Genomic DNA, 57,120 nt, shown 5'->3' on the forward strand with positions numbered 1-57,120 from the left:
GAGGAGGAGGCCGGAAAGCACAGGTACGGGCGGCCGCGGAGACAACGACCGCGCGGTCCACGTAACGGCTTCTGCCAGGACGTCGCGGTCGACTCTGAACTTCACGGAGGGGTGCCGCCTTTCATTGCTGCTGCCAAGTAGTAGCTGCGGATTCCTGCCTGGAACCCACCAAAAATCCGCGTTCCGGCACCGGGAGCTGCATGGTCCGCGCTTAACGAACTACAAAACATACCCAGGGATGGGAGCGCTGCTGACAGCTTAGCCGGAACATCTGGGATTAACCCATCCCCGTTTGCCCGGACTCGTCCTATGTGGACAGCCTCGGCTGTCCGTTGGTCCTGTCCCTGGGGCAGACGGTGTGCGGGAGAGGGAGATTGTTATTTGAGGGATTTCGATTTTTTGGGATTCGTAGTGTTAATAACTGCTGTGGAAACTGTGGATAAGTGCTTCCTGCCGCGCAGTTCCGCGGTTAAGCCCTGTTCACGGAGTGTGCGTTAACTGGGTTTTAAACAGGGTGTGGATGGGGACAACTTCAGAGCCACTTTTTAACGATCCACAGACGGCTTAAGGGTTTTAAGCCCATTAACCGCGCTTGTCCCCTTAACAATCCACAGGGTTATCCACATGCACCTGTTAATAAGGTATGTAGTGCGCGGTGTGATGTGGATTCAGGAGTCCCGCTGCTGTTGCTTGATGCGGTTAGTGAGCTCGGTGACCTGGTTGTAAATCACACGCCGCTCAGCCATCAGCTCGCGGATCTTCCGATCGGCGTGGATGACCGTGGTGTGGTCGCGGCCGCCCAGCTCCTGCCCGATCTTCGGCAGGGACATGTCCGTCAGTTCCCGGCAGAGGTACATCGCGATCTGACGGGCGGTCACCAGGGTGCGCGTACGGGACTTGCTGCAGAGTTCTTCCATGCTGAGCTTGAAGTAGTCCGCGGTCTGGTCGAGGATCTGCTTTGCCGTGATCTCCTGGGCGCCGTCGTCGGTGATCAGGTCCTTGAGGACCATCTCCGCGAGGGCCACGTCCACGGGCTGGCGGTTCAAGCTGGCGAACGCCGTGACCCGGATGAGGGCGCCCTCGAGTTCGCGGATGTTGCTGGAAATCTTCGAGGCGATGTACTCCAAAGCATCGTCCGGGGCAGACAGGCCTTCGCTGAGGCCCTTCTTGCGGAGGATGGCGATGCGCGTTTCAAGTTCGGGCGGCTGGATGTCCGTCAGGAGCCCCCACTCGAATCGCGAGGTCATGCGGTCCTCGAAGCCGGCAAGCATCTTGGGCGGCTGGTCAGAGGTGATGACAACCTGCTTGTTGGCGTTGTGCAGGGCGTTGAACGTGTGGAAGAACTCTTCCTGGGTCCGGTCCTTGCCCGCCAGGAACTGGATGTCGTCGATCAGCAGCACGTCCACGTTGCGGTACGTGGTCTTGAAGCTGGTGCCCTCGTCGTCGCGGATGGAGTTGATGAAGTCGTTGGTGAATTCTTCGGAGTTCACGTAGCGGACGCGGATACCGCTGTAGAGGCGCCGGGCGTAATGGCCAATGGCGTGCAGGAGGTGGGTCTTGCCCAGCCCGGAGTCGCCATAGATGAACAACGGGTTATAGGCCTTGGCCGGCGCCTCGGCTACGGCCACGGCCGCAGCGTGGGCGAAGCGGTTGGAGGAACCGATCACGAAGGTGTCGAAAATGTACTTCGGGTTCAGTCGGCCAAACTCGTGCGAAGTGCTGGGCGGCGTGGGCTGCGGCTTCGGTTCCATGGCCAGGTCCGGGGCAGCGGAAAGCTCGACGACGGGTTCCGGCTCCGCGTGGACGGGCACCAGATCGGTGTCCACGTCGATGGCGCAGCGGATGTCGTCGGAAAAGACGCTGCGGAGTGCATCGTCTAAAGCATCCTTGACCTGGGTTTGCAGGACTTCCCTCGTGAGCTCATTGGGCACGGCAACCAGGAGCGTGGAACCGATGAGGCCCTGTGCCTGGGCGAGGATGACGAAACCGCGCTGACGGGGTGAAACCCGGTCGTCTTGTTCCAGGAGGCTCAGCACCCTGCGCCAGGAACTTCCGACAGTATTGGCGTGGTTGGCTTCGTCTACTGTCATCAATGTGTTCCTAAATGCTTGCTTGCCGGCGTTGCTGGCAGCCGAAAAGCCTCCGACATGCGGCGGTTCCGGGGATTAATCCACAGACTTATGCACAGCGGGTGGACAATGGGCTACTGAGCCACTCTAGGGGATGATTTCCCCAGAAGATAGCTGGGAAGTTGCTTGTGGATAATTACACCGTTGTTGTTCTGGATCGGGCGTTGTGAGCCACTTCATCCACAGGCTTGTTCCCATGGTTTGCCACAGTTGTGGACAGCTTCCCGGGTGGCTCCCGGTTTGACTGGGGGTCCCTTTTTGCCCTAACGTTGTGAAGTCCTTTGTGTCCGCTTTTGCGATCAGTTGCACCCCTGTACGTTTACCGTGCGGGAGGCAACGGCGGCAGGCACATACAAAACTTAGCGTCGGCCAGTTCTTCCCCTTTTGATCGGGTGGGCGCACCTTTGATCCACTGGAGTAACTAACGTGAGCAAGCGGACTTTTCAGCCGAATAACCGCCGTCGGGCCAAGAAGCACGGCTTCCGCCTTCGTATGCGTACCCGTGCCGGCCGCGCCATCCTGGCTGCCCGTCGCGGCAAGGGCCGCGTCGAGCTGTCGGCCTAAATAACTGACTTGTCGGTCAGGGTCCTTTCGGGGGTTCGTCGGTGCTAGCCACCCCAAACCGTCTCCGGACGTCTACCGACTTTTCAACAACTGTACGTTCCGGCGTCCGCAATGGACGCCGGAACTTAGTGTTATATACGGCTCCTATCGGGGCCGCGGAGCCGAGTCGAATCGGCTTCATTGTCTCCAAAGCCGTCGGGAACGCCGTGACCAGGAACCTCGTTAAGAGGAGACTGAGAGAAGCAGGCGCGTTGTCTTTGCAACAGCATGAAACGGGCCTGGCGGTGGTAGTTCGCGCATTGCCTGCAGCTGCATCAGCCAGTTGGGATCAATTGCTCGCGGACTACAACGCCGCATTGGCAGTGACGACGAAGCGACTGGGTGGCTCAGCTCCGCGCAACACTTCGCCGGACAGCAACGGCACCACTACGGAAGGGACACCGCGTGCATAACCATAGTGCCGCCGTCGTTCCTTCCTTTGGTGACCCCGCTGACGAGGTTCCCTCCCAAAGCTGGCTCGCCGGAATCGGCAGGTTCGTGTGGGACCTGCCCAGGAACGTGTTGATCCTCCTGTTGAAGGCCTACCGCAAAGTGGTCTCGCCCCTGTACGGCCAGGTTTGCCGATTTTTTCCGTCCTGCTCGGCGTATGCGCTCGAGGCTGTCACGGTGCATGGCGCCGTCAAGGGCACTTGGCTTGCAGCCAGAAGGCTCGCCAAATGCCACCCCTGGAATGCCGGCGGTGTGGACCACGTCCCCGCCGGGCATCGTCATTGGCCTGAAGGCCGGACGCCCACAATTGTTGTACTGAACAACCCGGACCAGTTCCTGGCTGCTCAGGCTGATGAAGAAGGCCGCCCTGCGGCCTGACGAATAGGGATATCGTATGGACTTCTTTGAAACAATCATGTTTCCGTTCAAGTGGTTGGTGTCAATCATCATGGTTGGCTTCCACGAGGGACTGAGCTTCATTGGCCTTCCCGCCGCGAACGGCTGGACGTGGACCTTGTCCATCATCGGCCTGGTGCTGGTGATCCGCGCTGCCCTGATTCCGGTCTTCGTCAAGCAGATCAAGGCCCAGCGAGGCATGCAGCTCCTGCAGCCTGACCTGAAGAAGCTGCAGACCAAGTACAAAGGCAAGACCGATCAGCTGTCCCGCCAGGCCATGGCGCAGGAGCAGATGGCGCTGTACAAGAAGCACGGCACCAACCCGTTCTCGGCCTGCTTGCCGATGCTGATCCAGATGCCGTTCTTCTTTGCGCTGTTCCAGGTGCTGTCCGGCATTTCGAACAACGCCAAGGCTGGATCCGGCGTTGGCGCCATGAGCCACGAGCAGGTTGTGCAGTTCGATCAGTCGAGCATCTTCGGTGCGCCCTTGTCGGCTTCGCTGCTGCACGGTGGTGCCGGTGGTAACGAGGTAGCTGTCTGGGTTCTCTCCATCATCATGATCCTCGCCATGACTGCCTCGCAGTTCATCACGCAGAAGCAGATCATGGCCAAGAACATGTCCGAGGAAGCCCTCGCCAGCCCGTTCATGCGCCAGCAGAAGATGATGCTCTACATCCTGCCGCTCGTGTTCGGTATTGGTGGCATCAACTTCCCGATCGGTGTCCTCATCTACTGGACCACCACCAACCTCTGGACCATGGGTCAGCAGTTCTTCGTCATCCGCCGCATGCCCACTCCGGGTTCCCCGGCCGCCAAGGCGCTCGAGGAGCGTCGGGCCGCCAAGGGCCTGCCGCCGCTGCTGGGTGGCAAGAAAATTGACGACGCCGAGGCTGCCGCTGCCGCCGCTGCTGCTGAAGTCAGGGCGCAGCGCGTCCAGCCGCAACGTAAGAACAGGAAGAAGAAGTAATGTCTGCTGAGAGCACCGAGGAAGTAACTGCCGCCGTGACTGAAGACCAGGACGACGCCCAGGAAGAGACGCTGTCCAAGACGGCTAGCCGCCTGGAAGAGGAAGGCGACATTGCCGCCGATTACCTCGAAGAGCTCCTTGATATCGCAGACATCGACGGGGATATCGACATTGAGGTCCGCAATGGGCGTACCTACATCTCAATTGCTGCTGAGGACGAGTCCGAAGCTTTGGAGAGCCTGGTAGGCCGCGATGGCGAGGTCCTTGAAGCACTTCAGGAACTGGCCCGGCTTTCCGTTCTTTCTGCAACGGAGAACCGCTCCCGCCTGGTGCTGGACATCAACGGCTACCGCAAGGACCGTGCCGGTGTTCTCCAGCAGATCGCCGAGGATGCCGTGGCCAAGGTCAAAGCCAACAGCGGAACGGTTGCCCTCGAACCGATGAGCGCCTACGAACGCAAGATTGTTCACGACGCCGTGGCCGATCTTGGTTTTGTTTCTGAATCCGAGGGTGAAGGCGCAGGCCGGCACATCGTGGTTTCGGCTGACTAGCGGCTCATGGTTGAGATTTCCGCAACTGAACTGCAGGCAGCTGAGAAGATTTTCGGGGCACGCTTGGATCTCGCCAAGCGCTATGTGGAGCACCTGGCAACGTCCGGCATTGAACGCGGACTGATAGGTCCCCGGGAGGTTCCCCGTTTGTGGGGCCGGCATGTCCTGAACTGTGCCGTCATCGAATCCGCCATTGCCAAGGACAAGCATGTGGCCGATGTCGGATCCGGTGCCGGACTGCCGGGCCTGTGCCTGGCGATTGCTCGTCCCGACCTGGAACTGACTCTTATCGAGCCGCTTGAACGCCGGGTGATCTGGCTTCAGGAAGTGGTGGACGACCTCGGACTGGATAATGTGACCGTCATGCGGACGCGTGCGGAACTGGCCGTAGGTCTCGTCGACGCCGACGTAGTGACCGCCCGCGCGGTCTCGGCGCTGACCAACCTGGCTGGACTGACCATCCCGCTGCTCAACGGCAAGGGTGAGGTAGTTGCCATCAAGGGTCGGAGCGCGGCGGACGAAATCGAGAAGGCCAGGAAGGTCATTCGTAAGCTCGGCGGCGTTGAAACGTCCGTTGTGGTTTGCGGACAGGAGCTATTGGAGGAACCCACCACCGTGGTGAGGATCATCGTCAACAAGCCCGGAAAGACGGCGTAGGCAGGGTTTGGTTTCCCGCGTGTCGGCGGCGGAGCGGTTAGGCTAGAGAACGGCAGCAAACGCCGAATGAGAGTGAGAGTGTGACCAGTGGGCAGTAGCGAAACCTCCACGCAGCGGATCCCCCCCTTTATGTCTTTGGGGTCTGCGCGGTCCATGGCCACACCCTCCGCATCTCTGCAGTCCGCGATTGTGCGTACCGAATCGGTTGAAAACGCCGTTTCACGTGAAACCCTTACCGACGATGGGCCTAACCTCATGGACTCCATGGACGATTCAAGCCCCATTGCCCGCGAGCTCGCGCACGAGACCCGGCGTCGTGAGCGGCTGATCGGCCGCCAGCTGCCAAGGCCTGAAAAGACACGAATCTTCACAGTGTCCAACCAGAAGGGTGGTGTTGGTAAGACCACCACCACTGTCAACATCGCGGCCGCGCTGGCGTCCGCGGGGCTCAACGTACTCGTTATCGACATTGACCCACAGGGCAACGCCTCCACCGCGCTCGGCATCGAGCATCACGCAGATGTGGACAGCATCTACGACGTCCTGATCAACGACCTTCCTTTGAACGATGTTGTTGCGCCGTGCCCGGATATCCCCAACCTTTTCTGCGCGCCGGCAACCATTCACCTGGCTGGCGCCGAGATTGAACTCGTGTCCCTCGTTGCCCGCGAACAGCGGCTGCGCCGGGCGATCGACGTCTACGCCAAGGAGCGCGAAAAGAACGGTGAGGGCCGGCTCGACTATATCTTCATCGACTGCCCGCCGAGCCTCGGCCTCCTGACCGTCAACGCTTTCTGCGCCGCCAGTGAGGTGCTGATTCCCATTCAGTGCGAGTACTACGCGCTGGAAGGGCTCAGCCAACTTCTCAAGAACATCGAAATGATCCAGAAGCACCTCAATGCGGACCTGGAGGTTTCGACCATTCTCCTGACGATGTACGACGGTCGGACCAACCTCGCGGCCCAGGTGGCTTCGGAGGTCCGTCAACACTTCCCCCAGCAAGTTCTGAGTGCCGTGGTGCCGCGTTCGGTGCGTATCTCCGAAGCGCCCAGCTATCAGCAAACTGTCATGACGTATGATCCCTCATCGAGCGGCGCGTTGTCCTACATGGAAGCCGCTGCTGAAATCGCTGAACGCTAGAATTCTTGAAACACTGCAACAGCCTGAGTCGCCCCGCGCTCGGCTATCCATCGGAGGGATGAATCAATGAGCGAAAAGCGAAGAGGCCTGGGCAGGGGTCTTGGGGCTCTCATCCCCAGCTCCGCCGCCGCAGGGTCCGCAGGCAATGGCGCGTCGCCTTCGCGTCCGGTGGATTTGTTCTTCCCCGACGCACGCAAAGCGGCCGAATCGGTTACCGAGGCAGCCACCGCGGATGCTCCAGTCGTAGAGTCACCTTCCGAGTCCAAGGACTCAGGTTCCAGGACCGCGAGTGGTGCACGTTCGACTTCCACGGAAAAGGCTCCTGCCAAGACCGCGGCGAAAGCGCTTGCCGCCAAGGCTCCGGCTGCCAAGCGTTCCGCTGCCACCTCTGCGAAGGCCCCTTCCGAAGAGCGTACGACGTCGGCCTCCTCACCGGCTGCTGCTGCGGGTGCACCAGTACCTTCAGCGTCGGACGTCGAATTGGTGGAGGTCCCCGGCGCCAGGTTTGCCGAAATTCCCGTTACGGACATCCACCCCAACCGCAAGCAACCGCGTACTGTCTTCGACGAAGAAGACATGGCGGAACTGGTGCACTCGGTCAGGGAAATCGGCGTCCTCCAGCCAATTGTTGTACGTACTTCAACTGAAAAGGGTGGAGAACCGTACGAGCTTGTCATGGGCGAGCGTCGTTGGAGGGCAGTTCAGGCCGCCGGCCTCGATACGATCCCTGCGATCGTCCGCGACACCACGGATGACGACCTCCTCAGGGACGCCCTGCTTGAGAACCTTCACCGCAGCCAACTGAACCCGTTGGAAGAGGCAGCCGCCTACCAGCAGCTCCTTGAGGATTTCGGCACCACGCATGAGCAGCTCGCGGATCGTATTGGACGTTCCCGTCCGCAGGTTTCCAACACGCTCCGGCTGCTGAAGCTTCCACCGCTGGTCCAGCGGCGTGTAGCTGCCAACGTTCTCTCAGCAGGACACGCTCGTGCCCTGCTGTCACTGCCCGATGCTGCCGCCATGGAGCGCTTGGCACAGAAGATCGTGGCTGAAGGCATGTCCGTACGGGCTACCGAGGAGGCTGTGGCCCTGTACCAGGACCCCACGACGCCGCCTAAGAACAGCATCCCCAAGCCCAATGCCCGTCACGAGCGCTTGGACTACTTGGCATCGTCGTTGTCCGATCGTCTGGATACCAATGTGAAGATCACCCTCGGAGCCCGCAAGGGACGCGTGAGCATCGAGTTTGCCAGCGTCGAGGACCTCAACCGCATCATGGATGTCCTTAGTCCCGGAGCTGAGGGCTAGTTCTCCTTCATTCAATTCGAATGGGGTTCACTTCCTGCGAAGTGGGCCCCATTATTGTTGGGTGACGTGAGTGGAGGCGCGTTACCGCGTGCCTGGAAGATCTCGCGTTCTGAACGTGGGTTTAGCCGGTGTAGCTATGTCTTGTCTCCGCCTTAGTTTGGCTATTCGTAGGATGCCGTGGTGCCCATCCGAGAGGGCCGCCAGGTCAGCTCTTGCTCGCGGAGCGGCCGCTGAGCAGGCCTCTCGGCGTCTCGACGCCCCACCGTGCGGGGGACGGGTATCTACGGATTCGGTTCCTTACCCGGCTTAGCGGACATTCGGTCGTCTCCGAGAGCTGGTGCGGGGCAGCATAGAGTATTTGTGGTTCTGTTGTCGCACTAACCGCTGGGTAAGCATTTGCTCCTCCCGGGGAAGCCATGCGGGCGGCGGGGCATTCACGGGTGCGGTTCCCCACGCGCCGTTCAAGGCATGTGCCACTCCTGGGAAGCTTTCGAGCGCACGGGGCATTCCCGGGTTCGTTCCCCACTCACCGCTCAGCAGGCATGTGCCACTTCTGGGAAGCTTTCGAGCGCACGGGGCATTTTGTTGGAATGCAACTCTGCCCTTCCGCCGCTGACAGCCCAGAACAGGACACTGAGGCCTGGAGCGTACGGGCTACGGTTGCTACCGTAGTGCTCGTTCTTTCGTGAGTGGACTGGTGTGCCGTGAATACCCTCGTTTTCTGCCACTCGCGCGTTGCTAGGAGGTGCTCGCTCCCGACGGATTCAGTGCCTACCTCGCGGCAGGCGGGCTCATTGTTCAGTGTCGCCGTCCTAGAGGTGCTGCTACGGGATGCTTTGGAGTCCGGCGTGGCTCAGGGATGTGCATCCACAGCCCTTGTTGCAGCGGAGGACGAATGTTTCACGTGAAACAGGGCGACTTTGGGCGGATTCACTCGACATGGGGCGACACTGGCCTCTAGATAGAGCGTGGCTGCTCCATGTCGGCCGCACCATGCGCATGGAGACTTGACGTGCTGATGGCCTTGTTATCAAGCATTGAGTCCACCGAGCGTTCTGTGCCCCTCAGGGCGGGCTTTGGCTCTGCCCGGTCAGAACGCAGGCCCTGGAGGGTAAGCCTCTGCATGTGCTCTCCTTGTGACTGTTGATGCCTAGTTTCACGTGACAATGAATGTTGATCTCGAGCGGCCCCAGGGAATGCAATGTTGTATGAATTCCTGAAGATTTCAGATCTGGCTGGCTGAGGCACCTAACGACGCAGCGTTGAGTGCCATCCCAATTCATCTCGGATAGACGGGTTCGTCGGGAATTGCCGTGACGGTGCCTTGGGTCGTTGTGCGACGGCAGAGGCCCGTTTGAATGTCGCCTTCCTAGGGTTCTTGAAACAGAGTCGGACGCAGCTGAACGCACTCACCGTGGCTCGAAGGCGTGGCGTTTCACGTGAAACATGGTGCATGATGGCAGAACATCGTGGTCGAAGCTGAGCGTTGTACGAAGCGCCAAAGCCCTTGGGGAGTGGAATTCCTCAATCCTCCCGTATTCGGAGTGTTCGTGCGACGAAGTTGCATCTGACGGTAGAGGGCGGCAATGCGCTGGTTCGGACGCTCGCCGCTTGGCTGCAGCACTGTTTCACGTGAAACGCCTTTCGATCGACTGGGTTTTGAGGCGGAAGAGCAACTCCCCCGCAACTTTAGGAAGCAGGCTGGGGACACCAACCTCGAATTATTCTGGTTGGTGATGAGGTATCAGTGAGGACTCAAAGGAGCGTCGATGCGGCCCCCGCTTCAGAATCTGTGTGGAACACTCTACGAGCCCAAGTATCAATGGTGCGATCCACTGCGGATGTGAAGCCGACTGGGTGGAGTGCACGCAAGGAGTAAAGGGTCGCATAGGTGGAAAAGGTGCGAACCATACCGGTTCAGCTTGAGTTGGTCGCAGTCGAGTGACGGGTCGTCGTGCATCTCGCCTGGTTTCCTGGTCTATCGACGTATGCCCAACATACAAAGGGTGCTCGTTGCCGCTGGCCGTCGCGATCACAACAGTCATGCTCCAGGGTCCTGTATCGATCTTCGCAGAACCTGTTGGCCTTCGCGTATGGCTGACGAAGTTGTTTGAGTTGAGCAGCCTCAGTCAGGAGAGTCGGCTTTAACGTGAGACAGAGATAATGGACCCTCCCCTGTTTCCCGCTGCGCCACGGGTTCCGATACGCCCGGTTATGGTCGACGGTAGTGCGGAGATTGCGCCGCAGCGGTGTCCCCAAGCTGAGACAGGGGCACTGTGGCGTACTCATGACTGTGAACATGACTTCCAACTAAGACTGAGGCACGTGGCGTACGTACTCATGACTGCGAGCACCAGGACCAGCTACGACGTGACCAATGAGCGCGCACACTGCCAGAGCTCTCCTGCGGCTGGTTGCAGCACTCTTGCATGACAAGGGTGCATAAGGGTCCAGGCACGAGAGTGCAACGAACTCGGGTGCGCTCAGGCGCACTCCGCAGCCCAAACCTCGTACCTTCGTACCCTGCACCTCGTACCCTGCATTCTTCAGACAGAGGCGGCGGCTCATAGCAGAATGCTATTCCACGAAGGCCAGTCCACTGCCTTGATTCGCGCCTGAGCAGCTTTCGGGATTGTTCGGTTACACGATCGGTTGTTGTGCGGGAGTGGTTAGTGACATTGTCCGCTCGCATGACCGTACCGGGAGTGCTGTGCACACACAGTGCCCTCTCATGCCGGGCCAGGCCATGGCCGGTACACGTGGGTACAAACTTCACTCGATGGCCGGGCGTAGTCTTTTAAGTGGTTACGGGGGCGTCTATTCACCATCTATGCGCGCGGCAGTAATCGGCTCCGCTCCCACGCGGCGCACTTCCCAGCGTATGTCCCCCGATTGCGTAGGACGCGGACTACTCCTCCCTCTGCGTCCGACCGTGCTGTTCAGATCGTGGCGCCGACTCGCTGACTGGGCTGTGGACACGAAGGTCCGAGTCCTACGTCGCTTAAGGCCCGCGCATCCATGAGAACACAGCGGGTGTTCTCTTCCACGGCGTGCTCAGGACCGCCGGTGAACTTTGGTGACAGCGTACCGTGGGCCTTGATCGACCACGACCCAACCGGGCCTCCTCATCGCGCCTCCTCGGCTTGGTCGGATTGAAAGCGGAACAGCAGTCGTAGGTGCCGATGGTGCCTGCAGGCGACTATGCCTTGACGACCAACGGATTGACGAGGTGCATGAACGTGGACGCTCGCGCTCTCTCATCCCAAAGTCAATAATACGATGACTCCTGGGTACCCAGTTCTGGATCGGGGTGATTCGAAAGAGATCTGATGTTGTACGTTTCGGAGTTCGTCCGTTCGGCAGGGTCCAAGGAAACACCTAAGTCTTTGGGCCGTGTGATCGACTGCGAACTGGCTACGTTCGAAGCTACTCATTCCGAAGCAATGCCGTCGAGGCCGATCAGACGCCCAAGCTGCGTTGTCTGTTTCACGTGAAACATGGTGCCGACTCGGGATCCTGGCAGATTCGATCGCTCACTCCCCGCCTGTGAATCCAGATGTTGAGAGTGGAAAACCCGGTGGATATCCCTGTGGATAACTTTGGGGATAACGCGTGGGGTCTCGGGAGAGTTGATCGTTCTTCTGAGGCTGGGTCTGAGCTCCGTTTGGGCCCATCTTGGCACCACACGAGCAACTCCTGAGGTAAGGGCCGGCAGTCCGACGCGGTATGGTGAGATTATTGTCATATCGCCGGAGAATTCGTTGATTTTTGTAGATTCTGGCGGGCGTGCCTCGGTGGACTCAGCCACAGTTCATGCATGTCGACAACTCGGCGGGACTACCAAGCTTTCGTGCACTCGATTCCCTTGCAGAAGGTCGACGACGATGGGTGTGGACGGCAGTGGATAAACCTGTGGATAACTTTGTGAATAAGTCGCGCGGTGTGTGAGGTCCGGGCTGCGTGCACGGTCCGATGCAGCCGGCTCATCGATGGGCTTCCTTAGTCAGAGTTTTGTGGTCACACTATCGGGCATGGCGCAATCGGGGGCTCCGCCTATAGCCTCTAGCGTGCCCGCACGTCCAGCAAGTCCCTCCTGCCCCCAACTGTATCTGGGGCGCAGGACGGAACTGCGAAGTCGATCTTGAATGCACTAAGAGCTAAGACTAGCCAACAGGGTCCGAGACTGACGCAGAGGGTCGTTTCATCGGATGTCTCTTCGCGAAGGGTCGGGCGCCAGGGAGTAACGCTGATTGGCCGAGATGATGCTGCTGGTGGCATGCCGTGATCCATGCGCCCTTCCTCGTTGCGAACCTTAGGCGTAGGCGCCCAAGTTTTACAGTCGAAAGCTTGCCTTCTAGGTGCGTGACGCTGCCTTGTACCCTGAGTTGGCGAGGACGCTGCCTTCGTGCCCATGGTCGTCGTTGCTGTTTCACGTGAAACATCGGCCCCTTTATCATCCAGCGGTGAGTCCGAAGCCTGGTCCGCTCGTTAGGATGCCCGACCTTTGAAACCATCGATGCGGAAGGAGCCGTCCGGCGGCAACCCGGAGTTGTGACTACTTTTAGGGAGCTGGACCTATGTTTCACGTGAAACAAGTTCTGCTCTGACTCCGAGTTCCATCGAAGGTTGCCAGGCTACTACGGTCGGAAGGGCTGCTCTTTGCAGTGTCGAAGAGGGCGCCCCGGTTCTCTTGGGCAAGTCTGCGGAACTGACCAGCAACTATCTGCGTCCGCATGTGGAGCGTGGAGGGCCTACAGCCTGCAGGGCCAATCAAAACCCAAGAAGGGACCGAGCAGGACCGAGCAGGACCGCGGGATGCTGTGGGTAGCAGTGGGTAGCAGTGGGTAGAGGTGCGGAGGCGCGGGTGTAGTTACATCCGAGCGAGCGGTGACGAGCGGTGACGAGCGGTGGGGAGGCGCGGGAGCAGTTACATCCGTGGGCCCGGGCTGGACATAGAGAGGTCCTATCAGACGACATGCCCTCAGCATTGATCCACTGGATTCCGTATGGAACTCCGGGAGCAGCAGACGCAGTCTCCCAGGCGATACGGAGCCCCGAATAGAGCCAATGGGTCCATGTGATCGCGTTTGTGGGCGGCCTAGGAAACCCCTATGCGGCCCCTTCCAGGCTGGGGTCGTTCTAGCGTGAGTTTCGGCCGGGAAGGCGGCTTACGTGCCCAACGGCACCCTTCCGATGTCATGTTGCCGACTGGCCGTGTCGTTATCCACGTCTTGTAGCGTTGAGATCGCCTGACAAAGTTCTGGAGCTTTGTCGTGGCCTTGTCGCCTTGTGTGTTCGCCGGCGGTGTCGTCCAGGCTTCCATGGCGATATTTGACTGGCTCTTAGAGGCCTTTCGGTGTCGTGACGTGGAAAGCCAGCCGTACGCGGGGTGGTCGAGGTGCTGTGTGGGTTTCTCCTAACCAGTTGAATCAGCGGAACGGCGAAGTTGGCGGCTAATGGGGTGTGCCTCAGGCCCGGAGGATCGGCTTTTGGGCGCCGGATGCGTCTTCAGGGCCAGGGCCAGGGTCGCCAGGTCCCTGTCGGTGGCCCAACGTGCGTCGGGGCGGGAAGTCGGCTGTGGGCGCCGGATGCGCCTCCAGGGCCAGGGCCAGGGTAACCAGGTCGGCTGTTGGTGTTCAAAGGCGCGTCAGGAACCGGAGGATCGGCTTCTCTGCCCGCTGGGGTCCCAGGGCTGCGTCATCCGCCGGCCGAGTGAGCACCAACAGTTTGAATCTGGCGGATTGATCGGACAGGGATCTGGGTCGGGCGATGGTCCGGGTGCCGCTCCTCCGCAGACCTCATGCTTTTGGTATCCAGACAGGCAGCCGCACTGTCCCGCATAAGAGTCGTGATTGCATTGAAGACGTTGCTCAATCTAATCCGGGGTCATACCGATGAAGGTCTACCGCGGCGATCGCGGACCTTTCGAAGGCAGGCCGCGCGCGATGAGGTTAGCAGTTGTGTTGGGGAGTCTACGAGAACGACGGAGCGGCTGCGATGAAGGTGATTCAGTGATAACTATGGCGATATGAGCGGCTGGATGTAGGGCGGTGCTGACCTTGCTGTGTTGCGTCTGGGCTGTTCCCACCTTCTGGGTACTGGAGCCCGTGTTGCCGGGGCTACTCGCGCTTTCTCGGCACTGCAGCCAGTGCTGCGTCGCGGGAGGAGCCCCTCCCCGAGGTGTTGGCACTGAGGAGGTACTCAGCTGTGTGGATGATCGTTGTTTCACGTGAATCAACGATCGCTACGTCGAGTCCGCACGCAGAGGTGCCTTAAGCGAATGTGTGAGTGCGTTTCACGGCAGTGCGAAAGACGTGCAGGTGGTTGGGATCAGAGCGAATACCTAAGTAGGCGAAGGGCGCAGCGGCCACAGTTCAGCAGCTGGAAGCCCGATGGAGGGCGCTTGGGGTGGAACACAATCTGTCTGATAGGCGAATTGGGAATCTGATCGGTGGCCAAGGGTGAACTGCATGGACCGCGATGTGGACGGGCAGAGTAGAAGGAGAAGCCGGCCGGCGAAGTAGGTCGGCACAGCGTCGCATTCGGGAGCTGAACCGGGCGGGCGTGATAGAAGGGTCGGTCGATCAGTGCAAGCCCGCCTCCCGTCCAGGAGGTCTCTTGTTGTGTCGGATATGGTTCCACACCTCTTCGGGGTGGATCGCAGAAACTGTGGCTTCAACCTCCGCTGAGCTGAAAGCTCGCTACGCGCTCGTTCCACGTGAAACATGGCAGAACGTCGTGGATTGGTTCAGCCAGCGTCCATCGAAGAGTGCTCGAAGAGTTGATCGGGTCCGCAGCTCGCCTCTTCGTAACGTCGGGTCCCGGGCGGATAATTCAAGAGGTCACTCAGCACTGCGGTGTCGTATCTACGAGCCGTCACAGAAAGTGTGCTCTCCTGCCGCCCCAAAGAGCCCACTCCAGGTAAGCCACGCCAAATTTTTCTCGACTGGCGAAGTACAGGGTACCCTGGCCAAGGACTGCCAATAAAGCAACCGCTAGGGATTCATTTCCGAAAAAGCCGGAAGCCGGCGGCTACCTTGTCCCCATAAGGGGCAGGAGCCGCCGGCTTCCGACGGTGAATCAGGAACTAGGACAGGACGTCCGAGAACTCCTTTTCGAAGAACTGCTTGGGCTTGGCGCCGATGACGGTGCTCTTCACCTCTCCCCCGCTGAAGAGGTACACAGCCGGGATGGAGGTGATGCCGTACTGGGCTGCGATAGCGGGGTTGTCGTCGACGTTCAGCTTAACGACGTCCACCTTTTCGCTGTACTCGACCGAGATTTCGTCGAGGATGGGACCGAGCTTGCGGCACGGACCGCACCACTCTGCCCAGAAGTCCACGATGACCGGCTTCTCGGAAGCCAGGACATCCGTGCTGAAGCTTGCGTCAGTTACGTCTTTGGCGTTGCTCATAACTTTTCCCTTCGTATGGTTGCTGGATGCAGCTTAGGAGTGCAGGTCGGCCAGGTAGTGCTCTACGTCGAGAGCCGCCACACAACCGGAGCCCGAGGCTGTGATGGCCTGGCGGTACGTGGGGTCGATGACGTCGCCAGCAGCAAACACGCCCTTGATATTGGTACGCGAGCTGCGTCCCTCGACGGCGATGGTTCCTTCGGCGGTGAGGTCCACCTTGCCCTTGACCAGATCGGTCCGGGGATCGTTGCCAATGGCCACGAAGACGCCCGTCACGTCGAGTTCGGATTCAGTGCCGTCCACAAGGTTCTTGAGCTTCAGGCCCGTGACCTTGTCGCCACCCAGAACGTCCTCAACGGCGGTGTTCCAGACAAAATTGATCTTCTCGTGGGCCTGGGCACGGTCACCCATGATCTTGGAAGCCTTCAGGGTGTCGCGGCGGTGCACCACGGTAACGGACTTGGCGAACTTGGTGAGGAACAGCGCCTCTTCCATGGCAGAGTCCCCGCCACCGATCACGGCAATGTCCTGGTCCTTGAAGAAGAAACCATCGCAGGTTGCACACCAGCTGACGCCGTGGCCGGAGAGGCGCTTCTCGTTCTCCAAGCCGAGCTCGCGGTAGGCAGAACCAGTGGAAAGGATGATGGCCTTGGCCTGGAACTTCTCCCCCGTGCCGATGGTGACTGTCTTGATGTCGCCGTCGAGCTCCAGTTCGGTGACATCCTCGAAGAGGATTTCGGTGCCGAAGCGGGCAGCTTGCTTCTCGAAGTTTTCCATGAGGTCAGGACCCATGATGCCCTCGGGGAATCCGGGGTAGTTCTCCACGTCCGTGGTGTTCATCAGTTCGCCACCAGCGGTGACGGAACCAGCAATGAGCAGCGGCTTCATGTTGGCGCGAGCGGTGTAAACGGCGGCAGTGTAGCCGGCCGGGCCGGAGCCGACGATGATGACGTCACGCACCTGCGATGCGCTGTTTTCTGCAATGCTCACGTGGCGTGAACCTCTTCCTTGATCGATGCTGCGGCTTTCGGGGCAGCCACCTGACTCAACCCCCGTAACGCTCCAAATATTCCGTTGGAATGTGGGGACAGGGAAGCACCCTGAAATCCACCATTATTCAGGGTACCGGGTGCAGGCGTGCCGCATCGAAGCGGTGACGCCAAGGTAAGTAGCAGTAGAGGCCGTTCTGACGAGTCAAAACGGCCTCTACTGCTACTTGGTTGATTGGGGCTACTGGATGGTGACCTCGGCCAAACGGAGTCCGTAACCGAAACGGGTCTTCGGTGCTGCCAGCTTGGGCAGGGACTTGATGACCACAATGACGTACTGGGTCTGCGCCGGAGCGGCCAGGGGCATGGTCAGCTCCGGCGAGGTGAAGCTGTTGGTGCCCACCAGCTTGGCTCCGTCCATGGCAGGACGATCGTTCGTGTAGACGCTGATGCTGCCGCCAGAACCACCAAGCTGGTTCAAGACCACGGACTTAACCTCTGCGGGTTCCTTGAGCTTGACTACCAGCGGCATCTCACCTGAAAGCCCGCCCCAGTCGGGAGTCGCGAACTCCATATCCGACCAATAGCTGGCTGCGTTGCCGTCGAACGCCTTCACGAGGTCCTTGTCGAAGGACGCCGCGAATTCGAAGTTACCCAAGCGGGTGATTTCCTGGATGGCCGGCGGAGCAGCCGGGGGCGCAGTTTCCGATGGGGTCGGTTCGGCGGATTCGGAACCGGAGGCCTGTGGTGCCGTGGTGTCTTGGGTAGCCGCTGGCTTGGAGCTGGGCAACAGGCTGCCGAGGTTGGTGACGGCGAGGACCAGGCCCACAACCAGCACGGCGGCGAGCAATCCGCCAACCAGCCAGCGCAGGGAACGGGGTTCGCGCTGGGGCGCCTCGTCCTCGTAAACCTCGTCGTCATAGTCATCGGCCGCGGCCGCCGATGCCGGGAAACTGCTGGCCGCACGGTCGTAACCCGAACCGGAGCCACCGGAAGCTGCTTCTCCGCTAAAGCCGTAGTCTTCCTGGGACCAGAGCGAAACCTTGGGTTCCGTGGATGGCTGCGGCGAAGGAGTCGGAGCGGCCGGCTGTGCGGATACCGCCTGGGTGGGGGGCTGCGGCGAAGAAACCGGTGCGGCCGGCGGGGTGGACACAGCCTGGGTGGGCGGTTGTGCCGGTGCGCTCGGCAGGTCCGACCCCGAGGAGCCAGCGCCAGCACCGGCGTCGTTCGTCTTGGAACCGGCGTTTTTCAGGGCTGCGGCGGCAGCGGCACCGGCCGCACCGGCGCCTGCAGCCGCGGCAGCGATCTTGGCGCCGAACCCCTTGCCCGCGGCAGGTGTCGCTTCGGGCTTGGGAGGCACGTTGCCCGCGGGCGCAGCGGGGGCCTCGGGAGCATTCTCGCTATGGATGGGGTAGCCGTCGTTGTCGTACTGGATGTACTCGGCTTCGTGCTCGTCATCCTCATACAGGCCGTCGTATGTTTCGGGCTCGTAGGTGCGTGACTGGCCGAAGATCTCGGTGCCGAGGGCCTCCGTGAAGAACGGTTCCACGTACGGCGGGTTGGTGGCGACCACCAGGTCAAGCAGGTCCGGCGCGGTGCTGTGGTTGGTGATCAGGTACGTGGTGTTGTCGCTGACTCCGAGGTCCAGGATCTGGACGTGGCCCGGGCGCTCCCCCGTGGCGACTTCGCGGGCGCTCTGGGCTACCTGCTCGGCATTTCCGGGTCCGGCAACAAGGATGCTCACGGGACGGTTGAGGACTTGGTCCACGCCGTCGAGCACCAGATCTTGGTCATGCGAGGTCAATACGGTGGCCGTGACCTTGTAGCGGCCGCCAAGCACTGATCCGACGTCGATCGGGTGGGACACGTGTTCCTCCTAGGCTGTCCGGGAGCTGCGGGTCCTGCAGGCGGGCACCCACTGAGCCGGGAAAACCGCTTTTGCAACTACCTATATTCGTTTCTAGCCTAGCCGATAGCCGCCCTGCGCCCACGTTGGCGCCGCCGCTTTACCTCTTCCTGTTGTCCTCCACAGGGAAGTAGGGATTCCGTCCAGCCTCGCCCTGGTAGGTCCGGCGTCCGGGCAGCGGTACCTGGGGACGGAACTTCCCGCCCATGGCCGTACTGGGCACATCTTCGTCCGGAATGTACTCGGCTGCGCCTACCACATCAGGGTGGCGCTCGACGGCGGGTTCCGGCTCGAGTGCCGGGCCGGCCCTGAAGGATGCGGCGTCGAATTCGCCCGAGATGCGCGGAATCAGGCCGGTGTCGTCCGAAACCGTGGCTCGTGCCGCCGTCGTGGGTTCAGCAGCGGCGCCGGCGGGGACCGGTACGCCCCGGCCCAGGCGGCCGAGCAACGGTCGCAGCAGGTCGCGAAGTTCGGTGACGCGGAAAACCCGCAGCAACAGCAGGTAGGCAACCAACATGACAGGCCCGACGACGACAACCGTCACCAGGGCGGCGGGCCGGCTGCTCCAAGCGAATCCGTCGGCGCGGTAGCTGCCGAGCAACCACAGCGCCAGGGCCCCGGCAATGGCCGAGCCAAGGCCTGCGTAGCCCATACGGATATACGAGTTGGCGATGCGTGGACCGTCGAGGTGGCCCAGTAAGCGGCGAAGGAACACCACGCTGATCACCACGGAAAGGATGTTGCCCAGGGTATAGAGGACGGCGATCGCGTAAATGATCTGTCCCACCGGCAGGAACTGGATGATGAACGCGCCCACCACGTAAACCACGGCCAGCAGCAACTGAACGTAGAGGGGCGTGCGGGCGTCCTCGTTGGCATAGAAGACGCGGGACATCATGAAGTTGGCGCTCATGAACGGCGTGCTGAGGGCAAGGATGGTCAACGTCTGCGCCAGCATGACGCCGTCCTGTGGCTCACCGCCGGAGAAGAACATGCCCAAGGGGCCGGCGAGGGCGAACAGTGCCAAGGCACCGAACACGGTGGCGACCGCCATGGTCCGGAGGCCGTGCGACAGGGCGTCGCGGAGTTCTGCTTTGTTGCCGTCCTGGGACGCACGGGTCATGCGGTTAAAGAGGACAGTGGCCAAGGAGAGGGCAATGATCGAGTGGGGCAGGAGATACAACTGGCTCGCGACCTCGAGGACCGCGTTGCCGGGAAGAGTGGAGGCCGCGGTGGTCTCCCCCGCGTTGCTCAGCCGAAGCCGCTCGGCGCCGGGAATCGTTGCGATCCTCATAACATAAAGGAACGCCAACTGCCCGACGGCGGCAGTCAGCAGCGTCCACACGCTCAGCTTCGCTGCCTGGCCCAGTCCAACGCCCCGCCAACCGAAGCGCGGCCGGAGGCCCAGCTTCAGCCTCAGGACCGGTATGAGCAGGATGGCCGTCTGGGCCACCACGCCGATAGTGGAGAAACCGGCCACGAAGAAGGTCTGTACCGGTCCCCAGTTATCCAGCGTGTGCGGATTGGTGATGTTGGCACCAAGGATCCAGATGAACATCCCCAGGCCCGCAATGGCCACGAGGTTGTTCAGGATGGGAGCCCACATGGCAGGCCCGAACGCTCCGTGGGCGTTCAGGACCTGGGTAAGGAGGGCATATAGCCCGTAGAAGAAGATCTGTGGGAGGCACCAGAACGCGAAAGTGACCGCGAGGGCCTTCTGCTGCTCCGAGTAGTCCTGCGTGGTGAGGTCGATGACGAGCGGTGCCGCCAACGTTACGATCGCGGTCAGGGCCAGGAGCACCAGGACTGCGAGGGTCAGGAGCCGGCTGAGGTAATCCGCTCCACGGTCCTCGGCCTTGCTCGCCTTGATGATCTGGGGCACCAGGACGGCGTTGAACACGCCGCCGGCAACCAGGAGGAAGATCAGGTTGGGCAGGTTGTTCGCGTTAATAAAGGTGTCAGTAACTGTGGAACCCAGGCCCAGGGCGGCACCAAGCATCCACGTTTTAGCGAAGCCAAGGAACCGGGAAACCAACGTTCCCGCGGCCATGATGGCGCTGGAACGTGCTTCTCCGGATTGAACGGACTGGGTTGTTTTGGCTTCAGACATCGCCTTTATCGTCCCATGTACCCGGCTCAGAGGTGTTCCGGCAGCACTTCCCGTGCCAAATCGGCGATGCGGCGTTCATTCGGGAAGGAGAGCTTCCGGGCCAATTCCTGGATGGGAACCCACGCAGCGTCCACTGCTTCCTGGTCCGGATCGTTCTCGATGGTCAGCTCGCCGCCGGTGGCCTGCAGGAGGAAATGGTGGACCGTTTTGTGCACGCGGTGGCCGCTGACTGTGAACCAGTAGTCAATGCTTCCCAACGGGGCCAGGATGCTTCCCTCGATGCCCGTTTCCTCCGCGATCTCGCGAACGGCAGCTTCCTCGTTGTTTTCGCGGCCTTCCGGGTGCCCCTTGGGCAGGCACCACTCCAGCCGGCCACCCCTGTTAAGGCGGGCGATGATCGCAACCCGGAGTTCGCCGTCGGACGTGTCCACCACGACGCCGCCCGCCGATACTTCCTCGACAGTGGGAAGCGAGGCCTGGACCGGGTGCTGCGGGGCAGGCGCGACGTGCGCGCCGATTGCCGACGGCAACGGTGCGTTTGTCCTCCTGCCGGGAGCGCTCGGTACGGGATTGGCCATGAAGTCCACTCTAACGACTCTTGCCCTCGAGTGATGACCGGGACATGGCCGCAAGGTGGACTGCAAAAGACAGCGGTTCCGCAGCACTGCGTATTTGCTGCCTTCCGTGGCCCAACGCCGCCCAAAAATCTGCCAAGCTTAAGGGACTATGGCGCACGTACTGGACAGCTCTTCTGTTAACTTCACCATCGACCCGGTGGTGCTCGATCTCGGGCAGCGCTTTGTCGATGCCGGATTCGAACTGTCACTGGTAGGCGGTCCCGTGCGCGACCTTTTCCTGGGCAGGACCTCCCCGGACCTCGATTTCACCACCGACGCCACACCGGACCAGACCATCTCCGTCATCAGGAAATGGGCGGACAACTTCTGGGAGATCGGTCGCGCCTTCGGGACCATCGGGATGCGCAAAGACGGCTTCCAGATTGAAATCACCACGTACCGCGCCGAGGCCTACGATGCCGATTCACGCAAACCGGTAGTGGCGTTCGGAAACTCCCTGACGGACGACCTCCTTCGCCGCGACTTCACCATCAACGCCATGGCACTCAAGCTGCCCAGCCTGGAACTGGTTGATCCTTTCGGCGGGGTCCGCGATCTGCACGCGTCCGAACTTGCCACGCCGGGAGCTCCCGAGGCCTCTTTCTCCGACGATCCCCTGCGCATGATGCGGGCAGCCCGTTTCGCCTCGCAGCTTGGAGTCTCCGTCCATGACGACGTCCGGCTGGCCATGTCCCAGATGGCTGATCGCATCAAGATCATCTCGGCAGAACGTGTCCGTGACGAACTCATCAAGCTCATCAATGGAGCGCAACCCCGCGTCGGTATCGACCTGCTGGTGGACACGGGGCTGGCTGAGTATGTCCTCCCGGAAGTTTCCGCCCTCCGCCTCGAATCCGACGAGCACCACCGGCACAAGGACGTGTACCAGCACTCGCTGCAAGTCCTGGAACAGGCCGCGGACCTGGAGACGGGTCTGGACGGTGCGGTCCCGGGTCCCGACTTTGTGCTGCGGTTTGCAGCCTTGATGCACGACGTCGGCAAGCCGGCTACGCGCAAATTCGAACCGGGCGGCGCGGTCAGCTTCCGGCACCACGACGTGGTGGGCGCGAAGCTGACGGCGAAACGCATGAAAGCCCTGCGCTTCGACAACGACACCATCAAGGCTGTGGCACGGCTGGTTGAGCTGCACATGCGTTTCTACGGTTACGGCGACGCCGGCTGGACGGATTCCGCGGTACGCCGCTACGTGACCGATGCCGGACCTCTCCTGGAACGGCTGCACCGGCTCACCCGCTCGGATGTCACCACACGCAACCAGCGCAAGGCCGACCGCCTGTCCTTCGCCTACGATGACCTTGAACAACGCATTGCCACCTTGCTGGAACAGGAATCGCTGGCAGCCGTTCGGCCGGACCTGGATGGCGCGCAGATCATGGCGCTGTTAGGGCTCAAGCCGGGACCCGTCGTCGGACGCGCTTACAAGTTCCTCCTGGAAGAGCGCATGGAACACGGACCGCTCTCCCCTGAGGAAGCCGAGTCCAAACTCCTGGCGTGGTGGGAAGACCAACCCGAGTCCGCCGCCGTCGATCCTGAAACCGAAACTGAGGAGCCTTAATTGAACGCCGCGACCTCCCCGCGCCCGCAACTCTGGATCCTTCGCCACGGCGAGACGGAGTGGTCCAAGAGCGGCCAATACACGGGACTCACCGACCTTCCGCTGACGGTGGAGGGTGAACAGCAGGCCGTTGAGGCGCGGAAGGTGCTGGAAGGCATCGACTTCGACCTTGTGCTGACTTCCCCGTTGCGCCGCGCACGCCGCACTGCCGAACTGGCCGGCTTCCCGGACGCCGTGCATGAGCCGCTGGCCGTGGAATGGAATTACGGTGACTACGAGGGCATCAGCTCGGACCTCATCCGCAAGGACAACCCGGACTACCTCATCTGGACCGACGGTGTCCCCAACGGCGAAACCTTGGACGAAGTTGCGGCACGGGCAGACAAGATCATCGGCCGCGTCCTCGAGTCCGGAATGGACAACGTCCTGGTAGTGGCACACGGGCATTTCTCCAGGATCCTCACGGCCCGGTGGCTTGAAATGGATGCCACCCAAGGCCGTCATTTCCTGTTGGGCACAGCAAAGGTATGTACCCTTGGTTGGGACAAACGAACTCCGACGATTATCCGCTGGGGACTCTGAAAGAAGATTTTTCACATTATTTTGGTGAATTTGCGATTTTGGCTGGCCAAATACACTAATTGTGCTGTACCTTAAATCTTGTTCCCAGGGCGTCTTGCCGGGAACAAAGCGTGCACTCCCCGGTTAGTCTGCCGGGTTGATTGCCTTGGCGGGCTGCTTACGGCCAGAGAAGGAGGTTGGGAAAAATGATTACTTTGACTAGCGGACGGAAGATGACTTTCACTGCTGCCCCGGCCTCTGCTGCTGACGCGCGCCATTTTTGGAGCCACTGACCACTCCGGTTTCACCGGCCCGGCCTTGACGCCGGGGGTGTTCCAGATCCAGGGGTCCACCCCGGTCTGTATGAGTGCTCAGTTGTGCGAGCGGACCGCAGTACGTCGCGGGTACGCAGTTTCCCCATAGTTCGGAACCAGCTTCTTGTTGGGTTAATTGCCCGTATTCTTCGTGCGGACAATTCGTGTTCCACTGTTCCGGTCTGCTCACTTGTCCATTATTTCCGGCTATTTGTGCCTTTTCGACCCTTGAATTCAATGGGTCTATTTATTGTGCCCAAATTCCGGCCGTTCACCCAAGGAAAGGAGGTGAACCGTGCCCAGGAACCTCAAGGAACTGCGCTTCTTCAAGAGCACCGATGCTCCCAAGGACCGCACCCTGTTCAACGGCCAGCTGCTCGACCAGCGCCGTGAAGACGTTTACGTCGTCCTGCACCAGATGGGAGTCATCCGCTGATGCCTCCCCCACCCGAAGGAGTCTCCGGTGCCGCATGGTCACGCTGAACCTTTGGAAGCCCGCGCGGCTACGCGTGGGCTTCCCCCTTTTAAAGCGAACCACCATGGCACGGGCGACCGCTTGCCGGACTGTAAGCTCGACTCATGCAGGAGACGAAGCCGCACCGGCAGCGAGAACGGGTCCGCTTTGTGGTTCCCAGCCGCAGCGACTCTCTGCTCCGTAACTTCACCGAACTGGTAGGTGGTCCGCTCGGCCGCCATTCCTCGCCGGGCAAGATCTCCCCCGGACCGTTCACTGTGGAACGGGTGCTCATCATCTTGACCGTCCTGGCCGCATTGTTGGCTGTGCTGGCCAAGGACTATTGCCGGGCCAACGGCTGGGAAACCCCCTCACAGTTCTACGCCACCTGTTATTCAGACTTCCCCGAGTTGTTCAAGAACCGGGGGCTGGGAGACGGCTCCTTCCCCTTCTTCACCCAAGGAAGCCTCTTTGAGTATCCGGTGCTCATGGGCATCATTGCAGGCCTGACGGCGCTGCTGGTTCCGGGCAAAGGCGTGGGCAACGAACGGATCCTCGGGTACTTCGACGTCAACGCGACGCTCATTGTTGCTGCGTGGATTGTCACGGTCCTCCTGACGGCCCGCATCAACAGGCGCCGTCCTTGGGACGCAGCGATGGTGGCCCTTGCGCCGGGGATCATCCTTGCCGGCTTCATCAACTGGGACATGTGGGCAGTAGTACTCCTGGCCCTGGGCATGTACTTTTTTTCGCGCGAAAAAATGGTGTGGGCAGGCATCTTCATCGGACTGGGTACGGCAACCAAGCTCTACCCCCTCCTGATCCTGGGGGCTGTGCTGGTCCTGGCCCTGCGGACGGGTCGCCTCCGTGCCTTCTTCATCACGGCCGGCGCCACGGTGGCGTCCTGGCTGGCGGTCAACCTGCCCTTCGCTGCGATTGACCCGGCCGGCTGGCGCTACTTCTTCGAGTTCACCCAGAACAGGCCTGCTGGATACAGCTCACCGTGGTTCGCTTTCAACCTGGCAGCGGACAGGCTCCACTGGACGCAGCTCAATGCGGCAACCATCAACTCGCTGGCCCTTTACCTGTTTGTCATTGCGTGTGCCCTGATCGGAATCCTCGCGCTGACAGCTCCCAGGCGTCCGCGTCTGGCCCAGCTCGCTTTCCTGATAGTTGCCGCGTTCATCCTGACCAACAAGGTGTACTCACCCCAGTTCGTCATCTGGCTCATTCCGCTGCTGGCCCTGGCCCGCCCACGCTGGCGTGACTTCCTCATTTGGCAGGCAGCCGAGGGGCTGCACTGGGCGGCCATCTGGATGTATCTGGGACAGGCGACCAGCGGCGGCGCACCCCAGCACAACATTGATATGTCCGCGTACGTGCTGGCGGTGGTCCTCCATATGGTTGCCACGGCCTACCTGATGGCCCGCGTGGTGATGGACATCTGGGATCCCTCGCAGGATCCAGTGCGGGCATCAGGTGAGGATGATCCGCACGGCGGCCCCTTTGCAGGCGCAAAGGACTGGTTGAGGATCCACCTTGCCCGTCCGTCCGCATCCACCCTGCCATGGCGGCCGAAAGCACCCCTTCGCGAGGAGATCGGCAGCGATGGCTGACGTCGCCGTCGTCGGGTCCGGACCGAATGGCTTGGCAGCAGCAGTGGTTATGGCGCGAGCCGGTCTGGACGTGCACCTCTACGAGGCAGGCGCGACGATCGGCGGCGGAACCCGGACCTCCGAGCTTATCCAGCCGGGCTACCTGCATGATGTCTGCTCGGCGGTCCATCCGATGGCCGTGGCTTCGCCGTTCTTCAAGGCGTTCGAGTTGGCCAAGCGCATCGAGTTGCTCGTACCCGAGGTGCAGCACGGCGCTCCCTTGGACGTGGGCGGTGCTGCCGTGGCCTACCAGTCCCTGGAACGCACCGCCGATGAACTTGGCAACGACGGGCCGGTTTATCGGCGTTTGCTGCAGCCCCTGCTGGAGAGAGCTGCGGGAATTGTGGACATCTCTTCCCACCAGTTGCTGCGGGCTCCACGGGATCCGCTCGCCGCCTTGCGATTGGGGCTGGCCACCCTGGACCAGGGCACACCGTTCTGGAATCGACGTTTCAGGGAGGAAGCGGCGCCCGCCTTGCTGACGGGCGTCATGGCGCACGCGGTGTCCGCGCTTCCATCGCTGACCGCTACGGGTGCCGGGCTGATGCTTTCCTTGCTGGCCCACGCCGTCGGTTGGGTCATTCCGGTGGGAGGTTCGCAGTCCATCGCGAAGGCTATGGCTGACGACCTTGTTGAGCATGGCGGCACCATCCACACAGGGCAAGCCGTTGAATCACTCCACCAAGTGAGGCCGGCCAAGGCGATACTGCTTGATGTGGCTGCTCCGGCACTGCTCCGGCTGGCTGGATCCGAGGTGCCGGACAGATACCGGAGGGAACTGGAAACATTCCGGTTCGGGAATGCAGCGTGCAAGGTGGACTACATACTCTCTGAGCCCGTGCCATGGCGCGATCCTGCCTTGGCCAAGTCCGGAACGGTGCACGTGGGAGGCTCCAGGGCCGCGATGACCGAGGCGGAGAACCTTGTAGCCATGGGGAAGCATCCCAGCGAGCCGTATGTCCTGGTGTCACAGCCGTCCTTGGTGGACTCCACCCGGGCACCAGCCGGGCGGCACATTCTGTGGACCTACTGCCATGTTCCGGCTGGTTCGGACGTGGACATGGGAGAAGCCGTCACTGCTCGCCTTGAGCGGTACGCGCCGGGCTTCCGCGACGTGGTGGTGGCTTCAAAAACCACGACGGCGGCAGGGCTGGCCGCCTACAACCGCAACTACGTGGGTGGAGACTTCAGCGCTGGAATGATGAACCTGCGGGGCTTGCTTCGCCGGCCGGTGTTCTCAACAGTTCCTTGGCGGACCCCGATTCCGGGTGTGTACCTGTGTTCGTCCTCCACCTCACCGGGACCCGGAGTGACAGGTATGCCCGGATACAACGCGGCGAAATATGCCTTGAAGGATATATTCCAGAAGCGTGTACCCGGGCTGGGCCTGGCGTAGTTCTGCCCGCGCTAGTTGGCCGCGGTGAAGCGGGAGCGACGGTGGGCCGGGCTCTCGATTTCGTCCAGCATGGCTACGGCGTAGTCCTGGGAGGAGATGGAATTGCCGGCCGGGGTGTCCTTTGCCACCTTGTACTCGCCCGTGCGCTCACCCGGCTGGATGAGGGGTGCGGGCGCGAAGACGGTCCAATCAAGGGACTCGGGGCTCTGCTTGACGGCTTCGAAGGCCTTGGCGGCCGTGGTGGCTTCGGCCTTGTAGGCTTCGGGGAAATCCGGGGAGTCGAGCAGTCGGACGCCGTCGACTGTCAGAGTCCCTGCGCCGCCGACGATCAGGAGGCGGGTTCCCTCCGCATTGCTGTAAGCCGTAGCCATGGCATTGAGCCATTCCGCATGGTCACCGCCGGTGCGGCTGGGTCCCGTTGCCAGCACGACGACGTCGTGGTCTTTTGCAATGGAAGCGAACGCCTTGCTATCGGCCTGATCGGCTGCCTGGGCGGCGGCGCCGGGAACCTCGGTTCCGTTGCGAGAGATGGCGGTGACGCTGTGGCCGCGGGTCAGGGATTCCTTGACGATCTGGCTGCCGACCATGCCCGTTGCGCCGTAGACTGCGATTTTCATTGCTCTCCTTGGGGTTGGTATCCTTGCAATGACACAAAGGTATCCATTGGATACTGATAGCTTCAAAGGAACCTAGTTACCTCATGGATACCAATAGCCTCCCCGGCAACATTCTCGACCCCGATTGCCCCTCCCGCGTGATCTTCCAGCGCATCGGCGACAAGTGGGCTTCGCTGGTGATCCAAGTCCTGGGAGATGGTCCCGTGCGCTTCTCCGAGCTCCGCAAGATGGTCAGCGTGGTCACGCCGAAGGTCCTGACCCAGACCCTGCGCGCCCTGGAACGCGATGGACTGATCACCCGCACCATCCATGCCCAGGTTCCACCCCGGGTGGACTACGAGCTCACCCCCATGGGCCGTTCCCTGCTGCAACCCCTGGGCATGCTGCGGGAATGGGCCGAGAGCCACGTGCCCAGCATCCTGCAAGCCCGGGACGCGTATGACGATGCCCAGGACGAAGCCGTGCTCGGCGCCCCCAACTAAGTCGCAATAGTGCGCGTTATGAGGGCTCAAAACGCGCACAACTGCGACTTAGTTGGGCAGGGTGGCTGGGACGACGGCGCGGCTGATGCGGCCGTCGCGCATGGTCGCGACGGAGTCGGTCAAGGGGAGGAATTCGGTGTCGTGCGTGACCATGACGGTTGCCGTTGAAAACTGGTCCGTCACATGGCGCAGGAGACGAACGATAGCCTCACTCCGCTCGTGATCGAGCGCCGCCGTGGGCTCGTCCACCAGCAGGACCGTTGGCTCCCCCATGAGCGCCCGTGCGATATTGACCCGTTGGCGCTGGCCGCCGGAGAGCTGGTGCGGACGCTTGTTCGCTGCCGCGCTGAGGCCCACCTCATCCAGCAGCTCCCCAGCCCTTCGACGGCCGTCCCTTGCCGCCTTCCCCCGCAAGTGCTCGCCAAACAGTAACTGCTCGACGGCGGTCAGTGAAGGCAGGAGGTTGGGTTGCTGGAAGATGATGCCCACCTTTTCGCGGCGCAGTCTGGTGCGTTCGGCCTCCGTCACTGCGGTGACGTCTTCGCCGTCAATGACAACAACGCCTGAGGTGGGTTTGATCAGTGTTGCGGCCACGGCCAGAAGCGAGGATTTTCCGGATCCAGAAGGACCCACCAAGGACAGGAACTCGCCTCGACCCACCCGGAGATCAACGGAGTCAAGGGCTTTGAGGGTGAACGAACCGTCGGGATATTCGAGCGTGACGTTGACAAGGCTGAGCACAGACATGTGTATTCCTTTCCGGGAATGAATCAGTTGCCGCCGAGGGCAAGGAGGGGATCAACTGTGGTGACGCGTCGAACGGCAAGGGCGGCACCGGCCAGGCCAAGCGCCAGGACGCCTGCAACGGGAAGCAACGTGGTCATGGGTGTTACCAAAAAGGGCGCAGCCTTCGAGGCCGCCCATCCCCCGGCAAGTCCCACCGCGCCACCCGCGGCGGTCCCGGCCAGCAGAACCAAAGCAGCCTGGGCCAAAGCGTCCCGGAGAACGTAGCCGGTAGACCCACCCAAGGCCCGGAGGACGGCGATATCGCGGGTGCGTTGCACAGTCCATACGGTCAGGAAGGCCACGATCACCAGTGCAGAAATGCCGTAGAGGAAGGCCTGCATCAGCATCAACGAGCCGTTCTCACTCTTGTACGACCCCAAAGCCTGGAAGGATCCCAGAACGTCAGAGCTGACCGTCCCGGCCGCCGCATTGGCGGCGTCGGCACTCACGGAGGCGCCGGCGTCGTACGTGACTCCCAAGACGGTTGCCGTATTCGGTGCGGCGTGCGCAATGCTTCGCCAGTCCGGCAAGGTGGTCCAGACGACGCCCGTGTGCGAGTACCACTGGTCCTCAACCACGTCGGCCACGGTCAGGTCAGTTCCGCTAAGGCGTACGCGGCTGCCGGGTTGGAGGGCCAGGTCCTTTGCCACGGTCTGGCCGATCACCACTGTGCCCTCGCCAACGATGGAAGGGGCCAGTGCACCTCCGAAGACCGCCACGTTGGCCGTTCCGGTGGCCGATCCATCGCCGGCCAGGGACTGGAAGCGGGTCTGGCTGATGCCGAGGGCCTGAACTGACGAGACGCCCGGTTGGTCGCGCCAGGCCTGGAGCTGTCGCGAGGACACCTCGGACTCCGTGTACGAGGCCTTGGGTTCACCGCCGGCCGGTGCGCCGAAGACGATCTGTTGGACCGGCAGGTTCTTGATGGCCGACGTCGACTGGTCGCCAAGTCCGGCGGTCAACCCGGAGAGCATGACGAGCAACAGGGTGATGAGGGCCACCACACTGCCCATAAGTGCGAAGCGGCCCTTCGCGAAACGGATGTCGCGGATGGCAAGAAACATCGGATTCCTTCGGTTGGGTGCGGGCTTTGTCCCGGCACACTCCACTTTTCCGTCCGGCATGCTTGGGCACATCGGAAGCGGGGTGGATTGCCAACGGACGTGGGTTTGAGGGGTCCATCAACCGAATGGTTGATTCAGGCGTGATACCGCGGTTTTCGGGCTCATCCGCTCCGCGGCGCGGATACGCTGGGAAGCGTGAATGCACACCCCGGAGAAGACCGACTGGAGACGCCCACAGGCGCCATCCTCCGCGTCCTCCGAGTGAGCCTCCATGTGGGTTTCGCGGTGCTGTTGCTGGTGGCGGTGATCCGGTTGCTGGCAGGCGCCGGCGTGGCGCCCTCGGCCGTGGCCCTGGCCGCTGGCCTGGGACTTTCCGGCGCCCTGGCACTTGTCTACTTGGCCGGGACGGTGCTGGAGAAGCGGCACGCGAGCGGTGCGTCGCCGTTCGATCCCACCCCCTACGCTCGCTGGTGGTTGGCCACGGTCATGCTCCTGTGGCTGCTGCTCCTGCTGGTCAGCGGCGATTTCGCCTGGGTGGCCTTCCCGCTCTTCTTCCTCCAACTGCACATCCTGCCGCGCCGGGCGGCGCTTCCGGCGATCGTGGTGAGCACGGCGCTGCTGGTGGGCGCCCTTTGGTTCCACGGCCGGGGAACGCCCGACGGCGGACTGCAGCTTGCGATGATCCTGGGGCCACTGTTCGGGGCAGGGTTCGCAGTGGTCACGGGCACGGCCTACCGCGCCTTGTTCCAGGAAGCCGAAAGCCAACGGCTGGTTGCCGACGAACTCCGACGGACCCGCGCTGAACTCGCGCGCACCCAGCACGAGGCCGGCATGGTCTCCGAACGCGAGCGTTTGGCCCGCGAAATCCACGACACACTGGCCCAAGGGTTCTCCAGCATCATCCTGATGGGAAGGTCGGCGGAAAAGGCCCTGGCGGATGGACAACCGGAGACAGCGCAGGAGCGGCTGAGGACTGTCCAGGAAACGGCTTCGGCCAACCTGGCTGAAGCCCGGAGCTTTGTCCGTGGCCTGCGGTCTCCCGACCTGGCGCAGTCGGGGTTGGTGGATACCCTGTCCAGGCTCTGCGCGAAGACGGAGGCGGAAGCCGCTGCCAGGGGGACCGATCTGCGTTGCCGCTTCGAGTTGGTGGGCTCCCCCGTGGAACTCCCCGGTTCCTACCAGACCACCTTGCTGAGGGCGGCCCAGGCTTCCCTCGCGAACGTGTGGGCGCACGCCCACGCCCATGCCGCCGTCGTGACCCTGTCCTTCCCAGGAACCGAGGTGACGATGGACGTCTTCGACGACGGCGTTGGTTTTGATTCCACGACGCTGGCCGGCACGGCGAGGGGCGACGGAACCGGCGTCGGGCTTTCGGGGCTGCGTGAGCGGCTTGCCGCCCTGGACGGGAGCATGGAGATTGAGTCCGCACCGGGAGAGGGGACGGTGGTGGCCATCCGCCTGCCGCTTCCCGAGGAGGGTGCGGCATGAGCGGGATCCGTGTGCTCCTGGTGGATGACCATCCCGTGGTCCGCGCAGGGCTCCGAGCCATGCTGGCCGATTTTCCGGGCGTCAGCGTCGTGGCAGAGGCCTCCGATGGTGCTGCGGCGTTGGTGGAGCTTCGACGTTTGGCTGCCTTGGAAGAGCCGGTGGACCTGGTGCTCATGGACCTCCAGATGGGCACCGGCATGGACGGAGTCACGGCAACGGGCAAGATCAAGGCCGGTGAGGGCGGGACTCCCCCGCCCCCGGTGCTGATCCTCACCACGTACGACACCGACGCCGACATCCTCGCCGCCGTGGAGGCAGGAGCGAGCGGCTATATGCTCAAGGACGCCCCACCGGAGCAGATCCTGCAGGCAGTTTCACAGGCCGCAGCGGGGCACACGGCGCTGGCCCCGGAAGTTGCGGCACGGCTTATGGGACGGATCCGCAACCCGTCGCCGGCGCTGAGTGCCAGGGAAGTCCAGCTCTTGGAATTGCTGGCAACGGGCATGGGCAACCGGGCCATTGCCAAGCAGCTCTTCATCTCAGAGGCCACCGTGAAGACGCACCTGGTGCACATCTACTCAAAGCTTGGCGTGGACAACAGGACGGCCGCGATTGCCGTGGCCACGCAGCAAAGGATCATCCGCGGTCGGTGACCGTCCGGGGTGTGGGCGCAACAAGAAACTGTCAGGGGAACCCGGCATAATGGCGCAAATGGGGAAACTTCGGAACCTGGTCCTTGGTCTCGTTACGCTGGTGATGGCCGGTTCGCTGACCGCTTGCGATGACGGCCGCTCTGGGGCGGAGAGTGCCGCAAAGCAGCTGGCCTCCGCCTTGGAAGCGCTCGACGTCGGGCAACTCGCCTTCGACGGGAAGGACGCATCGGCGGCCAACGATGAACTGAAAGCCGTAGTGGGAGGCCTTGACGCCAAGCCATCCGTCCAGTCCGGGGACCTCAAACTCGACGGCGACAAGGCCACCTTCCCCCTCAATTACAGCTGGAACATCGGCTCGGCCAAGTGGGAATACAGCCGGGAAGCGACCCTTAAGAAGTCAGGCGACAAATGGGCAGTCCAGTGGTCTCCGTCCCTCCTTGCCCCGGAGCTCGCTGATGGCCAAACGCTCTCGGCCAAGACTGTAGCTGCCCAGCGCGGGCAGATCCTGGGTTCCGGGGACGCTCCGATCGTCGAAGATCGGCCTGTCTTCCGGGTTGGTATCGACAAAACCAAAACCTCCGAAGACAAGTGGGACGCCTCGGCTCGGGCCATGGCTGAACTGCTCGGCCTGGATGCAGAGGACTATGCCAAGCAAGTGGCAGGCTCCGGACCACAGGCCTTCGTGGAGGGCATCGTCCTGCGCGCCTACACAGCGGATATCACTGAAGCCAAGATCAAGGCCATCCCGGGTGGTGTGAGCATCCTCGACTCCATGGCCCTTGCCCCCACGCGCACTTTCGCGCGCGCACTCCTGGGCAGTGTTGGCCAGGCCAGCGCCGAACAGATCGAAAAGTCCAACGGCGCCCTGCGCGCCGGGGATACCACCGGTACGGGCGGGCTGCAACAGAAATACGACTCCTTGCTTCGCGGCAAGGACGGCGTGGAAGTTGTTGCCACCGCCGAGCCTGCGGCCGAAGGCGCAACGCCGGAAACCAAGGTGCTCTTCTCCACTCCCGCGGAAGCGGGGACCACGCTGAAAACCACGCTGGACCTTAAGCTCCAGCAACTGGCCGAAGAGACACTGGCCGGCGTTGGACCAGCATCGGCAATCGTTGCCCTCAAGCCGTCAACGGGCGCAGTGCTTGCTGCGGCGTCCGGGCCGGGCAGCAACGGCTACAACACAGCACTGCTGGGCCAGTATGCACCCGGTTCCACGTTCAAGATTGTTGATTCCCTGGCGATGTTCCGGAACGGTGCCACGCCGGACTCCAAGGTTGACTGTCCCTCCACGGTGACCGTGGATGGCAGGACCTTCAAGAACTCCGAGGGGTATCCCGAAAGCTCGCTGGGCAGCGTGACACTGACGGATGCCTTCGCCCACTCTTGCAATACGGCTTTCATCAACGCGCGGGACACGGTCAGCCAGGATCAACTCGAATCTGCTGCCACGGCCCTGGGCGTTGCCGTTGAGGCCCCCAATCTGGGCGTCGATGCCTTCCTCGGTTCTGTCCCCGGTGAAGCTGCGGGTACAGAGCACGCGGCGTCCATGATCGGGCAGGGCAAGGTCCTGTTTTCCCCCCTCTCCGCGGCCATCATGGCAGCATCCGTCGCCAACGGAGCACCCGTTTCGCCCCAGTTGGTGCTCAACGCCGACGCCGCGGCAGCCCAGACGCAAAACCCCGACGCCGGTACCTCCACAGCGGAAGGCGGCACCGCATCGCCGTCGTCCGCTCCCGCAACGGTTCCGGCGTCACCTGCGTCCACCAAACCGATCACCAAGGAAGAAGCCGCGTCGCTGTCGACCATGATGCGTGCCGTGGTGACCTCTGGGCATGCCGGTTTCCTGGCCCAGGTTCCCGGAGCACCCGTTGGCGCCAAGACGGGAACTGCCGAATTCGGAAACGACGATCCGCCGAAAACCCACGCGTGGATTGTGGCAGTGCACGGTGACCTCGCAGTGGCCGTGTTCGTCGAGGACGGTGGACTCGGCGCCACCACCAGCGGCCCTTTGCTGAAGACCTTCCTGACGGCTGCCGGATGATGAGGGAGTAACCATGGAAACCAGCAATACCCAGTGCTTGGTGGTCGGCGGAGGGCCGGCAGGAATTGTCCTGGGACTATTGCTGGCGCGCGCCGGGCTCCGCGTGACGGTGCTGGAGAAGCACGCTGATTTCCTGCGTGACTTCCGCGGTGACACCGTGCACGCTTCCACCGTGCGGCTCCTCGATGAACTGGGCCTGGGTGAAGGGTTCCGGCGGCTGCCCCAAAGCCAACTGAACAACTTCCGGCTGCCCACCGAAGACGGCGAATCCGTGGTCCTGGCTGATTTCGGCCTCCTCAAGGCGCCGTACAACTATGTGGCCATGGTGCCCCAATGGGATCTGTTGGACTTCCTGGTGGAAGCAGCTCGGCAGGAGCCGACTTTCACGCTGCATATGAACACCGAGGCAACGGAGTTGGTGAGGGATGCTGCAGGCGCCGTGGAAGGAGTCAGGTTCCGTACACGGGATCCCCAATCCGGCGAAACCATGGATACCGGGGAACTGCGGGCCGGACTCACGGTTGCCTGTGACGGACGGGGTTCCATCATCCGCCAACGAGCGGGAATGGTGCCCCGTGAGTTCTCCGTGCCGTTCGATACGTGGTGGTTCCGGCTTCCCCGGAGGGCTTCCGAACACGATCCTGTGGCGTCCATTTCTCCACGGTTTGGGCGCGGGGACGTGCTGCTTGGCCTGACCCGCAAGGACTACCACCAGATTGCCTATCTGGCAGCGAAGGGGTTGGACGCGGATCTGAGGCGAGAGGGTGTACAGGCTTTCCGCGACCGCATTTCACGGCTGCGTCCGGACCTCGCGGATCGCGTGGACACCATCCGCTCCATGGATGACGTCCACCTCCTGGACGTCAAGCTCAACAGGCTCAGCAGATGGCATCGGCCTGGCTTGTTGCTGATCGGAGACGCAGCACATGCCATGTCGCCGGCCGGAGGGGTAGGCATCAACCTGGCCGTCCAGGATGCGGTGGCCGCTGCCCGGATCCTTGCACCCGCCCTGCTCAGCTCAACCCTGGACGAAGGCCACCTCGCTGCCGTGCAAGAGCGCCGTTGGCTCCCAACAGTGCTCGTCCAGACGTTCCAGCGCGTGCTGCACCGGGGAGTGTTCGCCCGGGTCATGGCAGGACATGAGCCCAGGCCACCCAAGCCGCTGCTGTTCGTCATCCGCCATTTCCCGGGCTTCCGCAAGCTGCCCGCGCGGATGATCGCGTTTGGCCCCCGTCCGGAGCACGCACCCGGGTTTGCGCGGCGGAAGCCTGACGCCTGACCCGCAAAGGTCCCCTGCCGGCCAATGGTTCGACGCCGCCCGTGGTTCCGTGCCCGCCCACGCAAGTGCCGCCGTCGAGCATTAACTCCCACCGTGGGAAGATGGGGCGGTGGCCCATATTGACGTTTCCGGCATCGACTACTTCCTCTCCGACGGCACCCAACTGCTCAACGGCGTGACCTTCAAGGTTCCTGACGGCACCAAGACCGCGCTGATCGGCCCGAACGGTACCGGCAAAACCACGCTGTTCAAGATCATCGCGGGCGATCTCACGCCGGACGAAGGTGTGGTTGGACGCTCGGGAAACATGGGAATCATGCGCCAGTTCGTGGGCCAGGTCCGCGATGAATCCACTGTTCGGGACCTGTTGGTCTCTACCGCCCAGCCGGGCCTCGCCAAGGCGGCCAAAGCCGTTGAGGAAGCCGAGCTGGCCATGATGGAGCACGACGACGAGCCCACCCAGATGCGCTATGCCCAGGCAATCGTGGACTGGGGTGACGCCGGCGGGTACGACGTGGAAACCGTGTGGGACGAGGTCTGCATGGCCGCCCTGGGGATTTCCTTCGACAAGGCACAGTTCCGCCGGGCTTCCACCCTGTCCGGCGGCGAGCAGAAGCGGCTCGTATTGGAAGCACTGTTCGCCGGACCGGACGAGCTCCTGCTGCTGGACGAGCCCGACAACTATCTCGATGTGCCCGGCAAGCGCTGGCTGGAATCCAAACTCAATGAATCCAAGAAGACCGTGCTGTTCATCAGCCACGACCGCGAGTTGCTGAACAATGCGGCCGGCCGGATCGTGACGCTGGAGCCGGGCATCAATGGTGCCGGTGCATGGATTCACGGCGGCGGTTTTGGCTCCTACGTGGAGGCGCGCGCGGACCGCAACGCCCGATTCGAGGAACTCCGCAAGCGTTGGGACGAGGAGCACGTGAAGCTCAAGGAACTCGTCAACATGTACAAGAACAAGGCCGCGTTCCGTTCGGACATGGCCAACCGGTACCAGGCTGCACAGACGCGGCTGGCCAAGTTCCTGGAAGCGGGACCACCCGAGGCCCTGCCCATCGAACAGAACGTCCGCATGCGCCTCAAGGGTGGACGGACCGCCAAGAGGGCCGTCGTGGCCGAGAAACTGGAACTGACCGGGCTCATGAAGCCGTTCTCCACGGAGATCTGGTTCGGGGACCGGGTGGGTGTGCTGGGGTCCAACGGCTCGGGCAAGAGCCACTTCCTGCGTTTGCTCGCTACCGGTGGAACCGACCCCGAGCGTGAGCATTTGCCGGTGTCCGACGTCGTGATCGCCGAGGTTCCGCACGAAGGCACCGTCAAGCTTGGTGCCCGCATCCGTCCCGGGTTCTTTGCCCAGACCCACGTGCGGCCGGACCTTTTGGGGCGGACCTTGTTGGAGATCCTGCACCGGGGTGACGAGCACCGGTCCGGGTTGCCCCGTGAGGCGGCTGCGGGTGCGCTGGATTCGTATGGATTGGCCGGCCAGTCGGAGCAGAAGTACGAGTCATTGTCCGGTGGCCAGCAAGCGCGTTTCCAGATCCTTTTGCTGCAGTTGTCCGGGGCTACCCTGCTGCTCCTCGACGAGCCTACGGACAACCTCGACCTGCATTCGGGCGAGGCTCTTGAACGGGCGATTGATGCCTTTGAGGGCACTGTCCTTGCCGTGACGCACGACCGTTGGTTCGCCAAGTCCTTCGACCGTTTCCTGGTGTTCGGCTCGGACGGCAAAGTGTACGAATCCGAAGAGCCGGTGTGGGATGAGAAGCGGGTAGAGCGCGCCCGCTAACCCGACGCTCTCTCATCTAATCGCCCTTAAACCGGATCGCTCTCGCACCCACTGCGAGAGCGATCCGATTTAAGGGGTGTTAGGTGAGAGAGCGTCCGGGGGTGAGCAAATGATCACAAAAAGTGATTAAGTGCGCGTCTGCTTGTTAGGCTGGAGCCATGAAGACTGCCGACCGCCACCGCTACATCGGGGAGCTGCTGCGCACCCGCGAGGCGGTGACGGTTGACGAGTTGGTGGCCGAGTGCGGTGCCTCCGGAGCCACCATCCGGCGGGACCTGGAGATCCTTGCGGCCAACGGAGTGCTGAAGAGGGTCCACGGTGGCGCCCGCAGCCTGTTGGCGCGCGGTGATAATCCTGGCTACGGCCAGCGTGAACTTGAAGAGCACGAGTCCAAACTACGGATCGCAGCGGTTGTTGACGGCCTCCTCCGGGACCGTGAGCACGTGTGGTTGGACAGCGGATCCACGGCCACGGAAATCGCGCGCAGGCTGTCCAACCGCGACCTCACCGTCATGCCCATGTCCCTTCACAGCGTGGACGCGCTGGCCGGGGGACGCGCCGAACTCATTTTGCCCGGCGGCCGTCTTATCCCGGGCGAACAATCATTCCGTGGACCCATGGCCGAATCCAACATCCGTTCGTTGCGCTTCGACACTGCGATCGTCACCCCTTGCGCCTTCAACCTCAAAGACGGGCTCCTGGCGCACGACCTCGACGATGCCGCCGTGAAGCGCTCCGGACTTGAGTCGGCCGCCCGGGTGATCGCCGCCGGCTCCGGAAGTAAATGGAATGCCAGCGCGGTGGCGTTGGTTGCCGCCATGGAGGCTGTGGACGTGATCGTGACAGACCTCAAACCCTCCCCAGAAGACCTTGCCCGGCTCGACAAACTCTCCGTGGAAGTTGTGATTGCATGACCACCAGCACCCGAACCTTACCGAACGTGAACGCCGCGGCCATCGCCACATTCCTGGTCTTTGGCATGAACGGCCTGGTCTTCGCCAGCTGGGCGGCCCGTATTCCCGCCGTGACCGAGGCGCTCAGCCTCACCTCGGGACAGATGGGCACCCTGCTGTTGTGCACCGCCGTAGGTTCCCTCGTTGCGCTGCCTTCGGCCGGGTGGGTGGTAGGCCGCATCGGAACCGCCAACACGGTGAGGCTTGCGGGCATCGTGGCCGGCGGTGCGGGAACGGCGATCGCCCTCTCGCTCATGGCGGCTTCGGTTCCGGCGACAGCCATTGCGCTGTTTTTCTTCGGTATTGGCATCGGCTTGTGGGACGTGGCGCAGAACATTGAGGGCGCCGACGTCGAGCACCGGCTTAAGCGCACCATCATGCCGCAATTCCACGCGGCCTTCAGCGGCGGCGCGTTCGTTGGCGCCCTGATCGGCGCCGGGCTCTCCCAAATCGGTGTGGGCCTGCCGGTGCACCTGCTGGTCATCGCGGCCATCGCCGTGACCCTCTCGCTCACCGCCCCGCGATTCTTTCTTCCGCACCACGCTGCGGTGGCTGAAACGCACGACGACGGTCCGGCGGCTTCCAAGGGCCCGTCGGCTTGGCGGGATGGCAGGACGCTGCTTATAGGCGTGGTTGTCCTGGGTGCCACGCTGACCGAAGGTGCGGGCAACGACTGGATAGCCAAGGCCGCTGTGGACGGACTTGGCTCCTCCGAGGCAACGGGTGCGCTGCTCTTCGCGCTCTTCGTTGCAGCAATGACGGCCATGCGGTTCGTGGGCGGGAAGGCGATCGACAAGTTCGGCCGGGTAACTGTGCTCCGTGCCAGCATGGCCGCCGCGGCGGTTGGCCTGGCGCTGTTTGTCTTCGCGGACAACGTGGTCCTGGCGGCTGTTGGCGCCGCCCTGTGGGGTATCGGCGCAGCCTTGGCATTCCCTATGGGCATGTCAGCGGCGGCCGACGATCCACCGCACGCCGCAGCACGCGTCTCGGTGGTCTCCACTATTGGGTACGTCGCGTTCCTGGCCGGACCCCCGCTGCTGGGCTACCTGGGTGACCACACGGGCATCCACAACGCCCTGCTGGCTATCGGAGCACCTATTCTTGTGGCCCTGCTGCTTGCCGGTGTTGCGAAGCCTTTGCCCGCCAAATAGGGCCGGTGCGTTCATTCTCGGCAATGCATATGCTGCGAAACGGCACCCACAGCAGCAAGACAAGGCCCGTCCCCAGGCAAGCGGCGCCGAGGACATCGCTGAGCCAGTGCGCTGACAGATAGGTCCGGCTGATCATCATGGCCAGGATCCCCAGCGCGGCCAGTGCCTTGATCCAGAACCGATCGATGAGCACCACCATGACGACCAAAAAGGTGGTGGTGGCCGATACATGCCCTGAAGGGTATGAGCCCGTGTCAGTCAGGACTTTGGCTCCCTCGGGACGCTGGCGGCCCACCACTACCTTGGCCAGCTGGGTGAGGGCAAGCGCAGTCACACCCGCGACCATCACGAAGAGGGCCGTCCTGGGCCGTTGCCACAGCAAGAGAATCACGCCGAGAAGAAGCTGCAGGACGAGCATCCCCACGTAGCCCACGCTGTTCAGCAACACATTCACTTGGTCCCAGAGGGGCGTGTGCAGGGTGAAGACGTAAGCCTGCCACAGCGTGTCCACGCCGTTGAACGCCGGCTCGCCGTTTCCCGCGAGGATGAGCAGGCCCGGAACAATAAAAGCGGTGAGCAACAGCACGGCCGGTGTTGCGATCTGCCATGTGGGCCGTTGACGCGGTTGCAGGAGGCGGGCCATCCACTCATGGTAGCCACCGGGGCTGGAACCGCCGGGGAGGCGCCGGGCAACCGTCGGCATCGGCGTTACGCTGGTCAGATGCAAGGCTTCCTGCGTAAAGGTCCAAAGCACGTCGCCAGGTTTGATCACTTCCTGGTGAGGGCTGTCTCACGCCAGCCCCAGGGTGAGCACGACGACTTCTTCCGGCGGCTCTCAGCAGCGGCCACCAAGGGCAAACTGTGGTTCGGCATCGCGGGCCTCATGGCCACGGTTCCGGGAAAGCCCCGCCGCGCTGCCTTGCACGGCCTGCTTGCCCTTGGCGTGGCCTCGGCGGTGACCAACCTGGTTTTCAAGACGGCACTCCCCCGCAGGCGGCCATTGCCTGAACATCTGCCTGTTTTCCGTTTCGTTAATCCGCAGCCCGTCAGTTCGTCCATGCCGTCGGGCCATTCCGCCTCTGCCGTTGCGTTTGCTGTTGGAGCCGGGCTGGTTTCACCGGCCATCGGCCTTGCCCTGGCTCCCGTTGCTGCCGGCGTTGCCTACTCGAGGGTCCATACGGGTGCGCATTGGCCGTCTGATGTGGTGCTGGGTTCGGCCTTGGGAGTGGGTTCGGCCATCGTGACGCGGAAATGGTGGCCGGCCAAGCCCCCGGAGCCCACTCCGCGGCGGACGCCCGTGGAGCTCCCGAAGATATCCGACGGCGATGGGTTGAGTATTGCGGTCAATGCCATGGGCGGCTCCTACTCGCCGGAGACCGGCGAGCTTCTCCGAAAGATATTTCCCAAAGCGCATATTCATGAGATTGCCGAAGGCGAAGACATCGGGCACGAAATTGAGGCCGCGGCCTCCCGAGCCGGCATTATTGCCCTGGGCGTGTGGGGCGGTGACGGGACCGTTGGCACGGCGGCAGCTGCCGCCGTCGAACATTCCCTGCCCCTCCTGGTGCTGCCGGGCGGGACACTGAACCACTTTGCCCGCGACCTCGGCGTCGGATCCATGGACGACGTCTTGAAAGCGGCTGCCGATGGGTCTGGCGCGTTGGTGGATCTTGGAAACGTCGTTATGCAGAGGGGCCTGCCGGAGCTGCCGGAAACCAGCGAATTGGCGATGCTCAACACGGCCAGCGTAGGGGTTTACCCCAACCTTGTCCGGCGCCGTGAACGGTTGCAGCCGGCATTGGGCAAGCCCCTCGCCGGCCTGGTGGCATCGCTGCGGACGTTCGCGGTCAATTCCCCCACCACCCTGTTGGTGAATGGCGTCAGGCACAAGCTGTGGATCCTGTACATGGGCCGGGGCAGGTATTACCCCAGGGACCACGCGCCGCTCCGACGTCCGGTGCTGGACGACGGATTGTTCGATCTGCGCATGATCACTGCGGATGAGCCGTTCGCGCGGGCCCGACTGCTGTGGGCCACCATGACGGGAACTGTGGCCGCATCCAGGGTGACCCACCTGACCGAGGGGACCAAGGTGCACATCGAGTCGATCGGGGAGCCGTTGGTGCTGGCTGTTGATGGGGAGCCGAAAGCCGGTGTCCGCAGCGCCGAATTCGTGGTCAAGCCGCGGAACCTGCGGGTCTATTCACCCCTCGACCCGGCGGTCTGAGCTGTTTCGGTCATCCGCGAGGATTACCCTGACTGAACCCTGAATCATCCCTGAGACAGGCGACTTCCTTCCTTCGTGTGACTAGCGTTTTAAGTACATTCACTACTCATCCGCATTCACGACTCATCCGCACGGACACGTGCCCAGGGAGGGGAACGCTTCCATGATCGAAGCAAAAGGCCTGACGAAGGTCTACGGCGAAAAGACCGCCGTTGGCGGTGTCAGTTTCACGGTCCAGGCCGGCCGGGTGACGGGCTTCCTTGGTCCGAACGGCGCCGGCAAGTCCACAACGATGCGCATGATCATGGGGCTGGACAGGCCGACATCAGGTGATGTCACGGTCAACGGCCTCCACTACGCCCAGCACAAGGCTCCGCTCCACCAAGTGGGCGCCTTGCTGGACGCCAAGGCCGTGCACACCAGCCGCAGTGCCTACAACCACTTGCTGGCAATGGCTGCCACCCACCACATCCCCACGTCGCGGGTCCACGAAGTCATCGAAATGACCGGCCTGGGCGCGGTGGCCAAGAAGAAGGCCGGTGGGTTCTCCTTGGGCATGGGCCAGCGGCTTGGAATCGCGGCTGCGTTGCTCGGTGACCCGCAAACGCTGATCCTCGACGAACCGGTAAACGGTTTGGATCCCGAAGGCGTTCTGTGGGTCCGCAATTTGGTGCGCTACCTCGCCAGCCAAGGCAAGACTGTCTTCCTGTCGAGCCACCTCATGAGTGAAATGTCCCAGACGGCGGACCACCTGATTGTGATTGGCCGGGGCAGGATCATTGCTGACGCGCCCATGCAGGACATCATTGCCGGCGCCCAGCAGGCCAAGACCCTGGTGCGTACTTCGGCGGCAAGCCGACTGTCCACGTTGTTGGTGGGTGACGGCGTCCGTGTGGACCAGAACGAGAACGAAACCCTGGAAGTTGTTGGTCTGCAGCCTCGTGAGATCGCCCAGGTGGCACTGGACAACCAGGTTCTGATCTACGAACTGACTCCGCAGGTTTCCTCCCTGGAAGAGGCCTATTTCAACCTCACCAAGGACGAGGTTGAATATCACTCCCATCTCACTGGCGAGCCCATCGCCGCCGCAGCGGAAGGAAAGTAAGGACGATGAGCACCATGACTGAAAGCCGAACGAACGCACCTGCCCATGTATCTGCGGCCGGGCGGGGTGTGACCTTTGCCGGTGTTGTGAAGTCCGAATGGATCAAGCTCCGGTCCCTCACGTCGACGGTGATCCTGCTGGCCCTGACACTCATTGCCACCGTGGGTGTCGGTGCGCTGGCCGTCCTCATCCGGTTCACGTTTATAGACCAGATGATCAAGGAAGCGAAGAACGCCGGGCAGCCGGTGACCGCCGAGATGATCACGCAGCAGTTCCCGGCGGGCTCCGGGTTCGACCTCTACAACCTTCCGAACGCCGGAATCCAAATCGGCACCCTGGTCCTCGGCGCACTGGCCGTGCTCTTCATCTCCTCGGAGTACGCCACGGGGATGATCCGGTCCACCATGAACGCTGTTCCCAAGCGCATTCCGGCTTTTGCGGCCAAGGCTTTGCTCCTGGTGGTCATTTCCTACGTGATCACCACCATCGCCGCAGTCCTCACCTTCCTGATCGCCATGCCGGTGTTCCAGGGCCTCGACATCAAGCTCGACTGGTCCACCGACGGCGTCATGTACAGCGTCTTCACCGGTGGCCTCTACGTTGCAGGCGTGGCCCTCATTGGTCTCTCACTGGGTACGCTGCTCCGCAACTCCGCAGGCGGCGTTACCGTGCTGGTCGCCCTCTTCTTTGTCCTTTCCATTGCTTCCGGGTTCCTGAGCCTTGTTCCGGGCGACTTCTGGAAGTACGTCCCCCAGTACATCCCCAGCGAGGCAGGCGGTCGCTTCCTGGCGATCGGGCACACGGACGGTGTACTGGATCCGTGGCAGGGCGGGCTGGTTTTCCTCGGCTACATCCTGCTCTTCCTCATCCCCGCCGTGTTCGCCATCAAGAAGCGGGACGTCTAGGCGGTCTAGGCTCGATCCATGACTGAAGCTCCACAGGCGAGGGACGCGTTGGCCACTGCGGCCGACGCGTCCTTCGCCGAAATCGCCCAACGGCGGCGCGGCCGTGTCCGGCGGTACTTCTACGAGCGTCCGCGGGCCATGGATGCCGTGGTGGTCCTTTGCTACATGATCCTTGCCCTGCCCACCATCATTGCGTCCGGCAGCGAGGGCAAGTGGCTGGCGATGTCGCTGTTGCTGCTGATTGCGACTGTCCTGGCTTTCAGGCGACGCTATCCGCTCCAGGTGGTTACCGCCGTCGTGCTTTTCGAAGTGGCGGCCACCATCCTCAACCCGTGGGGCTCTAACGTTTCTGCTGGTTTGTGGTTCGCCCTCTATGCGGTGGCGACCGCGAAGAAGCGGCCTCTCGCGCTGCTGGTTTTCGTGGCGGCGAGCCTGCCGTTGAGCCTCCTGTACCTGTTCATGTGGACCAGTCCCACCAATCTGGACACGCTTCAGGACGTGCCGGAGAATTTCCATCTCATCAACAACATCGCCACGGCCGTCACCATCATGTTGTCCAACCTCCTGGCTACTGGAATCGGTATTTCGGTGCGGCAGCGGCGTGAACACGAGGCGGAAATTGCTGCTTGGGTGGCGCGGACAACGCAGCTGGGCAAGGTCACGGAGCGCAACAGGATTGCCCGCGAGATGCACGATGTTGTGGCGCATTCGCTGACGGTGATGATCAGCCTTTCCGATGGGGCTGCTGTGGTGGTCAAGAAGGATCCGGAACGCGCAGGCGACGTGCTGAACGAGCTGTCCAGGACCGGCAGGGCCGCCCTGGCCGACATGCGGCGTGTCTTGGGCGTTCTCCGTGACGATTCCGGGCGGCCTGCACCTTTGGCACCCTTGGAGTCGGGCCACAACCTGGGGAAGCTTTTGGACGGGTTCCGCACCGCCGGCCTGCCCCTTCACTATGCCCATACGGGCCCGGCGCTGCCCGCCGACCCTGCGTTCGAGTTGACGGTGTACAGGATCGTCCAGGAATCGCTGACCAACGTCCTTCGCTACGGCCGGTCGCTGAGCCGGGTGGACGTGCAGTTAACCCGCGACGGCGATTTGGTCACCATTGACGTGCTCGACGACGGCCGTGGAACCCGGGAGGGTGGCGGGGACCTGGCGAGCAGCATCGGATCAGGCCAAGGCATCGCAGGGATGAGTGAGCGTGCGGGAATTTATGCTGGAATCGTGACTGCCGGTCCTGGAAAACGCGGCGGCTGGGCAGTACACGCCCAGCTGCGCTGGAACGGCGATAAGGGGGAAGAATGACTGGGGACAGCATGATCAAGGTCCTGTTGGTGGACGATCAGCCACTGCTTCGGATGGGGTTCCGGCTCATCCTGGAGGGTGAGGACGATTTCACCGTGGTGGGCGAAGCTTCGGATGGGGCGGAGGCCGTGCGGCTGGTCGCGGAGCTGCACCCTGACGTGGTGCTCATGGATGTCCGCATGCCCGCCATGGACGGTATTGAGGCCACCAGGCGGATTTCGGACGCAGGCTCGGATTCCCGGGTGATTATCCTGACCACCTTCGACCTCGACGAGTACGCCTTCTCGGGTTTGCAGGCCGGCGCCTCGGCGTTCCTGCTCAAGGACGTGGCGCCCGCCGAATTGGTGCATGCAGTGCGCCTGGTAGCCAGCGGGGATGCTGTTGTGGCGCCGCGGGTCACGCAACGGCTGCTCGAAACTTATGTCCGTGGCGGGCATGCGCCGGGACTGGCTCCAGCCCCGCACCGGGATCCGCTCCTGGACGAGCTCACGCCGCGTGAAACAGAAATCCTCACCACCATCGCCGAGGGCCTGTCCAACGCCGAGATTGCGCACAAGTTCTTCCTGTCCGAGGCCACGGTGAAGACCCACGTCCGGCGGATCCTCAGCAAGCTCCAGCTGCGGGACCGCGTGCAAGTGGTGGTTTACGCCTATGAGACGGGCCTGGTGGTCCCGAGCAACCCGGATTACTGACCCACAGCCCCGGCACAGCTTCACCATGTACAAGCCATAGGCTGCCCGCGTTTGATGGAGGCATGACTTCACTCCAGCGCCCCACGCAAGCTTCCACGGAGGCCGAGCAGCCGCATCCCGACCACGATCGCGGTCTCGAATTCGATTTATCAACGATCCTGAATCGCAGACGGACGCTGGGTGTCCTCTTCGGTGCGGGAACGGCAGCTGCCCTGGCAGCCTGTACGCCGGGTACGGGAGGCAGCAGCGCCACGCCGTCGTCCTCCGCCAGTGCGGTGTCGACTGCAACGTCGACTGAAACCGCGACCGCCTCGCCTTCCGCAACGAGCACGGTAACCAGGGCCTTCGCGGAATGTGGCGTGGAGATTCCCCAGGAGACGGTGGGTCCGTACCCGGGCGATGGCTCCAACGGTCCCAATGTGCTGGAGGCCTCGGGAGTGGTGCGCAAGGACATCACGTCCAGCTTCGGCGCCTCCACCACCAAGGCCGAGGGGGTACCGCTGACGGTAACCCTGACCCTCCTGGACAACGCGAACGGCTGCTCCCCGTTGGCCGGCGCGGCTGTGTACGCCTGGCACTGCGACCGGAACGGGAAGTACTCCCTCTACGACAGTGGCCTGGAAAACGAGAACTACCTCCGCGGAGTGCAGGAGACCGACGCCAACGGGCAGCTTACGTTCACCACCATCTATCCAGGGGCCTACAACGGCCGGTGGCCACATATTCACTTTGAAGTATTTGAGTCGCTGAGCAACACCAGCTCCGCGGGCCAAGTCCTGGCCGTGTCCCAGATCGCCCTGACGGAGGCGGCCTGCAAGGAGGTTTATGCGTCGAGCGGGTACGAGAGCAGCGCCAAGAACTTCCCCAACACGACGCTGACTTCGGACAATGTCTTTGGTGACGACGGCGGCATATACCAACTCGCGACTATGTCCGGCTCAGTGGCCGGTGGCTACACGGCTGCACTGAACGTCACGGTGTAGCCCGGCGCGTCGGCGCAGCGGGACTAGACTCGGGGTCATGCCTTCGAACGCCTCCGCAGCAGACCACATCCAGGACCTCGGCTCTTTCGTTTCGGCGTCGCCGTCGAGTTTCCACGCAGTGCACGAGGCGGCCCGACGCTTGGATGCTGCGGGTTTCACCGGGCTTGAGGAGCTTCAACCGTGGGAGGGTGGCCTGGGCAACTACTACGTGATCCGTGACGGTGCCCTGATTGCCTGGGTCACGCCGGCCAACGCAGGTGCAACCAGCGGCTTCAATATCCTCGGGGCGCACACTGATTCGCCGTCATTCAAGCTCAAGCCCAAACCCACCACCGGGAAGTTCGGGTGGCTGCAGGCGGGTGTTGAGGTCTATGGTGGCCCGCTGCTCAACTCGTGGCTGGACCGGGAACTGCAGCTTGCGGGCCGCTTGGTGATGCGTGACGGCACCCAGCACCTGACCAACACCGGGCCCCTGCTGCGCTTCCCGCAGTTGGCCATCCACTTGGACCGTGCCGTCAATGAGGGCCTTACCCTTTCAAAGCAGCAGCACATGAACCCCATTTTCGGTCTGGGCGATCCCGCCGGGGAGGACTTGCTGGGCCTGCTCGCCTCGCGCGTCGAGGGGGCAGCTGTGGATGCTGCGGAAATCGGCGGTTACGACGTCGTGGTGGCAGACACGCAGGCGCCGGCAGTTTTCGGGGCCAACGGTGAGTTCTTCGCGTCGGGCCGATTGGATAACCTTTCCTCAACCCACGCCGGTCTGGTGGCGCTGCTCGCCCACTCCGCCGCCGCGCCAGCCAATGGACCGATCGCCGTCCTGGCTGCCTTTGACCATGAGGAGATCGGCTCCAACTCCCGGTCCGGCGCGTGTGGCCCGTTCCTGGAGGACATCCTGACCCGGATTTCCGATGGTTTCGGCGCTTCGGTGAGCCAGCGGCGGCAGGCCCTCTCGGCGTCGTTCTGTGTTTCTGCGGATGCCGGCCACGCCATCCACCCGAACTACGCGGAGCGCCATGATCCCACCAACCGGCCACTGCTGAACGGTGGCCCGCTGCTGAAGATCAACGCCAACCAGCGCTACGCCACGGATGCCACCGGTGCCGCCTTCTGGGCACGCCTCTGCGAGGAGTCGGGCGTGCGCTACCAGGAATTCGTTTCCAACAACGACATTCCGTGCGGCTCAACCATCGGTCCGCTCACAGCGACGCGGCTGGGCATCCGGACCGTTGATGTGGGCGTTCCGCTGCTGTCCATGCACTCCGCCAGGGAGCTGTGTGGCGTGGAGGACCCGCACTTGCTGGCGACGGTTGTTGAGAGGTTCTTCGCAAGCGCGGTGTGACCGGACCCACAGGCTAAAGCGTCAAGGAGTCGTTTCAGGCTCGTTTCGATAGTGCTTGCAGCGAAACAAATGATGCCTCAAGCTATACATTTTGTGCATCCTCCTGTTTAGCTCAGCACCAAAATGTACGTTCGCACAGCTTAGGCCGGAACCTCGCTGGCTAGTGTGGGAAAGCCAAGTGGCCCAGTGCACATCAGTCGAGGGCCTTTCCAAGAACACTAAGGACGGCGCTCATCCATGCACGCTGACCAACAACTTTCCAAGTCGCTGAAGCCCCGCCACCTGTCCATGATCGCCATCGCCGGCGTCATCGGTGCAGGCCTCTTTGTGGGCTCCGGCGCCGCGATCCAGCAAGCAGGTCCGGGTATCCTCGTGGCTTATCTGGCCGCGGGCCTTGTGGTCATTCTCGTGATGCGCATGCTCGGCGAAATGGCTGCCGCCAATCCCGAGACCGGTTCCTTCTCCACCTATGCGGACAAGGCCCTGGGCCGCTGGGCGGGCTTCAGCATCGGCTGGCTGTATGCCTGGTTCTGGATCATCGTCCTCGGCATCGAGGCGACCGCCGGTGCGGCCATCATGCATCGCTGGGTTCCAGGTGTCGACCAGTGGGTTTGGGCCCTTGTCCTGATGGTCCTGCTGACGTTGACCAACCTCGGTTCGGTGAAGTCTTACGGTGAGTTCGAATTCTGGTTCGCTTCCATCAAGGTGGCAGCAATCGTGATCTTCCTCCTCGCCGGCATCGCCGCGATCCTCGGCCTGTTCCCGGGTGTTTCCGCCCCGGGCGTGGCGAACCTGCTGGACCAGGGCGGCTTCATGCCGAACGGTCCCGGCGCCGTGCTGGCCGGAATCCTGGTGGTGGTTTTCTCCTTCTTCGGCGCCGAAATCGCGACCATTGCTGCCGGCGAATCAGCCAATCCAGTGGACGCGGTGAAGAAAGCCGTGAAGTCCACGGTATGGCGGATCCTCATCTTCTACATCGGGTCCATCGCGATCGTGGTTACCCTCCTGCCCTGGAACAGTGCCTCCGTGGCCAAGAGCCCGTATGTCGCAGTCATTGAGCTGTACGGCATCCCCGGCGCGGGTACCATCATGGACATCGTGGTCCTGACCTCGGTGTTGTCCTGCCTGAACTCGGGCCTCTACACGGCGAGCCGCATGCTGTTCTCCCTTTCGCAGCGTGGAGATGCGCCCAAGTCCTGGACCAAGATCTCCAAGCGCGGTGTCCCGGCAGCCGCCGTCCTCGCTTCCACCGTGGTGGGTTTCATTACCGTTGGCCTGAACTACCTGGCTCCGGACACCGTGTTCCTGTTCCTGGTGAACACCTCCGGCGCGATCGCCCTGTTCGTCTGGCTGGTCATCGCCACATCCCAGCTCATCCTTCGCCGCCGCATGGGCGATGCCGCAAAGAGCCTCGAACTCAAGATGTGGTTCTTCCCGTACCTTACGTGGATTGCGATCGCCAGCATCGTGGCGCTCATTGTGGGCATGGTGATCCTCGAATCCACCCGCCAGTCGCTGTTCCTTTCGCTTGCCCTGGCCGTCGTGGTGGTCGGCATCGGCGTGTGGCGTTACCGCAAGGGCGGTCAGCCGAATCAGGCGTCCCCCGCGGAAGCCAAGCCCGCGGAAGCAGGTTCCCGACCGGCGTCGTAAGCGCCTGTTCGCTGCGGGGCGCTGCCGTCAACGTCCGACGGCGGCTGTCCCGTTCGCGTTTAGGCCGCCTTCGGAGCGGCTACCGGAAGGTACGCGGCCGGTCTGGAGCCGTCGGATGCCGCGGAGGCCTACGCCGCTGTCACCGCTACTGGGCCAGACCGATCACCAGATTGATGGTCACGGCCAGGACGACGGTTCCGAACAGGTAGGAAAGCAGGCTGTGCTTCAACGCCTCGGCCCGGATCCTGTGGTTTTCAAGATTGGTGTCCGAAACCTGGTAGGTCATGCCCAGGCTCGTGGCCAGGTAAGCGAAATCGGTGTACTGGGGCGGCCGATCCTGGTTGAAACTGATGCCCCCAACGGCACCACCGGCCTCTGCCCCGGGGCTGTAATACAGCTCTGCGTAGCGAAGCGTGAAGAGCGTCTGAACCAGCATCCAGGAAAGCGCCACGCAAATCATTGCCAACGCGGCGGAATTCAGCCTGGCAGCGGCATCGTCTGCATGGGAATTGACGATGACCGCCGCGACGGCGGCGAGGCTCCCGAGGTTGGCGATGAGAATCAGCAGGTCCGTGACGCCCCGGGAGGGATCCTCGGATGTCGCGTGCCGTTGGGTCCCCTCCGGGTCCAGGCGCGCAATCACCAGCCACACCCAGGCCACGTAGATGAACGCAGCCACAGCCCAGGCCACCGCAGGTGCATCCACCCAGTTGCCGGTGGAACCCGTGACAGCTGTAGCGATTCCTCCGGCGATCACCATCACCACAAAGCGCAGCCGGCTGCGCCTGACCCTTGGGGCGTTCATGCGGTCCACCCTAGCGCTGGCTGCCTTGGTGTTCCTGATGATCCCTGGCGGCCCGCCGCTCGTCGGCTTGGAGAATGCCATCCCTGACGCCGGAGCGGACCACGAAATACAGGAGGTAGAGGAAGATCGCGCCGAACACGGCGGTGAGGGCAAGCGAGGTCAGTGCATCCATGGACCCACCCTAGCCGTCGGTTTCCTCGTCAGAATCCACAGAATGGCCAAGTTCGTGTTAGTGTCTTTGACGCTGTTACGGAGAAAAAGGAAACCGGCTCTCCGAATCACCCTGCGCGGGTGGCGGAATGGCAGACGCGCTAGCTTGAGGTGCTAGTCCTCGAAAGGGGGTGGGGGTTCAAGTCCCCCTCCGCGCACACAGGAAACCCCTGGAAGGTCGATGATCTTCCGGGGGTTTTTTCGTCTGGTTGCGCGGGTTCACCCGCCGGTGCGCGGGGCGAACATGATGACCCCGACGCCGACAATGCAGATAGCGGCGCCAATGACGTCCCAGCGATCCGGCCTGAAGCCGTCCATGAGCATCCCCCACGCCAGTGAGCCGGCAATGAAGACTCCCCCGTAGGCGGCGAGCACCCGTCCGAAGTGCGCATCGGGTTGGAACGCTGCGAAGAATCCGTAGATGCCCAGCGCTACGACGCCGAGTCCTGCCCACCACCACGCCTTGCCCTCCCGGACGGCCTGCCAGATCAGCCAGGCGCCTCCAATCTCGGCGACTGCCGCGAGGATGAAGAGAATCGTCGACTTGAGGATGGTCATGGTCCAATTATTCGCTGCAGCTGGCTGTTATCCACATACGAGCGATGGCTGGTTTCGGTGCGGTATTCGGCCGAATAGCTTTGAGTGCAGGAGATGCACTAAGATATTGAAGTCTGTGCTGCGCCCTCCTTCCGAAACTTCGGCGGGGGAGCGATGCACAGCATCGCAAATGAACCTCCTGTTACGGAAATACCGTAACCGCTTAGCCCAAAGGAGGTGGGTTCACATATGCGTCCTTACGAATTGATGGTAATCATCGACCCCGAGGTCGAAGAGCGTACCGTAGAGCCGTCGCTTCAGAAGTTCCTGAACGTCATCACTACCGATGGTGGAACCATCGAAAAGGTTGACATCTGGGGCCGTCGCCGTCTGGCATACGACATCAAGAAGAAGTCCGAAGGTATCTACGCCGTGGTGAACTTCACCGCTGAGCCAGCTACCGCCAAGGAACTTGACCGCCAGCTGTCTCTCAACGAGACGATCATGCGTACCAAGATCATCCGCCCCGAAGACCAGAAGGTTGCTGCTGAGTAATCAGCCCCTTCAAATCTTTACCCCGCAGGAACGAACAAGGAGGCAGTAGATGGCAGGCGAAACCACTATTACGGTCATCGGTAATCTCACCAATGACCCCGAGCTGCGGTTCACCCCGTCTGGCTCAGCAGTAGCGAACTTCACCATCGCTTCTACTCCCCGGACCTTCGACCGCCAGTCCAATGAGTGGAAGGACGGGGAAACCCTGTTCCTCCGCGCATCGGTATGGCGCGAAGCTGCCGAAAACGTGGCCGAATCCCTCACCAAGGGTACGCGGGTCATCGTTTCCGGCCGTTTGAAGAGCCGTTCCTACGAAACCAAGGAAGGCGAGAAGCGCACCGTTATTGAGCTCGAAGTCGATGAAATCGGCCCGAGCCTGCGTTACGCGAATGCCAAAGTCAACCGTACCCAGCGCTCCGGCGGCGGGTTTGGTGCCGGCAACGGTAACCAGCAGGGTGGCTTCGGCGGCGGCAACGCCGGTGGCTTTGGAGGCGGCGCTCCTGGTGGAAACCAGGGCGGCAACTCCGGTGGAAACTGGGGCAACAACCAGCCCGCGCAGCAGGACGACCCTTGGGCAACGCCCGGTGTCAGCAACGCTGGCGGCTGGGGCAATGGCCCGGATTCCGAACCTCCCTTCTAAACACAAAAACACCACCATCCCGTGGATCAACATCCACGGGCTCCATAGAAAAGGAGCTCCACGATGGCTAAGGCTGAACTCCGTAAGCCCAAACCAAAGTCCAACCCCTTGAAGGCCGCTGACATCACTGTCATCGACTACAAGGACGTAGCATTGCTGCGCAAGTTCATCTCCGACCGCGGCAAGATCCGCGCTCGTCGCGTCACTGGCGTTACCGTTCAGGAACAGCGCAAGATCGCCCAGGCAATCAAGAACGCCCGCGAAGTTGCTCTGCTGCCTTACTCCGGCGCTGGCCGCGGCTAAGGGAAGGGATTAACTAACATGGCAAAGCTCATTCTGACCCACGAAGTAACCGGTCTCGGTGCTGCTGGCGACGTTGTCGAGGTCAAGAACGGTTACGCACGTAACTACCTCCTGCCCCGCGGCTTCGCTCTGACCTGGACCCGCGGTGGCGAGAAGCAGGTTGAGTCCATCAAGGCTGCACGTGCTGCCCGCGCCCACGCTTCGGTTGAAGCTGCACAGGCACAGGCCCAGGCTCTGTCCTCCAAGAAGGTCAAGCTCGAGGTGAAGGCCGGCGAGTCCGGTCGTCTCTTCGGCACGGTCAAGCCTGCTGATGTCGCTGCTGCTGTTGAGGCCGCTGGCCTCGGCGCCATCGACAAGCGCAACGTTGAACTGCCGAACCACATCAAGTCCGTGGGTTCGTACCAGGCCAACGTCCGCCTGCACGAGGATGTTTCTGCTGTCATCGACCTCGAGGTCGTTGCAAGCAAGTAGTCTTTGACTGCATCTGAAGGACCCCCGTTACCGGATTTCCGGTGGCGGGGGTTTTTCATTTCCCCAGGAGCAACGCGGAGTCACTTAGGGCCCATGTTCGGCGACTAAAGGGCTGTAACTGACCCCGCGTTGCCTTATGCAGGGTTGTGGATCTCCGACATGGTGTGGTGGTAGCCGCTGCGGATCAACTCGGCCAGCACAGCGCGGTCCACATCGTCCAACTTGTTGATGTACAGGCAGGCCGTGCTGGTCTTGTGCTTGCCCAGCTCAGGCAGCAGCCGATCGGCGTCGGGACCTTCCGTGAGCCCGTAGAACACCAGGTTGGACTTACGGGGCGAGAAGGCGACAGCGGGGGAGTCGCCTTCCCTGCCTGTGGCGTACTTGTAGTGGTAGCTGCCGAAACCAACAATCGTGGGGCCGTACATGTAGGCCCTCTGGCCGGTGATTTCGCCCATCAGGTCCATCAACTCCAGCCCATCCGCACGACGGGTGGGGTGCTCCACGGCTGCAAGGAAATCTTCCACCGGCACATCCGTTGGCTGGGTCTTGTTTTCTGCCATGTGCGTAGTCTCCCAGACGACGGAAAGTGATGCCAGAACCCAGTGATAGCCTGCACCGGTGACCAATGAATCCTTGCGAGTCCGCCCGTTCCACCAAGTGGACGTCTTCTCCGACCGGCCCTATTTTGGCAACCCGCTCGCCGTCGTGGTTGATGCCGAGGGGCTCAGCACCGAAACCATGCAGCATTATGCGAACTGGACCAATCTGTCCGAGACGACGTTCCTGCTGCCGCCCACTGATCCGCGTGCTGACTACCGTGTCCGCATTTTCACGGCCAGCGAGGAGTTCCCGTTTGCCGGGCATCCGACGTTGGGTTCGGCACATACGTGGCTGCAGGCCGGGGGAGTGCCCAAGGCCCAGGGCATAGTGGTTCAGGAATGTGGGGCGGGCCTGGTCCAAGTGAAGCACGACGGCGGACGGTTGGCTTTCGCGGCGCCGCCGCTGACGCGCTTCGGTCCCGTCGAGCCGGACATCCGTGGGCAATTGGCGGCGGCGCTCCAGGTGCCCGACGAGGCTATCCTCGATGCATCGTGGCTGGTCAATGGACCGGAATGGATCGGCGTGCTCCTCGAATCGGCGGAGCAGGTGCTTGCCCTCGAACCGGACGTTGCGGCCATGGGTGACCTGAAGGTGGGCGTGATTGGTCCGCACACGGAAGGTTCGTCAACGGATTTTGAGGTCCGCACGTTCGTTCCTGGTGACGCCATGGTGGAAGATCCAGTGACCGGCAGCTTCAACGCCGGAGCGGCACAGTGGCTCATCGGCTCTGGCCGCGCGCCACAGGAGTACGTTGCCGCGCAGGGAACGGTCCTGGGCCGGGCAGGGCGCATCCACGTGAAAGCCCAGGACGGTGAGATCTGGGTGGGCGGGGCGTCGGTCACGTGCATCGAGGGAACAGTGCTGTTGTAGGGCGCGCCAGTAGGCCGTTGGCATCTCGGCGCGTGCCCTGGCTTCACCGTGGTCCGCTGCCGTGAAACACTCATGGAACTGGACTAAATGGTGAGGGCAGGTAATCCCTTCATCGCCCACTCCACGCCATGTGATTGACGCGCAGCACTGACGGATTGATCCCCGTTGCATGCACATAGAGGAGAACTATGGATTCCGCACGGACCTTTAAATCGATCGTCATCATTTTCAACCCGAACAGCACGGGAAACGCCCCGGATCTGGCGGAGGAACTGCAGGGAAAGCTCAAGGAACGGCTCCCGTATGAGGCGAACATCGTTCTTCGCCCTACCGAGCGTGCCGGCCACGCGGTGGAACTCGCCCGCGAGGCGGCAGCCGGCGGAGGGGACGTCCTGGTGGTGTCCGTTAGCGGCGATGGTGGCTACAACGAGGTAGTCAACGGGGTGATGCAGGCAGAGAATCCCAAGGCAGTGTGCGCCGTCATGGCTGCGGGCAACGCGAACGACCATCGCCGCACCGTCGGGACCAAGCCGTTGGATGAAGCCATCGCCGAGGGCCACGTGAAGAACATTGATCTGCTGCGGATTCATACCGGAGAGGGCGGGCCGGCCGAATTCGCGCACTCGTACATCGGATTCGGCCTCACGCCCGTGGTGGCCACGGAGTTGGAAAAGGGCAGCAAGGGGGCTCTCACCGAGATGCTGTCCGTGGTCAAGACCTTCTCCGAGTTCGAACCCTTCGAGATGCGGCTGCCCGATGGAAAGCAGCACAAAGTGGACAGCCTGGTTTTCGCCAACATTCCCGAAATGGCCAAATATGCCACTTTGAGCGAGGCAGAGGCCGTTCCCGCCGACGGCAAGTTCGAGGTGGTTCTTTTCCCGCATATGCCTAAGTGGCGAGTGGTCCTGAATGCTTTGCGCGCCACGACGCAGGGGCTGGGCGACCAGCCGAGCGTCAGCAGCTACGAATTCACCACCCTCAAACCGCTGCCGTTCCAGATGGATGGCGAGGTCAAGCACGTCGAAGCTGGAGCCACTATCACGGTGGAGAGCGCCCACGAAGCCTTGCCCACCATCGCTTGAGCTCAGCCGGTGCCGCAGGCTGTGCTCACGAAGTCATAGATCCGTCCCCGAAGCTCCGTTGAGGCCGCCACCTTCAGCAGGCCCTTCCTGTCCCCAACGGTTACCCTCAGGGGCAACAGGGTCCCCACCTTGTCCTCGGCGACCGCGTGCGGATCACATCGAGCAGGCCTGATCCGCAAGGGCACCACCTGTGGCGCGGTGTTGGCAGCGACTGTGACACTGCGGGGCCAAGGATCATCCGGCACTTCGGCCAGCAGCGTGGTCTCGTCGATCGATTCGATAGTGAGGCCTGGTGCCGTCCCGCTGGACGTGCCCACCGGGGTGATGACAAGGCGTACGACGGCGGTAGCCCCGTCCGGGGCCACCTCCAGGCCGGGGTCCAAGACGATGGTCGCTGTCGCGGCCGCCTCCGCTGACAGGCAGAGTTCGTCGGAGTTCCGCGGGAGGACGTTGAAAGGGTCACTCGCGTCCGTGCTGGTCGTCTTTGGTTCACGCGCCGGGTCCGTGTAGTGGATGGTGGCCGTGATGGGTGCGTCGGATGCACTCAAGCAGGATGCTGCCGGAAGGGTGGCGGGGAGGCTCTTGGGTTGCTTCGGTGGCAAGTTCAAGGCGCCGCCTTCCGGACGCCAGGTGATGTCGCCCCGGAACAGGTTCGAACGCAGCACAGCGTCACTGACAGTGAGGTTTGCCTCCGTGTTGTTGGTGAGTTGGATGAGGATGGCTTGCTTCCCGTACTGGTCCCGCGACTGGTTGACCTCCACGGAGATGGGCGTTTCCCCGTGCGAGCCGGCGGGAGAAGGGGCGGGTGCCTGGCCGGCATGTTCACAGGCCGGCAGGAAGCAGACGGCCGCCAGTGCAACCACGTACCGCCATGATCGGCTCACCATTCCAAAAGTCTAGGACCGCGCGAACGCCTGGAACATTCCCCGTTGTCCACCCATCCCGTAGAGTCACGCCTACGCACAACGAATCACGGATGAAGGGCGAACCCATGTCGTTCCAGGCTTATCTTGATGCGATCGAGGACAAGACCGGCCTCACGCCGCGCCAACTGGTGGAGATTGCGGAAGGCAAAGGATTCAACGACCCCGCGGTCAAGGCCGGAACCATTCTTGAGTGGCTGAAGGCGGACTACGACCTTGGGCGGGGCCACGGCATGGCCCTGGTCCATGTCATCAAGAAGGGCCCGCAGATCGACAGCAAACACGTGGGGACCGACGGTGTGCACCGCGACGAGTCGGACACGCTGTGGTTGGATGGCAAAGCCAGTAAACCTGCGGCTCCATAGTGGATCAGTGGCCGCGTTGCCCGCCGTCCCGGCTCCCACAGCGCGACGTTC

At 62.4% G+C, this 57,120-nt stretch carries 52 protein-coding genes and 1 tRNA gene (1 of these 53 only partly in view); 37 read left to right on the plus strand and 16 right to left on the minus strand.

What is annotated here, in order from left to right; genetic code table 11:
* Together dnaN and dnaA are read right to left on the minus strand one after the other, a co-directional pair.
* Positions 1-105, minus strand: partial view of a DNA polymerase III subunit beta gene (gene dnaN, locus ACIPY3_RS13890; RefSeq protein WP_400271910.1) — the beginning only. The gene continues 1,020 nt to the left of window position 1, outside the view; the window shows 105 of its 1,125 coding nt (coding positions 1-105); its start codon is at positions 103-105; the stop codon falls past the left edge of the window.
* A 563-nt stretch (positions 106-668) separates the two neighbouring features.
* Positions 669-2,090 carry a chromosomal replication initiator protein DnaA gene (gene dnaA / locus ACIPY3_RS13895; RefSeq protein ID WP_400334927.1) on the minus strand — a complete coding sequence of 474 codons (1,422 nt, stop codon included), beginning with the start codon at positions 2,088-2,090 and terminating at the stop codon, positions 669-671.
* 465 nt (positions 2,091-2,555) lie between these two features.
* Between dnaA and rpmH the strand changes: the two genes are divergently transcribed.
* The 8 genes from rpmH to ACIPY3_RS13935 all read left to right on the plus strand — a co-directional run bounded on the left by rpmH (position 2,556) and on the right by ACIPY3_RS13935 (position 8,201).
* A complete protein-coding gene (rpmH, locus tag ACIPY3_RS13900) occupies positions 2,556-2,693 on the plus strand; it encodes a 50S ribosomal protein L34 (protein WP_011776797.1) in 138 nt (45 codons plus the stop codon).
* 41 nt (positions 2,694-2,734) lie between these two features.
* Positions 2,735-3,145: a ribonuclease P protein component gene (rnpA, locus tag ACIPY3_RS13905; RefSeq protein ID WP_400334929.1), complete on the plus strand. Its 411-nt coding sequence runs from the start codon at positions 2,735-2,737 to the stop codon at positions 3,143-3,145.
* 73 nt (positions 3,146-3,218) lie between these two features.
* Positions 3,219-3,560 (plus strand): membrane protein insertion efficiency factor YidD, encoded by a 342-nt coding sequence (gene yidD / locus ACIPY3_RS13910; protein WP_400335073.1) that lies wholly within the window; start codon positions 3,219-3,221, stop codon positions 3,558-3,560.
* Between the two features lie 16 nt (positions 3,561-3,576).
* The gene (yidC, locus tag ACIPY3_RS13915; RefSeq protein ID WP_400334931.1) at positions 3,577-4,545 is read left to right on the plus strand and encodes a membrane protein insertase YidC; all 969 of its coding nucleotides are present in this window, start codon (positions 3,577-3,579) and stop codon (positions 4,543-4,545) included.
* A complete protein-coding gene (locus ACIPY3_RS13920) occupies positions 4,545-5,096 on the plus strand; it encodes a protein jag (RefSeq protein ID WP_400334932.1) in 552 nt (183 codons plus the stop codon). The genes yidC and ACIPY3_RS13920 overlap by 1 nt, the downstream gene beginning before the upstream one ends.
* 6 nt (positions 5,097-5,102) lie before the next feature.
* Positions 5,103-5,753, plus strand: a complete 651-nt coding sequence (rsmG, locus tag ACIPY3_RS13925; RefSeq protein ID WP_400334934.1) for a 16S rRNA (guanine(527)-N(7))-methyltransferase RsmG — start codon at positions 5,103-5,105, stop codon at positions 5,751-5,753.
* A gap of 87 nt (positions 5,754-5,840) precedes the next feature.
* Positions 5,841-6,893: an AAA family ATPase gene (locus ACIPY3_RS13930; protein ID WP_400334936.1), complete on the plus strand. Its 1,053-nt coding sequence runs from the start codon at positions 5,841-5,843 to the stop codon at positions 6,891-6,893.
* Between the two features lie 66 nt (positions 6,894-6,959).
* A complete protein-coding gene (locus tag ACIPY3_RS13935) occupies positions 6,960-8,201 on the plus strand; it encodes a ParB/RepB/Spo0J family partition protein (protein ID WP_400334938.1) in 1,242 nt (413 codons plus the stop codon).
* A 7,087-nt stretch (positions 8,202-15,288) separates the two neighbouring features.
* Here ACIPY3_RS13935 and trxA read toward each other — a convergent pair.
* The 5 genes from trxA to ACIPY3_RS13960 form a co-directional block, all read right to left on the minus strand.
* Complete coding sequence (gene trxA / locus ACIPY3_RS13940) at positions 15,289-15,615, minus strand: thioredoxin (RefSeq protein ID WP_387437532.1); 327 nt, start codon at positions 15,613-15,615, stop codon at positions 15,289-15,291.
* 33 nt (positions 15,616-15,648) lie between these two features.
* A complete protein-coding gene (gene trxB / locus ACIPY3_RS13945) occupies positions 15,649-16,605 on the minus strand; it encodes a thioredoxin-disulfide reductase (protein ID WP_400334940.1) in 957 nt (318 codons plus the stop codon).
* 240 nt (positions 16,606-16,845) lie between these two features.
* Positions 16,846-18,471, minus strand: coding sequence for an ABC transporter substrate-binding protein (locus ACIPY3_RS13950; protein ID WP_400334942.1), 1,626 nt, complete (start codon positions 18,469-18,471; stop codon positions 16,846-16,848).
* 139 nt (positions 18,472-18,610) lie between these two features.
* Positions 18,611-20,620, minus strand: a complete 2,010-nt coding sequence (gene murJ, locus ACIPY3_RS13955; RefSeq protein ID WP_400334944.1) for a murein biosynthesis integral membrane protein MurJ — start codon at positions 20,618-20,620, stop codon at positions 18,611-18,613.
* Between the two features lie 26 nt (positions 20,621-20,646).
* Positions 20,647-21,150 carry an NUDIX hydrolase gene (locus ACIPY3_RS13960; protein ID WP_090822121.1) on the minus strand — a complete coding sequence of 168 codons (504 nt, stop codon included), beginning with the start codon at positions 21,148-21,150 and terminating at the stop codon, positions 20,647-20,649.
* Positions 21,151-21,346: 196 nt separating this feature from the next.
* Between ACIPY3_RS13960 and ACIPY3_RS13965 the strand changes: the two genes are divergently transcribed.
* From ACIPY3_RS13965 to ACIPY3_RS13985, 5 genes are all read left to right on the plus strand, one after another.
* On the plus strand, positions 21,347-22,813 hold the full coding sequence (locus ACIPY3_RS13965; protein WP_400334946.1) for a CCA tRNA nucleotidyltransferase: 1,467 nt from the start codon (positions 21,347-21,349) through the stop codon (positions 22,811-22,813).
* A complete protein-coding gene (locus ACIPY3_RS13970; protein ID WP_397324211.1) occupies positions 22,814-23,395 on the plus strand; it encodes a histidine phosphatase family protein in 582 nt (193 codons plus the stop codon). It begins immediately after the preceding gene.
* Between the two features lie 588 nt (positions 23,396-23,983).
* Positions 23,984-24,124: a hypothetical protein gene (locus tag ACIPY3_RS13975; RefSeq protein WP_400334948.1), complete on the plus strand. Its 141-nt coding sequence runs from the start codon at positions 23,984-23,986 to the stop codon at positions 24,122-24,124.
* A gap of 143 nt (positions 24,125-24,267) precedes the next feature.
* Positions 24,268-25,758, plus strand: coding sequence for a glycosyltransferase family 87 protein (locus ACIPY3_RS13980; RefSeq protein ID WP_400334950.1), 1,491 nt, complete (start codon positions 24,268-24,270; stop codon positions 25,756-25,758).
* Entirely contained in the window at positions 25,751-27,193 is a 1,443-nt protein-coding gene (locus ACIPY3_RS13985; protein ID WP_400334952.1) for a phytoene desaturase family protein, read from the plus strand. The genes ACIPY3_RS13980 and ACIPY3_RS13985 overlap by 8 nt, the downstream gene beginning before the upstream one ends.
* Positions 27,194-27,204: 11 nt before the next feature.
* On the opposite strand, the gene ACIPY3_RS13990 is transcribed toward ACIPY3_RS13985, so the two are convergent.
* Positions 27,205-27,810 (minus strand): NAD(P)-dependent oxidoreductase, encoded by a 606-nt coding sequence (locus ACIPY3_RS13990; protein ID WP_400334954.1) that lies wholly within the window; start codon positions 27,808-27,810, stop codon positions 27,205-27,207.
* Positions 27,811-27,893: 83 nt separating this feature from the next.
* On the opposite strand from ACIPY3_RS13990, the gene ACIPY3_RS13995 reads away from it, so the two are divergent.
* Positions 27,894-28,292: a winged helix-turn-helix transcriptional regulator gene (locus tag ACIPY3_RS13995; protein WP_400334956.1), complete on the plus strand. Its 399-nt coding sequence runs from the start codon at positions 27,894-27,896 to the stop codon at positions 28,290-28,292.
* Positions 28,293-28,340: 48 nt separating this feature from the next.
* Here the strand turns inward: ACIPY3_RS13995 and ACIPY3_RS14000 are convergent, their stop codons facing one another.
* On the minus strand, positions 28,341-29,039 hold the full coding sequence (locus tag ACIPY3_RS14000) for an ABC transporter ATP-binding protein (RefSeq protein WP_400334958.1): 699 nt from the start codon (positions 29,037-29,039) through the stop codon (positions 28,341-28,343).
* A 23-nt stretch (positions 29,040-29,062) separates the two neighbouring features.
* Positions 29,063-30,142 carry an FtsX-like permease family protein gene (locus ACIPY3_RS14005; RefSeq protein ID WP_400334960.1) on the minus strand — a complete coding sequence of 360 codons (1,080 nt, stop codon included), beginning with the start codon at positions 30,140-30,142 and terminating at the stop codon, positions 29,063-29,065.
* 195 nt (positions 30,143-30,337) lie between these two features.
* Here ACIPY3_RS14005 and ACIPY3_RS14010 point away from each other — a divergent pair, with 195 nt between their 5' ends.
* From ACIPY3_RS14010 to ACIPY3_RS14040, 7 genes are all read left to right on the plus strand, one after another.
* Positions 30,338-31,630, plus strand: a complete 1,293-nt coding sequence (locus ACIPY3_RS14010) for a sensor histidine kinase (protein ID WP_400334962.1) — start codon at positions 30,338-30,340, stop codon at positions 31,628-31,630.
* Positions 31,627-32,283, plus strand: a complete 657-nt coding sequence (locus ACIPY3_RS14015; protein ID WP_400334964.1) for a response regulator — start codon at positions 31,627-31,629, stop codon at positions 32,281-32,283. The genes ACIPY3_RS14010 and ACIPY3_RS14015 overlap by 4 nt, the downstream gene beginning before the upstream one ends.
* A 58-nt stretch (positions 32,284-32,341) precedes the next feature.
* A complete protein-coding gene (locus ACIPY3_RS14020; protein ID WP_400334966.1) occupies positions 32,342-34,324 on the plus strand; it encodes a penicillin-binding transpeptidase domain-containing protein in 1,983 nt (660 codons plus the stop codon).
* Between the two features lie 13 nt (positions 34,325-34,337).
* On the plus strand, positions 34,338-35,603 hold the full coding sequence (locus ACIPY3_RS14025; protein WP_400334968.1) for an FAD-dependent oxidoreductase: 1,266 nt from the start codon (positions 34,338-34,340) through the stop codon (positions 35,601-35,603).
* 109 nt (positions 35,604-35,712) lie between these two features.
* A complete protein-coding gene (locus ACIPY3_RS14030) occupies positions 35,713-37,395 on the plus strand; it encodes an ABC-F family ATP-binding cassette domain-containing protein (protein ID WP_397324198.1) in 1,683 nt (560 codons plus the stop codon).
* A 158-nt stretch (positions 37,396-37,553) separates the two neighbouring features.
* Entirely contained in the window at positions 37,554-38,309 is a 756-nt protein-coding gene (locus tag ACIPY3_RS14035) for a DeoR/GlpR family DNA-binding transcription regulator (RefSeq protein WP_400334969.1), read from the plus strand.
* A complete protein-coding gene (locus tag ACIPY3_RS14040) occupies positions 38,306-39,499 on the plus strand; it encodes an MFS transporter (RefSeq protein ID WP_400334971.1) in 1,194 nt (397 codons plus the stop codon). The genes ACIPY3_RS14035 and ACIPY3_RS14040 overlap by 4 nt, the downstream gene beginning before the upstream one ends.
* Here ACIPY3_RS14040 and ACIPY3_RS14045 read toward each other — a convergent pair.
* Positions 39,444-40,253 carry a phosphatase PAP2 family protein gene (locus tag ACIPY3_RS14045; RefSeq protein ID WP_400334973.1) on the minus strand — a complete coding sequence of 270 codons (810 nt, stop codon included), beginning with the start codon at positions 40,251-40,253 and terminating at the stop codon, positions 39,444-39,446. The two genes, ACIPY3_RS14040 and ACIPY3_RS14045, sit on opposite strands and share 56 nt — an antisense overlap.
* Between ACIPY3_RS14045 and ACIPY3_RS14050 the strand changes: the two genes are divergently transcribed.
* The 8 genes from ACIPY3_RS14050 to ACIPY3_RS14085 all read left to right on the plus strand — a co-directional run bounded on the left by ACIPY3_RS14050 (position 40,221) and on the right by ACIPY3_RS14085 (position 49,708).
* Positions 40,221-41,726, plus strand: coding sequence for a bifunctional phosphatase PAP2/diacylglycerol kinase family protein (locus ACIPY3_RS14050; RefSeq protein ID WP_400334974.1), 1,506 nt, complete (start codon positions 40,221-40,223; stop codon positions 41,724-41,726). The two genes, ACIPY3_RS14045 and ACIPY3_RS14050, sit on opposite strands and share 33 nt — an antisense overlap.
* Positions 41,727-41,889: 163 nt before the next feature.
* Positions 41,890-42,831 carry an ABC transporter ATP-binding protein gene (locus ACIPY3_RS14055; RefSeq protein WP_400334976.1) on the plus strand — a complete coding sequence of 314 codons (942 nt, stop codon included), beginning with the start codon at positions 41,890-41,892 and terminating at the stop codon, positions 42,829-42,831.
* A gap of 14 nt (positions 42,832-42,845) precedes the next feature.
* Positions 42,846-43,736 carry an ABC transporter permease gene (locus ACIPY3_RS14060; RefSeq protein WP_400334978.1) on the plus strand — a complete coding sequence of 297 codons (891 nt, stop codon included), beginning with the start codon at positions 42,846-42,848 and terminating at the stop codon, positions 43,734-43,736.
* An 18-nt stretch (positions 43,737-43,754) separates the two neighbouring features.
* Positions 43,755-45,044 (plus strand): sensor histidine kinase, encoded by a 1,290-nt coding sequence (locus ACIPY3_RS14065; RefSeq protein WP_400334980.1) that lies wholly within the window; start codon positions 43,755-43,757, stop codon positions 45,042-45,044.
* Positions 45,041-45,736, plus strand: coding sequence for a response regulator (locus ACIPY3_RS14070; RefSeq protein ID WP_400334982.1), 696 nt, complete (start codon positions 45,041-45,043; stop codon positions 45,734-45,736). Before ACIPY3_RS14065 ends, ACIPY3_RS14070 begins: the two co-directional genes overlap by 4 nt.
* 62 nt (positions 45,737-45,798) lie before the next feature.
* A complete protein-coding gene (locus ACIPY3_RS14075; RefSeq protein WP_400334984.1) occupies positions 45,799-46,719 on the plus strand; it encodes an intradiol ring-cleavage dioxygenase in 921 nt (306 codons plus the stop codon).
* Between the two features lie 37 nt (positions 46,720-46,756).
* Positions 46,757-48,058, plus strand: coding sequence for a M18 family aminopeptidase (locus ACIPY3_RS14080; protein WP_400334986.1), 1,302 nt, complete (start codon positions 46,757-46,759; stop codon positions 48,056-48,058).
* A gap of 237 nt (positions 48,059-48,295) precedes the next feature.
* Positions 48,296-49,708 carry an amino acid permease gene (locus ACIPY3_RS14085; RefSeq protein WP_400334988.1) on the plus strand — a complete coding sequence of 471 codons (1,413 nt, stop codon included), beginning with the start codon at positions 48,296-48,298 and terminating at the stop codon, positions 49,706-49,708.
* A gap of 145 nt (positions 49,709-49,853) precedes the next feature.
* Here ACIPY3_RS14085 and ACIPY3_RS14090 read toward each other — a convergent pair whose 3' ends face one another.
* Both ACIPY3_RS14090 and ACIPY3_RS14095 read right to left on the minus strand, forming a co-directional pair.
* Positions 49,854-50,513 carry a DUF1345 domain-containing protein gene (locus ACIPY3_RS14090; protein WP_400334989.1) on the minus strand — a complete coding sequence of 220 codons (660 nt, stop codon included), beginning with the start codon at positions 50,511-50,513 and terminating at the stop codon, positions 49,854-49,856.
* Between the two features lie 10 nt (positions 50,514-50,523).
* Positions 50,524-50,685, minus strand: coding sequence for a hypothetical protein (locus ACIPY3_RS14095; protein WP_400334990.1), 162 nt, complete (start codon positions 50,683-50,685; stop codon positions 50,524-50,526).
* A gap of 113 nt (positions 50,686-50,798) precedes the next feature.
* On the opposite strand from ACIPY3_RS14095, the gene ACIPY3_RS14100 reads away from it, so the two are divergent.
* Positions 50,799-50,881, plus strand: a tRNA-Leu gene (locus ACIPY3_RS14100).
* Positions 50,882-50,942: 61 nt separating this feature from the next.
* Here ACIPY3_RS14100 and ACIPY3_RS14105 read toward each other — a convergent pair.
* Positions 50,943-51,281, minus strand: coding sequence for a YnfA family protein (locus ACIPY3_RS14105; RefSeq protein ID WP_400334992.1), 339 nt, complete (start codon positions 51,279-51,281; stop codon positions 50,943-50,945).
* 228 nt (positions 51,282-51,509) lie between these two features.
* On the opposite strand from ACIPY3_RS14105, the gene rpsF reads away from it, so the two are divergent.
* The 4 genes from rpsF (at position 51,510) to rplI (ending at position 53,229) form a co-directional block, all read left to right on the plus strand.
* Entirely contained in the window at positions 51,510-51,815 is a 306-nt protein-coding gene (gene rpsF / locus ACIPY3_RS14110; RefSeq protein WP_397324157.1) for a 30S ribosomal protein S6, read from the plus strand.
* A 49-nt stretch (positions 51,816-51,864) separates the two neighbouring features.
* A complete protein-coding gene (locus ACIPY3_RS14115; protein ID WP_397324155.1) occupies positions 51,865-52,455 on the plus strand; it encodes a single-stranded DNA-binding protein in 591 nt (196 codons plus the stop codon).
* Between the two features lie 63 nt (positions 52,456-52,518).
* Positions 52,519-52,758, plus strand: coding sequence for a 30S ribosomal protein S18 (gene rpsR, locus ACIPY3_RS14120; protein ID WP_003800144.1), 240 nt, complete (start codon positions 52,519-52,521; stop codon positions 52,756-52,758).
* Positions 52,759-52,776: 18 nt separating this feature from the next.
* Positions 52,777-53,229 carry a 50S ribosomal protein L9 gene (gene rplI / locus ACIPY3_RS14125; RefSeq protein WP_347109016.1) on the plus strand — a complete coding sequence of 151 codons (453 nt, stop codon included), beginning with the start codon at positions 52,777-52,779 and terminating at the stop codon, positions 53,227-53,229.
* A 134-nt stretch (positions 53,230-53,363) separates the two neighbouring features.
* Here the strand turns inward: rplI and ACIPY3_RS14130 are convergent, their stop codons facing one another.
* The gene (locus ACIPY3_RS14130) at positions 53,364-53,789 is read right to left on the minus strand and encodes a DUF1801 domain-containing protein (protein ID WP_400334993.1); all 426 of its coding nucleotides are present in this window, start codon (positions 53,787-53,789) and stop codon (positions 53,364-53,366) included.
* Positions 53,790-53,847: 58 nt separating this feature from the next.
* Between ACIPY3_RS14130 and ACIPY3_RS14135 the strand changes: the two genes are divergently transcribed.
* Both ACIPY3_RS14135 and ACIPY3_RS14140 read left to right on the plus strand, forming a co-directional pair.
* Positions 53,848-54,699, plus strand: a complete 852-nt coding sequence (locus ACIPY3_RS14135; protein ID WP_400334995.1) for a PhzF family phenazine biosynthesis protein — start codon at positions 53,848-53,850, stop codon at positions 54,697-54,699.
* Between the two features lie 188 nt (positions 54,700-54,887).
* Positions 54,888-55,781 (plus strand): diacylglycerol/lipid kinase family protein, encoded by an 894-nt coding sequence (locus ACIPY3_RS14140; RefSeq protein ID WP_400334997.1) that lies wholly within the window; start codon positions 54,888-54,890, stop codon positions 55,779-55,781.
* Between the two features lie 2 nt (positions 55,782-55,783).
* On the opposite strand, the gene ACIPY3_RS14145 is transcribed toward ACIPY3_RS14140, so the two are convergent.
* Positions 55,784-56,668 (minus strand): hypothetical protein, encoded by an 885-nt coding sequence (locus tag ACIPY3_RS14145; protein WP_400334998.1) that lies wholly within the window; start codon positions 56,666-56,668, stop codon positions 55,784-55,786.
* Positions 56,669-56,772: 104 nt separating this feature from the next.
* Between ACIPY3_RS14145 and ACIPY3_RS14150 the strand changes: the two genes are divergently transcribed.
* Positions 56,773-57,069 carry a DUF4287 domain-containing protein gene (locus tag ACIPY3_RS14150; protein ID WP_400335000.1) on the plus strand — a complete coding sequence of 99 codons (297 nt, stop codon included), beginning with the start codon at positions 56,773-56,775 and terminating at the stop codon, positions 57,067-57,069.
* The last annotated feature ends 51 nt before the right edge of the window (positions 57,070-57,120 follow it).

The organism is Paenarthrobacter sp. NPDC089714, from assembly GCF_044748905.1.
In the GTDB taxonomy this organism is placed as follows: Bacteria; Actinomycetota; Actinomycetes; order Actinomycetales; family Micrococcaceae; genus Arthrobacter.

Excerpts from the sequence above, each read along its gene's own strand:
- dnaA (WP_400334927.1), bottom strand. The coding sequence starts at position 2,090 with ATGACAGTAGACGAAGCCAACCACGCCAATACTGTCGGAAGTTCCTGG.
- yidC (WP_400334931.1), top strand. The coding sequence starts at position 3,577 with ATGGACTTCTTTGAAACAATCATGTTTCCGTTCAAGTGGTTGGTGTCA.
- ACIPY3_RS13920 (WP_400334932.1), top strand. The coding sequence starts at position 4,545 with ATGTCTGCTGAGAGCACCGAGGAAGTAACTGCCGCCGTGACTGAAGAC.
- rsmG (WP_400334934.1), top strand. The coding sequence starts at position 5,103 with ATGGTTGAGATTTCCGCAACTGAACTGCAGGCAGCTGAGAAGATTTTC.
- ACIPY3_RS13935 (WP_400334938.1), top strand. The coding sequence starts at position 6,960 with ATGAGCGAAAAGCGAAGAGGCCTGGGCAGGGGTCTTGGGGCTCTCATC.
- trxA (WP_387437532.1), bottom strand. The coding sequence starts at position 15,615 with ATGAGCAACGCCAAAGACGTAACTGACGCAAGCTTCAGCACGGATGTC.
- murJ (WP_400334944.1), bottom strand. The coding sequence starts at position 20,620 with ATGTCTGAAGCCAAAACAACCCAGTCCGTTCAATCCGGAGAAGCACGT.
- ACIPY3_RS13965 (WP_400334946.1), top strand. The coding sequence starts at position 21,347 with ATGGCGCACGTACTGGACAGCTCTTCTGTTAACTTCACCATCGACCCG.
- ACIPY3_RS13980 (WP_400334950.1), top strand. The coding sequence starts at position 24,268 with ATGCAGGAGACGAAGCCGCACCGGCAGCGAGAACGGGTCCGCTTTGTG.
- ACIPY3_RS13985 (WP_400334952.1), top strand. The coding sequence starts at position 25,751 with ATGGCTGACGTCGCCGTCGTCGGGTCCGGACCGAATGGCTTGGCAGCA.
- ACIPY3_RS13990 (WP_400334954.1), bottom strand. The coding sequence starts at position 27,810 with ATGAAAATCGCAGTCTACGGCGCAACGGGCATGGTCGGCAGCCAGATC.
- ACIPY3_RS13995 (WP_400334956.1), top strand. The coding sequence starts at position 27,894 with ATGGATACCAATAGCCTCCCCGGCAACATTCTCGACCCCGATTGCCCC.
- ACIPY3_RS14000 (WP_400334958.1), bottom strand. The coding sequence starts at position 29,039 with ATGTCTGTGCTCAGCCTTGTCAACGTCACGCTCGAATATCCCGACGGT.
- ACIPY3_RS14005 (WP_400334960.1), bottom strand. The coding sequence starts at position 30,142 with ATGTTTCTTGCCATCCGCGACATCCGTTTCGCGAAGGGCCGCTTCGCA.
- ACIPY3_RS14015 (WP_400334964.1), top strand. The coding sequence starts at position 31,627 with ATGAGCGGGATCCGTGTGCTCCTGGTGGATGACCATCCCGTGGTCCGC.
- ACIPY3_RS14020 (WP_400334966.1), top strand. The coding sequence starts at position 32,342 with ATGGGGAAACTTCGGAACCTGGTCCTTGGTCTCGTTACGCTGGTGATG.
- ACIPY3_RS14025 (WP_400334968.1), top strand. The coding sequence starts at position 34,338 with ATGGAAACCAGCAATACCCAGTGCTTGGTGGTCGGCGGAGGGCCGGCA.
- ACIPY3_RS14035 (WP_400334969.1), top strand. The coding sequence starts at position 37,554 with ATGAAGACTGCCGACCGCCACCGCTACATCGGGGAGCTGCTGCGCACC.
- ACIPY3_RS14040 (WP_400334971.1), top strand. The coding sequence starts at position 38,306 with ATGACCACCAGCACCCGAACCTTACCGAACGTGAACGCCGCGGCCATC.
- ACIPY3_RS14050 (WP_400334974.1), top strand. The coding sequence starts at position 40,221 with ATGCAAGGCTTCCTGCGTAAAGGTCCAAAGCACGTCGCCAGGTTTGAT.
- ACIPY3_RS14055 (WP_400334976.1), top strand. The coding sequence starts at position 41,890 with ATGATCGAAGCAAAAGGCCTGACGAAGGTCTACGGCGAAAAGACCGCC.
- ACIPY3_RS14060 (WP_400334978.1), top strand. The coding sequence starts at position 42,846 with ATGACTGAAAGCCGAACGAACGCACCTGCCCATGTATCTGCGGCCGGG.
- ACIPY3_RS14065 (WP_400334980.1), top strand. The coding sequence starts at position 43,755 with ATGACTGAAGCTCCACAGGCGAGGGACGCGTTGGCCACTGCGGCCGAC.
- ACIPY3_RS14070 (WP_400334982.1), top strand. The coding sequence starts at position 45,041 with ATGACTGGGGACAGCATGATCAAGGTCCTGTTGGTGGACGATCAGCCA.
- ACIPY3_RS14075 (WP_400334984.1), top strand. The coding sequence starts at position 45,799 with ATGACTTCACTCCAGCGCCCCACGCAAGCTTCCACGGAGGCCGAGCAG.
- ACIPY3_RS14080 (WP_400334986.1), top strand. The coding sequence starts at position 46,757 with ATGCCTTCGAACGCCTCCGCAGCAGACCACATCCAGGACCTCGGCTCT.
- ACIPY3_RS14085 (WP_400334988.1), top strand. The coding sequence starts at position 48,296 with ATGCACGCTGACCAACAACTTTCCAAGTCGCTGAAGCCCCGCCACCTG.
- ACIPY3_RS14090 (WP_400334989.1), bottom strand. The coding sequence starts at position 50,513 with ATGAACGCCCCAAGGGTCAGGCGCAGCCGGCTGCGCTTTGTGGTGATG.
- ACIPY3_RS14095 (WP_400334990.1), bottom strand. The coding sequence starts at position 50,685 with ATGGATGCACTGACCTCGCTTGCCCTCACCGCCGTGTTCGGCGCGATC.
- ACIPY3_RS14105 (WP_400334992.1), bottom strand. The coding sequence starts at position 51,281 with ATGACCATCCTCAAGTCGACGATTCTCTTCATCCTCGCGGCAGTCGCC.
- rpsF (WP_397324157.1), top strand. The coding sequence starts at position 51,510 with ATGCGTCCTTACGAATTGATGGTAATCATCGACCCCGAGGTCGAAGAG.
- ACIPY3_RS14115 (WP_397324155.1), top strand. The coding sequence starts at position 51,865 with ATGGCAGGCGAAACCACTATTACGGTCATCGGTAATCTCACCAATGAC.
- rpsR (WP_003800144.1), top strand. The coding sequence starts at position 52,519 with ATGGCTAAGGCTGAACTCCGTAAGCCCAAACCAAAGTCCAACCCCTTG.
- rplI (WP_347109016.1), top strand. The coding sequence starts at position 52,777 with ATGGCAAAGCTCATTCTGACCCACGAAGTAACCGGTCTCGGTGCTGCT.
- ACIPY3_RS14130 (WP_400334993.1), bottom strand. The coding sequence starts at position 53,789 with ATGGCAGAAAACAAGACCCAGCCAACGGATGTGCCGGTGGAAGATTTC.
- ACIPY3_RS14140 (WP_400334997.1), top strand. The coding sequence starts at position 54,888 with ATGGATTCCGCACGGACCTTTAAATCGATCGTCATCATTTTCAACCCG.
- ACIPY3_RS14145 (WP_400334998.1), bottom strand. The coding sequence starts at position 56,668 with ATGGTGAGCCGATCATGGCGGTACGTGGTTGCACTGGCGGCCGTCTGC.
- ACIPY3_RS14150 (WP_400335000.1), top strand. The coding sequence starts at position 56,773 with ATGTCGTTCCAGGCTTATCTTGATGCGATCGAGGACAAGACCGGCCTC.